This window comes from Pseudoalteromonas sp. MMG006 (genome assembly GCF_018101025.1).
Lineage (GTDB): Bacteria > Pseudomonadota > Gammaproteobacteria > Enterobacterales > Alteromonadaceae > Pseudoalteromonas.
In genome coordinates, this window is record NZ_JAGJEJ010000006.1 from 173015 (window position 1) to 230685 (window position 57671).

Genomic DNA, 57671 nt, shown 5'->3' on the forward strand with positions numbered 1-57671 from the left:
GGCGGCATCGAAAGCTCTTGCTTTGCAGTATCTACTTCTAACACAACCGGGCCTGCGTGATTCATCATCTCATCCATTGCCAAAGGGAGTTCATCTGGATCACTCACATGAATGCCTTTTAAACCACAAGCCTGTGCAATGTCAGCAAAACTTGGGTTTTCTAAATCGGTATCGCTTGATAAAAACCCACTGGCTTTCATTTCCATTGCAACAAAACTAAGTGAGCGATTATTATAAACAACAATCTTTATAGGTAAATTAAGCTGTTTGAGCGAAATTAAATCACCCATTAACATCGAAAAACCGCCATCGCCACACATTGCAATCACTTGGCGGTTTCTATTAATAGATTGAACGCCCATTGCCTGCGACATCGCATTTGCCATAGAGCCGTGGTTAAAAGAACCAATTAAACGCCGCTTACCATTCATCGATAAATAACGTGCAGCCCATACAGTAGGTGTACCTACATCACAAGTAAACACAGCATCGTCAGCTGCTTGCTCGTTTAACAAACGTGTTAGATATTGCGGATGAATTAATTTTTGCGAGGTTTTACCACTGGCAAGCTTATCGAGATCTTTTCGAGATTCTTTATAGTGCTTAACGCTCTTTTGTAAGTGCGAGTCTGTGCGCTCACCTTCAATGTACTCAAGTAATGTGGCCACTGAATTTTTTGTATCGCCTAATACGCCACAATCAATTTGAACGTGTCGCCCGAGTGATGCCGCCTTATTATCAATTTGTAATATGGTGGTATTTTCAGGATAAAAAGCCCGATACGGAAAACTCGTGCCAATCATCAATAATGTATCGGCCTCTTGCATTGCATGATAGCCCGACGCAAAACCTATAAACCCAGTCATACCAACATCATAAGGGTTATCGTATTCAATAAACTCTTTACCGCGCATAGCGTGTACTATTGGCGCTTGTAATTTTTCGGCAAGTTCTACGATTTCATCATGTGCATCTTTACAGCCTGCACCACACAATAAAGTTACTTTTTTACTTTTATTAAGATGAGTTGCCATTGCTTTAATGTCAGATAACGCTGGGGTATACACTGCAAGTTTTGGCACGTTCCATTTTGGTTTAATAGCTTTAGGCATATCTTTTAATGCAATGTCGCCGGGTAACACAAGTACACTTACGCCTTTGTTCAATATTGCTTGTCGCATTGCGGTTTCAAGCAAGTGTGGCATTTGCTCTGGATTTGACACCATTTCGCAATATACACTGCACTCTTTAAATAATTCTTGCGGGTGGGTTTCTTGAAAGTAACTACTACCAATCTCTGATGATGGAATATGCGAAGCTATTGCTAGCACCGGTACATTATTACGTTGACAATCAAATAAGCCGTTAATTAAATGCAGATTACCTGGGCCACACGAGCCTGCACACACCGCAAGTTCGCCTGATAAGTGCGCTTCGCCACCGGCTGCAAAGGCTGCCACTTCTTCATGACGTGTTCCTAGCCATTCAATTGTTCCTAATTTTCGAAGACTTTCACTAATGCCGTTAAGTGAATCGCCAGTTACCCCCCAAATTCGTTTTACACCAGCTTGCTCAAGGGTTTTGGTGATAAAACCTGCGATATTTTCACTCATAATATAGAACTCCTAACAGTTAAGTTATTCTGTAAATTGAATTATCTTTGGGCTCTACCAGTACAAATGTCGTTTAAAAAATGCGCTCAATTAATGAGAAACGACACACATGAAATACAAATGATAGAGTAACAACAATACGTTTAAATATTGCTATGCACCTATACTGATACATTAAACATGAATGTCGGCTTTAAACTATGTATGAATAAACTAAGATGAGATTTTTAGTGGGTTAACTATGAATATGGTATTATCTGACCCAATTATTTTACTGAATGTTTCTGTGTTATTTTTATGTCAAAATCAGCTTCTTGCTTTACCCCTTTTTTACAAAATATAAATGCGCTTTCGCTTCCAGAAACATTTACCTTTCCCTTTTATTATCAGCCGCATCCGCTAACTATTGCAGCCGCAACGCAGTTGCAACAGCAGCTAGAACCACTCTTACATTTAAAAGCCGAAAACGCAGGTAAAATGTTTGGCGTATTAGTTGTGCAAAACGACAAAAATGAACTGGGGTTTTTAAGCGCATACTCGGGGCAAATTGAAGGCGATAAAGGCAATATTAACTTTGTGCCACCGGTATCAAGTATGCAGCTAAACGATGAAGGTTATTTAGCACAAAGCAAAATTATTAATGACATAAACAGCCAAATTGATGCGTTTGAAAGCAGCGCAGAGCTCATCGCTATTAATAAAAAGCTTGATGAATCAAAAGCTATGTTTAACGAGCAATTACTTGCGCAGCAAGCCCTTATGCAGGCCGGAAGGTTAACTCGTAAAAAGCAGCGAACTGAAGGCGAAGCCGAACTAAGCGAAGCCGATTTTGAGCAGCTTAAAAATAAACTAGCCGGGCAAAGCATTGTTGAAAAAAAGCAGTTACAAGCGCTTAAACTTAATTGGCAAAATAAAATAGAGCAGCTAGAGAGCGCTCAAACCAAAATTACAGACAACGTTAAACATTTAAAAAAACGCCGTAAAACGCTTTCAAAAAACCTACAAAAAATGCTTTTTGCTCAGTATCAGTTTTTAAATGCCCATAAAGAAGTAACCGACCTAAATGCAATTTTTGCACAGCTTCCTGAGCATACTCCACCTTCTGGCGCTGGCGACTGCGCAGCACCAAAGTTATTACAATATGCGTATAAACAAAACTTAAAACCTATTGCTATGGGCGAATTTTGGTGGGGAGCAGCCCCTAAATCAGCCATTAGACAACACAAAAATTACTATCCTTCTTGTTATAGCAAATGCCAACCAATACTAGGGCATATGCTAAAAGGCCTAAATGTTGAAACCAATCCACTACTTGAAAACCAAGCCGATGGGAAAGAGTTAAGTATTATTTATAAAGACGACGACTTATTGGTGGTGAACAAGCCTGCTGAGTTTTTATCGGTCCCTGGTGTAAATATTGATGACTCTGTATATATGCGCATAAAAACGCAATTTCCTGAAGCTTCAGGCCCATTAATTGTGCACCGCTTAGATATGTCAACCTCAGGGTTATTGATGATCGCACTTAATAAACGTGTTCATAAAGCGCTGCAAAAACAGTTTATAGAACGCACTATTGATAAACGTTACGTTGCACTAGTCGATGGAAATGTAAGTGAAGATAGCGGCGAGATAAATTTACCTCTTATGCTTGATTTTGACGACAAGCCACGCCAAATGGTGTGCTACACAAACGGTAAGCCTTCACTAACCACATGGCACGTACTTGAGCGAAAAAACAATATTACGCGTTTACAGTTATACCCAAAAACTGGCCGAACACATCAGCTGCGAGTACACTGCGCTCATAGCTTAGGTTTAAACATGCCGATTATTGGTGATACGCATTACGGCCAAAAGGCTGATAGACTCCATTTACATGCCGAATATTTAGCGTTTACCCACCCCATTACACATAAGCGTTTAGAATTTGAAGTAGCACCTGATTTTTAGATTAATTAACTATGTTGGTTACTCATGTTTATTACCCACTTTAGTTATCCACTTTTTGGTAAATAAAATATAATCACTAAACAATCATTAACTTATACTTTAAAAGTAATGCTATAGTTAGGTATAAAAAATATAAAAATAAGCCATCATGATAAAGCAGAACAACAATTCACACGTAAAATTATTTAATCGTACATTGATTAAATTACTCGTTCTGCCTTTATTTTTGTTTGTGAGCACGTTTGCACTCGCCGATGATACGTCATTAAATTCAACCTTAAATAAGTTAGACTTTAAAACAACCCAAAGCTTAGTTAATAACATAAGAGCGAATAAATTAGACTACCTAATTAACCAGCAAAAGCTCACGCAAGCCTTTGAGATTAGTAAAGAGCGAATTGGTCAACACTTCACTTAGAAGCCGCTGCTTTATATGCAGAGTTACTTTTTAGGCAAGAAGAATACGATGCGTTAAATACCCATATATCTAATTATATAAATAACAAAAAAGTACTTAAACAAAACGATATTTATATGTTGTTTTTAGAGGCGCAATTAAAATATTTATCGCAAACAAAAAAACTCACTCAAGCTAAAGATCTTGCAATACACTTAGAAGAAAAAATAGCACAACACTCATCTAAAGAAAAAATAATCATTCTTCGTGCATTGGCTTATTACTACACAGATACGGACTCACTCAGAAAAACGTTAAGTGCCGCATTAGCAGGTCTAGAGCTTGCTATGAAAGATGATGATATGGCATCTCAAGCCTACTTTTTAAGAAAAGTTGCCGATGCCTATAACTTCCTAAATGACAGAGGTGTTAACGATGGCAAGGCTGTATATTATGCAAAAAAAGCGGTAGAAGCCTATGAAAAAACCAACGACGGGCTATTTACTGCAAAAGCATACTGGAGCTTAGGAAGTGTATTGCTTGAAACGAATAACCCCCAAGATGCACTCATTTACCTAAATAAAGCCCTACACTATTTTAAAAAAGTAAGTATGAAAAAAGGATTAGCATTTGCTCAATACTCAATTGCTAATATTCAATATAAACAAGGTAATTACGACACCGCCATTACGCTTGCAAACGAAAACATCGAGCTAGCCCGCGCTGCTGGTATTCACGATATGCACCTTGCCTCAATGATTTTACTAGCCGATATATACATAAAACAAAATTTGCTAGATAAAGCGAACCAAATAAACGATAAAGTATTTTTAAATATCGATAAGTTTAGCCGTAGTATTTATAAAGCAGAGTTTTTAGGTAAACGATATGAGCTAAAACGACAGCTTAATTACATCGATGATGCCTTTGAAGCAATTGGAAGCAAGCTCATTTATACAAAAAAACATTATGAAGCAACAAGCGAAAGTAATATAAAAACACTGCAAGTAAAGTTTGAAGTCAAAGAAAAAGAAGACAAGATTTTACAGCTAGAATACGAAAAAAATATAAACGAACTTCAAGTAAAAGAAGAGCATCAGCAAAAAATTATTTGGCGCCTTAGCGCATCTATCGCATTCATTTTAGTTATTGTGTCGTTATTTTTGTTTTATAGGCAAATTCGCCAGCGAAAAAAATACCACACTATTGCGTTAACCGACTACCTTACTAATAGTTTAAACCGCCGTGGAGTAATGCAAATAGCTGATAATTTGTTAGCCAATAAACCAGCATCAATTGCGATTGTTGATTTAGACTACTTTAAAAATATTAATGACCAATTTGGCCATGACACCGGGGACTTAGTACTGATTAAGTTTGCTCAAGCCGCTAAAAATACGCTAGGTGAAAATGATACATTTGGGCGTTACGGCGGCGAAGAATGGCTGTTTGTTTTAGATACATTAGATAAGCAAGAAATTAGCAACACGTTTGAGAACTTAGCACTCATTTTATCTGAATATTGCCGTGAAATAGAAGCCTTACCGAGTAAAATAAACATTACCTTTAGCGTAGGTGTAGCAATAAGTAATACTCACTCTAAATCACTTGATGCGCTTATTAAACATGCAGACCAACAGCTGTATAAAGCAAAAGAAAATGGCAGAAACCAAATAGCAATCGCGTGAATATACGTTACTAGTGTCCATCAATAATCATCTGTTTTATTTTGTGGGCTTTTTCAAAGTGATCTAATTTATGGGTGTGTATCCACCACGTAGCTGCTTGCATAAGTAGCTCAGGATCCGTATTTTTATTTGCAAAAAAAGCGTAAAAAGAAAGCCCTACATTTTCACCTTTAGCTGCTATTTTTTTATCGCACACAGCTATAATTTTTGCTTTTAGTTTTTCCTGCATACATACCTTATTTAATTGTATTTTAACTATCTAAATATACCGTTTAAAACACTAACGATTAGCTGTAAAAGGCTTCTATCAACAATACTATGATTCTCAAACTCTTTGTTAGACGTATTTACTTTTGTAGCTTTGCATTGATTATCTAGTGGCTCATTTTTATGTAAATCGGTTTCATAAGCTATATCGGCTTGCTCCATACATTTTGTAGAGCCAGCATAAGGCTGAGCAGCACAGCCAGTTAAAAATATACACAGCAATAATAAAGCTAAAAACGCTTTCATAATCAATCCTATTTAAAGTACCCTTCTGCCTTAGATTATAGCTACAAAGTTACTTATTTAATCGGCTATCAAAACAAGTAGGTCAATAAGAAACACACCTACTTCATCGAAAAAGGTTTCCTCTTTAGCATCCTTTTTTAATTGAGCACTTATACATTCATTATAAACTTCTGAGCTTGTTTGGGAGCCATTTAGCTCAGTCACTTCAGCTTCTTTTATGCATAAGCTTCGATCAGAATGCGAAGCTGTACTACATGCACTCAACAATGCACACAGTAACAGTGCTGTAATGGGGGTTTTTATATTCATCCTTAAACAATCCTGTTAATTAAAGCTTTATAAACCACATATATAAAACAACTATGTACAATCTGTACCTAAATAGCGCCACCACTTTATCACTCCACTAAAATATACAACCAGTAAATATTTGTAAGTATCTGTAGAGCTAAAACCTGAAAATATTGCATTAGTATGCTTGTAAAAGTTACATACCATGTGTTTGATAGCTGAATAAAAAAACATAAACACTTAAAAATCAATATTTTAACAATTGGCATCTAGCTTGCTTTGTTAACAACATAAGCAATTTGAGAACAAGTAAAAGGATTAATTATGAATATTTTTGAAGCGCTACGTTACGATCACGATAAACAACGTAAATTGGTAGACGCACTTATCGAAACTCATGGCGATACGGATGAGCGCCACGCGTTAATGAATGAACTTAAAACAGAACTTGAAGATCATGCCAAATTTGAAGAACGCTTTTTTTATAACCCACTAATGTGCGATGACTTAACTCAAGAAAAGGCGCGCCATAGTGTTGCTGAACACCACGAAATAGATGAGTTAGTTGAGCAATTAGAAGACACTAAAATGAGCTCATCAGCTTGGCTTAAAACAGCAAAGAAGCTTAATGAATTGGTACACCACCATTTGAGTGAAGAAGAGCGCGAAGTATTTCAACTTGCTGGAAAAGCATTAACTGAAGATCAAAAAGAAACATTAGCAAAACGCTACAATAAAGCGATGCATTAAATATTGTAAACCGACTTCCATACACTCCCTGTGTACTTATTGGTTATAAGCCTATGGCTTATAACCATTTTTTTTGCTTAATACTTATACTGTGTATTTAACGTCTTGATCACGTAATAAGTAAAGTGCAAAACATGCTGCCCACATTGGCCACGCAGTGAAAAACAATAAGTTATTAAAGCCATCAATATACTGATTATAAGATGAAAGTGTAGAAAGGCCGTGCATTACAAAAATGATTCCGTATGTAAGGCGCTTTTTAATACCCGCCATAAATGCTAAAACCAAAACAAGTTGTACAGCACCTATAACGTAAGCAATTATATCGGTAGAACCACTGATACCATAAAAATGTTCAAATATACGTGCGCTATGTCCAGGGTTAACAAACTTATCGAATGTCCACATTATCATTACAATAAACACCCCTAAACGCAAAGAGAAGAGTGACCATTGCAAACGGTTTTGCACATCAGAGTTAATTGTACCTGTCATAAAACTTCCTTAAAAAAATATTAATAAACGTTGAAGTAAGCTAGACCGTATAACTGAGCTTTTATTTCAAAAGAAGGTGATTTTTTTTACATGTTTGATGAATCTATAAGTTTGTAAAAATAAATTAATAACAAACAAGTTTCATAAAAATAGACTATGCTTGAAAAAACCATATAAAGCATAAGCTTACATTACAATGTAAAACTAGATACTTAAGTATGACTTTAACAATAGAGTATTGGCTTTCGTTCTAAAAAATAAAAAGAAGCCTAAATTAATTGAAAGTTATTTTTAAGGCTTTCGGTCTTTATCGCCAACAACATTTTAATCGTAGAGAGAAAACGTTTGAAACACGCACAATTAGCAATCACGCTAGCCATTGTATTAAACACACCATTGCTAGCATTTGCAGCTGAAGAACCAAAAGCAACAACTAAAAGCGCAATTGAGCACATAGAAGTAGCTGGCCAAGTTCTTAAATCTCAAGGTTTATCTGTAAAAGACGCCACTGTAGACGGCCCTTTCGGGGATAATTTGGCACTGCAAGATATTGCACGCTCAGTAACGCCTATTTCAAGCGAGTTAATAGAACAACTCAACATCACTACCCTACAAGACGTACTTGCAGTTAGCCCAAACACATACTCTGCAAGTGGCTTTGGTGCGCCCAGTTTACCTACTATTCGTGGCCAACTGGGTGAGCTTTTTCAAGATGGTACGCGTCGTCAAGCAGGTAATAATGGCTTTGGTGTGCCGTTATCGTTCAACTCTATAGAACAAATAGACGTAGTAAAAGGTGCTCCACCTGTTTTATTTGGTTCAAGCCAACGTAACGGTGGTTTTGTAAATTTACACTCAAAGACTGCTTCTACAGATGAAAGTAAAGGTAAAGTTAAGCTCTCAGCGGGACGATGGGATCAATACAGTGCACAAGTAGATTACACAGCGCCAATTATTCAAGACAAAGTAGGCCTAAGAGTAAGTTACGAGCACCTTGATGAAGGCAGCTACTACGATTATTCAGGTACTAAAAGCGACAGCTTATTTGCAGCAGTTAGAATATTGCCAGACGACAAAAGCAGTTGGGACATTAACTTTGAACTATACCAAGTTGAATTTACCGATAACGCAGGTATTAATCGCCCTACTCAAGCCTTAATTGATGATGGCCTTTACATAACGGGCCAAGGCGTGCAAGCCGATGGCAGTACAGTACCGGCAGCGGGTTCAATTGTATCGCCTACAGGGCAAGTAAAAATAGATCGCAGCACCGTACTTACCGATCCTGATAATAAAAACGAAGCAACAACCTACTTAATTCACAGCATTTATAAGCGTGAACTAAGTGCAAATGCTTCATTAAAAAATATTACGTATTTTCAGCATTTACAACGTGAAGAAATAGCACAAAACAGCTTTGTAGAAATTATAGACGGCGCTGATACCGCCCAAAACCGAACGGAGCTTACGTACCGCTGGAACAGTGACCAGCAAACAATTTTTGCTTTTGACGTGCGCTACAATAAAGTGCTCGGCTATAGCCAATTTACTACCGAAGCCGATTTACCAATTGATTTAACAGGCCCGCTTTCAAACCGCCGCATTCCATTAACCGATGCACAAAAGGCGCGTTTAGTAGAGCTAAGCCCAGGCGTATTTGTATCGCCTGGTGGTCAATACGACTTAGATAACGATGGCAGCGGCGACTTTAATCTATCAGACACCACCGACTCACGCTCATGGCAAACAGGGCTTGCTATTCAACAAGACTCAGATTGGAGTGATAAGCTTCATACTAGCGTGGGTTACCGCATTGATTTTTACGATGTAGAAGCAAACGATCCTATAGCACCGCAAGGCCAAGTTGCTGCAAGCGATAGCATTAACGAAATACTGCATTCTGGCCAAGTTAGCTTTAACTACAAAATAAATGCCGACTACACCACTTACGGTGCAGCAAGTTATAACGAAGCAACGTCAAACAGTATGGCTGGCGGTACATCGCTTGGCAGCGATAACACCATTAGCGCACAAAATTTTGCTACCGAAAACACATTAGTTGAGTTTGGCTTAAAGTACGCCCCAACCGACAGCGATTGGTACGCCGATGGCGCGGTATTTAGTCAGCGCCGCAGTTTACGTAATCGCGATGGCAGCAATACAGGTATTCGTACTACAGGTTTTGAAAGCCAAGTATTTTACGATGCTTACCCTTATTGGCTAAGTGCGGGTTACAGCTACATAGATGCGCGTTACGACAACTCTGCAAGCAGCCAAGATTCTGCTCAAGTAATCGATGCGTTTGATAATTCGCGCCCAGATATTATCGCAGGTACCGGTGTTGGCGCCCCTAACTTTACTGCTTTTGCACCTTCAAACCGCCAAGTTCAGGGCATTCCTGAGCAATCATTCAGTTTTAACGGAAATTATTCAATTAATTCGAAATGGCAAATGGGTTTTTCAGGTCTATATACAAAGAGTTACCCATTAGACTTTTTGGCAACAGTTAAAATTCGTGATCAATACACACTAAACGTTAATACTAGCTACGTATTTACGCCTAGCACTAAGTTGCGATTAGATGTAAACAACGTCACTAATCAAAAAAACTGGCGCCCTGTATTTGAAGGTGGTTACTTTGGTGCAACGCTGGCTTTTCCAGAGTTACCAATTAACGCAAAACTTACACTTACACATAATTTTTAAGAACGTTTTAAGAGAGAGAACATGATAAAAAAACTATTTTTGATATTGATTGCAGCGGTCGTAATAGGCATGTTCTTTCACTTTAATTTACATCAGCTACTTACACTTGAAGGCTTAAAAGGCTCTATGGAGCAATTTAACCAATACAAAGAGCAATCACCATTATTGGTTTTTGGTGGTTTCTTTTTACTGTACGTAGTAGTAACAGCTCTCTCATTACCGGGCGCGGCAATATTAACCCTGGCCGCAGGTGCATTATTTGGCTTGGTTGAAGGCTTATTGGTTGCATCGTTTGCCTCGACTGTCGGTGCTACGCTTGCCTTTTTAGTATCGCGTTATTTACTGCGCGATACAATTAAACAGCGCTTTCCTGAGCGTTTAGACGCTATTGACGCAGGCGTTGAAAAAGAAGGTGGCTTTTACTTATTTACGCTTAGGCTAGTGCCAGTATTTCCGTTCTTTTTAATTAACTTATTAATGGGTGTTACCGCAATTAAAGCATGGACCTTTTACTGGGTAAGCCAAGTAGGCATGCTCGCGGGTACATTTGTATTTGTAAACGCAGGTACACAACTTGCGCAAATTGAAAGCTTATCAGGCATCTTATCGCTCGATCTTATTTTATCGTTCGCTTTATTGGGTGTGTTCCCATTCATTGCTAAAGGAATCCTAAACGTGTTTAAAAAACGTCGCGTATACAAAAATTACACTAAACCTAAAAAGTTCGACCGCAACATGATTGTTATTGGCGCTGGAGCTGGCGGCTTAGTGACAAGCTACATTGCAGCTGCGGTTAAAGCCAAAGTAACGCTAATTGAAGCCGGCGAAATGGGCGGCGACTGTTTAAACTACGGTTGTGTGCCAAGTAAAGCTGTTATTAAAAGTGCTAAAATTGCTGAGCAAATTCGCCACGGGGAACACTACGGCCTAGAAAACATGGCACCGCAGTTTTCGTTTAAAAAAGTAATGGCACGTGTACACCAAGTGATTGCCGACGTAGCACCACATGATAGCGTTGAACGTTACACAAACCTTGGTGTAGATGTTGTAAAAGGCTACGGGAAATTATTAGACCCGTGGACTGTAGAAATTAAACTTAACGATGGCGGCACACAAACGTTAACCGCTCGCACGATTGTTATTGCCACTGGCGCACGCCCATTTGTACCGCCACTTCCTGGTATTGAAGAAACAGGCTATGTAACAAGCGATACGTTATGGACTAAATTTGCTGAGCTTGATGAAGCCCCTAAAAAACTGGTTGTACTTGGCGGCGGCCCAATTGGTAGCGAACTTGCTCAAAGTTTTGCCCGTTTAGGTTCAAGCGTTACGCAAATCGAGATGAGCGAACGCATCATGATCAAAGAAGACCTAGAAGTATCTAAATTTGCACATGAAGCGCTAACCGAAAGCGGCGTAAACATTTTAACCTCGCATCAGGCACTGCGCTGTGAAGCGCGCGACGGTAAAAAATTCATTGTGGTAAAACATAACGATACCGAAATCGATATTGAATACGATGAACTACTATGTGCTGTTGGCCGAAGCGCTCGCCTTAAAGGTTACGGCCTTGAAGAGCTTGGCATAGAAACCAACCGTACTGTAGTCACTAACGAATACCTAGAAACGCTCTACCCTAACATTTTTGCAGCAGGCGATATTGTAGGCCCGTATCAATTTACGCACGTAGCCGCTCATCAGGGCTGGTACGCAGCAGTAAATGGCTTATTTGGTAACCTTAAAAAGTTTAAAGTGGATTACCGTGTTATTCCATGGACTACATTTATAGACCCTGAAGTAGCACGTGTAGGCTTAAACGAACAAGATGCTATTGATAAAGGTATCGATTATGAAATCACTCGCTTTGAATTTGAAGAATTAGACCGCGCCATTACCGACAGCGCAACAAAAGGCTTTATAAAAGTAATTACCCCTAAAGGTAAAGACAAAATACTCGGTGTTACTGTGGTATCTGAGCATGCTGGCGATTTAATTGCTGAGTTTGTACTGGCAATGAAACACGGTTTAGGCCTTAACAAAATACTAGGCACTATTCACAGCTACCCTACTTGGGCTGAAGGTAACAAATACGCAGCAGGCGAGTGGAAACGCGCGCACGCACCAGAAAAAGTACTTAACATGCTTGAAAAATACCACTCATGGCGCAGAGGCTAATATGTTTAAAACACCTTTAAAAGCGCTCTTGTTAGGGTCTGCATTGCTTGCAACATCGTTTGCGAGCAATGCCCAAAACATGCACGACAGCTGGAATGCTTTATTAAACAACCATGTTGTGGCTATTAATCATGGCCACAGCACAGAGGTTGATTACTCAGCAATAAAAGCTAAGCACAGCGAGCTTAAAACCTATTTAGATTCGTTATCGGCTGTTACGCAAAACGAGTTTGATACGTGGGAAAAACCAAAGCAACTTGCGTTTTTAATCAATGCGTATAATGCCTTTACTGTTGAGCTTATATTAACTAAGTACCCAGATCTTAAATCAATTAAAGATTTAGGCAGCTTTTTTAGCTCACCATGGAGCAAGGAGTTTGTGCCATTACTTGGTAAAACGCGCAGTCTTGATGATATAGAGCATGGTTTAATACGTGGTAGTGGTAAATACAACGACCCACGTATTCACTTTGCAGTAAATTGTGCAAGTATTGGTTGCCCAGCACTACGTGAAGAAGCGTATACTGCTGATACATTAGAAGCACAATTACAAGAGCAAACAGTGCGTTTTTTATCAGATATGACCCGTAATATAGCGCAAGATAACACGTTGAGCGTGTCTTCAATATTTAAATGGTATGGCGAGGATTTTGAAAAAGGCTTTAAAGGCGCAAACACATTGCAGCAGTTTTTTATGCAATACCCTAAAGCACTTAACTTGATCCCTGCACAGCTAAAAGCCCTTAAAAACGATAACATGAAGGTTAAGTTTTTAGATTACGACTGGGACTTAAATGCACGCCACTAAATATTGGCAAATACTCACGCGATACAGTTTATGCTGTATCGCGTTTTGCATTTGCCTTGTTATAAGCTTTAAAAGCATGGCGAGCACAGAGCTACAAAGCCGTTGGCAACACGTTGAAAGCCTAGGCAAAGACCAAAGCGTATATTTTTATGCATGGGGCGGCGATGCGCAAATAAACGCGTATATTCAATGGGCTGCTCAGCAAGTAAAAGCTAGATACAACATTAACTTAGTACACGTAAAGCTAAGCGATACCAGCGAAGCTGTAAGCCGCGTTCTTGCCGAAAAATCAGCAAACAATAACGATAAAGGCAGCGTAGATTTAATTTGGATAAACGGTGCTAACTTTGCCACCATGAGCGAGCACTCATTATTACTAAAACAATGGGCGAATAAGCTGCCAAATTTTAACTACACCGACCCTAGCAATAACCCCGCTGTTAATTTTGATTTTGGAATACCCACCAACGGAATGGAAGCACCTTGGGGCCAAGCATCTCTCACTTTTTACTACGACAGCTTAGCAATAGATGGCACAGTAAATAACACGCTACCAACAACCTTAAACCAATTGCTTAGCTGGAGCACAAAAAATCCGGGGCGTTTTAGCTACCCCAAACCGCCTGACTTTTTAGGCATGAGCTTTTTAAAATACGCGCTTGTCATGCTACATCAACAAAGTGATGACACACTTAAAGCGCAGTTAAATCAGCCTGCTACAGCACAAAATACAGCCCAAGTATTAAACCCATTATGGGATTTTTTAAATAAACTGCACCCAACACTTTGGCGCGATGGCAGCCATTTTATGCAAAGTGGTGCGCAAATGCGCCGTTTAGTCGGCGACACAGAGCTAAGCATAGCGTTTACGTTTTCAGCACCCGAAGTACCCGCCGCAGTTAAGCGTTATGATTTACCAAAAAGCATTCGTAGCTACGCAATGCAAGATGGCAGCTTAAGTAACACCCACTTTGTAGCCATTCCTTATAACGCAAGCCACCAGCAAAGTGCTCAAATAGTAGCTAACTTTTTATTAAGCCCAGAGGCGCAAGCTCAAAAACAACAAGCGCACATATGGGGCGATAAAACAGTACTTATTCAATCAACTTTAAATACGCAGCAGCAAGCATTATTTAAAACAGCCAAACCTCATCCAAGTGCTTTGCCTTTTAACAGTATTAAACGCACTTTGAGTGAGCCGCACCCAAGTTGGGTAAATGCTATTATGCAAGGTTGGCAAGCACGCTATGGAGTAAGCCAATGAGCGTTATTTCAAAAAGTGTAGCTGTAAATACTAAAGCAACAACGCATTACAGCACTGATATGTTTACGCGCATTGTAAAGTTGAGCCCACGTTTTTTACTAGCATTGCTAATTTTGCCCGTAATAGGCGGCTTAATCAGCGTGCTATTGCCCGCTTTTGGCTATGCACCGGTACTTGAGCACACAACATTTGGCCTACATGGCTTTACTATGCTTATACAAACACCCGGCCTAACACATATGGTTATGCTAAGTGTTGGCACCGGATTAATAAGTACCTTACTTGCCTTTGTCATTACGTTAATGATTTTAGCGGCATTTTTTAATAGCCCGTGGCTTAACCGTATTCAGCGTTTACTAAGTCCCATACTCGTAATACCCCACGCAGCAGCCGCTATAGCCGTTGGTTTTTTAATTGCTCCTTCGGGTATGATTTCACGTTTAGTATCGCCGTGGTTAAGTGGTTGGGAACTTGCGCCTAACGGTATGTTTCCGCACGACTCATTTGGCATTAGTATAATTTTAGGGTTAACGCTTAAAGAACTGCCTTTTTTACTGCTAATGGCACTCGGTGTACTTGCTCAACCTGAGCTTGGTAAAAAGCTGCGCCAGCAACATAAAGTAGCGCTTAACTTGGGCTACTGCCCTATGACTGCTTTTTTTAAAGTAATATTGCCAAGCCTTTACCCATTATTGCGTCTACCTATTTTAGCCGTATTGGCTTATGCCAGTGCAAGTGTAGAAATGCCTCTTATTTTGGGACCAAATACCCCGCCAACGCTTGCTGTTGCGATTATGCACTGGTTTAACGACGTTGATTTAAACCTGCGCATTAAAGCGTCTGCTGGGGCGTTATTGCAGCTTGTGCTTACTGCTGGATTGTTAGCATTTTGGCTTGGCGGCGAAAAAGCGATAAAAGCATTATTTAATGATTTACTCACCAATGGCGAGCGAGAATACGGCGGCATTTATTGGCAAAAAATAACGACCGTCCTTACAGTATTTGTAATTGGCTTTATATTGCTCTCGTTAATTGGCTTGATTATGTGGTCTGTCGCTGGTTTTTGGCGCTTTCCGGCGGCTTTGCCTGAGCAGCTTACGCTACTTCACTTTAAAAGCGCGCTAATGCAAATGCAAAGCCCGCTTTTTAATACCCTTGCTATAGGGTTAGTAACAACGTTGTTTGCCATTATAATTACGCTTTTGTGCTTAGAGTCAGAGCAATTAAGTGCAAAACCCATGTCGCGCTTTACCAGTTTAATTATTTATTTACCGCTGCTTGTACCAAGTATTGCGTTTTTATTCGGCCTAGTGTGGCTGCAACAGTTAGTAAATAACCAGGCCGCATTTTTTAATGTGGTATTTACCCATTTATTGTTTGTATTACCGTATGTATTTTTATCGCTTGCGAGCAGTTATAGGCGCCTAGACCCTCGCTTTGCTCATGTAGCAGCAAGCCTTGGCGCAACACCCTACAAAGTATTTTTGCACGTTAAATTACCCCAGTTATTTGCCCCTATTTTAATCGCCATAGCACTTGGTTTAGCCATTAGCTTTGGCCAGTACTTACCGACTCTTTTAGCCGGCGGCGGGCGCATAGCAACAATTACAACCGAAGCGGTTACCCTTGCAAATGGCGCAAGTAGGCGCACCAGTGCAGTGTATGCCATTATGCAAATGGCATTGCCATTAATTGGCTTTATACTGGCATGGGTTTTACCTAAGTATTTTTTTAAAAGCGCACAACGCTAACCCATAAATTAAAAGGTTTTTAATGCAGTCATCTTTAGAGATTAAAAATTGTGAGCTTTATCGTCAAAACGAGCAATTACTTAGCTTAAACGAGCAAGTAAAAGGCGGCGAAATACTCACCATTATGGGGCCATCTGGCAGTGGTAAATCAAGTTTATTAAACTGGCTTACAGGCACATTACCCAGCGGCTTTAGCGCAAATGGTGAAGTGTGGCTCAACGGCGAAAACATTAATAACTTACCTACTCATTTACGTCACATAGGCGTACTTTACCAAGACGCGTTATTATTTTCGCATTTGTCGGTAAGCGGTAACATTGCATTTGCTATGCCTAAAGGCAATAAAAAACAGCGCCTCGAAAAAATAGACCACGCGCTTGAGCAAGTAGGTTTAAAAGGAATGGCAAACCGCCACCCCGACAATCTCTCAGGGGGACAACAAGCCCGCGTTGCTTTACTGCGTATGCTATTGAGCGAACCAAAAGCCATATTACTTGATGAGCCATTTAGTAAGCTCGACACCCAATTAAGAGTAGATACCCGCGAACTGGTATTTAGCCAAATACGCGAGCATAAACTGCCCGCTATTATGGTCACCCACGATCATAGCGATGCAGAAGCTGCAAACGGCAAACTGATCACCTTAAATTTAGCCAAATAAGTAAAAGCACAAGGCAACGAGCATGCTAGACAAATACATCACCCCAGTTATAAAGCCACTATTAACACCCGTTGTAGCGTTAATGCACAGGCGCGGTATAACCCCCGACCAACTCACTGTAATAGGTTTTTTAATAGGCCTTTTAGCCGTACCACTAATTGCATTTGAAATGTGGTACGCAGCGTTAACTGCTATTGCTTTAAATCGTATTTTAGATGGGCTTGATGGCGTGTTGGCACGTCATGCAAATTTAAGTTCAAGCGCTGGCGGTTTTTTAGATATTACCCTCGACTTTTTATTTTACGCGGCAATTCCGCTTGGCTTTATTTTGGCAAACCCCGAGCAAAACGCAATTGCAGGTAGCATATTATTGACCACCTTTATAGGCACTGGCTCAAGCTTTTTAGCCTTTGCCATTGCAGCCGAAAAATTTAAGCTCGATAAACCTCAATTTAAATACAAAAGCTTTTACTATTTAAATGGCTTAACCGAAGGCACAGAGACCATCGCGCTGTTTATTGCCTTTTGTATTTGGCCGCAGCACTTTACTATCATGGCGAGTATTTTTGCCACTGCGTGCGCTATTACTATTTTTACACGTATACATGGTGGTTATAACACACTTAAACTCCAAGAAGCCGATAAGGTTACACAAGCCAATGAGTAATGAAATTTGGTGGCGTTTAGGGTTCTTTTTTAGCATTTTGGTTATTATGATGCTACTAGAGTCACGAATGCCCGCACGTAAATCCCCTATAAAAAGTAACACCCGATGGTTTGCTAATTTTGGACTTGTGTTTACCTCATCATTAATTGCGCGCTTAAGTGTACCAATCGGTTTAACCGCCGTAGCGCTTTTTAACCAAGAGCACGGTATCGGTTTATTTAACCAAATAGCCATACCAAGTATCGTCGCCATTATTTTAAGCATGCTACTGCTTGATATACTTATTTATTGGCAGCACCGGCTGTTTCATCAAGTGCCTATTTTGTGGCGCTTGCACCGCGTGCATCACGCCGATGCGCACGTAGATACCAGCACAGGCTTGCGGTTTCACCCTATCGAAATTGTACTCAGCATACTCATAAAATTAATTGCCGTTACCGCCTTAGGTGTACCTGCTATTGCAGTATTAATATTTGAAATAGCACTTAACGGTTTAGCGCTGTTTAACCATGCAAATATTCGCTTGCCAAATGCAATAGAAAAGCCTCTTCGATTAATATTAATGACCCAAATATTACATCGAATTCACCACAGCCAACGCGTGAGCGAAACCAATTCTAACTATGGATTTAGTGTTATTTGGTGGGATAAACTGTTTGGTAGTTACAAAAATAAAGCGCAAAAAGCCGATAACGACATCGATATTGGCTTAAAAGAATACCCAAGCCAAAAACAAAACGCCTCCCTTTGGGGATTGCTCATTATGCCTTTTAAAAACAAATAGTAGATAACGTTTGTAACTGGCTTGCCTAAAAAGCAAGCTAGTTTTAAGAGGTTTTTTAATGCATGCCTAATCATTAAATTAATACATTCTTTCATACACAGTTAAAAAAACAATTAAAGACACCACTTTAAAGGCTTTTTAAATGAGCTTAATCTATTAATATATAGTGTTATTTTTATGAATAGCTCAATTGGTAAACTGGTCTTACCGTAAACTAAATGTAAATAAAATAAACAAATATGTTGACCATTAACGCACTGCACAATATCATTTGTAAGCGCTTACAAAACACATGAAAAATGTAAGCGCTTACAATGCAAAAACGGTTATTAAAATAAGTACAAACACATTCTGACAATAATCTGTGAAAACGGGGTTCAGCTATGAACATACAAAAAACACACATTGCTCGCTTACTAGCTGCTATTTCTTTGGCATCCTTAGCAGGCTGTGGTGGCGACTCTGCCACAACATCTAATTTTGAAAATATTGACGCTTCTGAGCCTGTTTCAGATTGGCAAATGGTATGGAGCGACGAGTTTGACGGCTCTGCTATTGATACTAATAAATGGAACTATGAACTAAATTGCGACGGCGGCGGTAATAACGAAAAACAATGTTACACCGACAGCGAAGAAAACGCTTTTATTCAAGACGGTGTGTTAAACATTGTAGCCCTACCAGCGACGGAAGGCGCTGAAAAGCCATACACCTCTGCACGCTTAAATACTCGTTATAATGCTGATTTTACTTATGGCCGCTTTGAAGTTCGTGCAAAGCTACCTTCGGGTCAAGGAAGCTGGCCAGCATTTTGGATGCTGCCAACAGATGAAGAATACGGTACATGGCCACGCTCAGGCGAAATTGATGTATTAGAATCTGTAAACCTTAAAACTGCTGATGAAGATGGCGGTATTGAATCTAGCATTCACGGCACATTGCATTACGGCCGTGCATGGCCAGATAACAGCTACTCTGGCAAAGAGTACAAATTCCCTGAAGATACTAACCCAGCCGATGACTTTCATACCTATGCTATTGAATGGCAAGAAGGTGAAATTCGTTGGTACGTAGATGGTTATCTATATGCAACGCAGCGCCAATCAGAAATACGCACGAATGCAAATGGCGATGCAGTAGGCCTTACTCATCGTGGTTGGTTTGCTGAGTATTTTGAACAAGGTTCTGGCGAGCTTGAAACCCATTGGGATAGCGCTCCTTATGATAAAGACTTTCACCTACTATTAAATTTAGCAGTAGGCGGCGATTGGCCTGAAAACGTAAACGAGTTAGGCGTTGATGCAAGCGCATTTGAAAATGGCCAAACGTTTGCAATTGATTACGTACGCGTTTATCAATGTGCATCAAACCCAGATACCGGCAAAGGCTGTGAAACTATTCGCCCAGGTTACGATAGCCTAGACGATGCCCTCCTTGAAGGTGACGCGCCTATTCCAAGTGCGCCATCTACAGGCATTGCAACCCCTTTAACTATTTTTGGCGATAGCTTTAACCCTAACTGGCCGGCATGGGATTGTTGTGGTGGCTCAACACCTGCTGTAGTAAACGATGAAGAGCAAGGTGGCGTAGTTGAATTTACAATAGGCAGTGAGCCTACAGTAGTTGGTTTTATTAGCCGCGATGCATTTATTACTGACGAAAACGGCGCTGCAACGCCATTTGATGCATCCCCAATGTTAGAAGAAGGCTACGTACGCTTTAAGATGAAAGTAACAAGCGCACCCAGCGTGCCTGATACTACATGGTTTGTAAAACTTGAAAGCACAGAGGCCTCATCAGATGCAGATATGCCGCTTTCAAATAGTATTGAAGGCCAAGCCCCTGTCGTAGGACAATGGCAAACATACACATTTTTACTTTCTGAACTAGATGCCGCAGGCCTTGATATTAGTGCTATTGATGTACTAATGGTATTTCCTGAGTGGGGCACGGGCGAAGGTGCAACTTTTTTAATTGATGATGTTGAAATTACACAAGACAATATAGCCGCATCACCAAAGCTAACTATTTTTGAAGATGAGCAAAACCTAGCATGGCCAATGTGGGATTGTTGCGGCGGCTCTACACCTATTGAAGCAATGGACGATGAAGAGCACGGTTTAACCGCCGAGTTTAGTATTGGTGCAGAGCCTACAGTTATGGGCTTTAACAGCCGCATTGAAGTAGGTGGTGCCGGTGAGTCATTTGATGCAAGCAGCATTTTAGATGAAGGCGTTATTCAATTCGACTTAAAAGTAACGTCTACCCCTAGCGACCCCGCGACACCTTGGTTATTTAAAGTTGAGGCAAATGGTGGCGACTCTGCAGTAGAGCTTGAGCTAACAGCAAGTGTAGAAGGCGCAGCACCAGCTACAGGCGAGTGGCAAACCTATACATTTAAGTTATCAGATCTCGCAGGTGCAGGCCTTGATGTAAGTACTATTGATGTGCTTATGATTTTTCCGGCATGGGCGGCAGGTGAAGGCGCAGTTTACCGCGTTGATAATGTTACTATTGCTAATCCTTAATCCATTTTAACTGACAAATATAGGTGCTCACACAGCACCTACTCTCTTGACAACATTTTATAAAGCAGAGCTATTATGAACACATTCAATTTTAAAAAGAGCCAACTTGCGGCTTCTGTGTCTCTTATCATTGCTGCGAGCACGTTAAATACAGCTATTGCCGCCGAAGCAGACACAGGCGTTTCATCTGATGTAGAAGTTATTGAAGTAAAAGGTATTCGTGGCTCACTTATTCGTTCTATGGATATGAAACGCGATTCATCAGGCGTGGTAGATGCCATTTCGGCTGAAGAAATGGGTAAATTTCCAGACACTAACTTAGCAGAGTCTCTTCAACGTATTACCGGTGTATCGGTAAGTCGCGCTAACGGTGAAGGAAGCCAAATTACAGTACGTGGTTTTGGCCCAGAGTTTAACTTAATTACGCTAAACGGCCGTCAAATGCCAGGTACTGGTTATACGCGCTCGTACAACCTTGAAAACATTGCATCTGAGGGTGTAAGTGCACTAGAAGTATTTAAAACAGCACGCGCTGATGTGCCAAGCGGCGGTTTAGGTGCTACTGTTAATATCTCTACCGCGCGCCCTTTTCAAAAGCCTGGTCAAAATTTTTCAGCAACTATTAAAGCAAATCATGACTCGTCTAACGAAGCGGGTGATGATGTAACCCCAGAGCTTTCTGCTGTTTACAGCAACACATTTGCAGATGACACCTTTGGTTTTGGTTTTTCTTTTTCACACCAAGAGCGCGACTTTCAAAAACAAAGTGCCAATATTCAAGGCTGGCAGGCCAATGTAGACCTACCTGAATTAGATAGCAGCAACGTGGTTGATAACCGCACAGACCCATCAGGCAACTACTATTTCCCTAAAGACATGAACTACGCTATTGAAGATGTAGAGCGTGAACGTACAAACGGCCAAGTTACTTTTCAGTTTGCACCGGTAGATGGCTTTGTAGCCACACTTGATTACACAGCGAGTAAAGCAGTAACAGGTTCTGAAAGTATTGGTTGGGGTATTTGGAACGACTTTGGTAGCAATATTAACGGCTATGAGCTAGATGAAAATGGCACAGCTGTTTATGCCGACATTAGCGGTAACGATGCCTCGTTTACAGCCAATAAAGGCACTACAGAAGTAAAAGCACGCTCAATTGGGTTAAACCTAGATTGGGAAATTAACGACACGTGGCACATAGAGCTTGATTACCACGACTCTAAAAACGAAACTGATAACGGCGCCGACAACGGGCTAGGCAGTGCCGGCCAAGTGATTTTGGGCTCAGATCAGCTTGCTAATAAAATTTATGATTACCGCACAGGCGACATTCCAAGTGCTCAAGTTAACTGGTTAAACGGCACAAGCGAACTAACACCAGGCGAAATTGACTCAAACTTTAGTCAGTTTACTCACTCACCGGGTGAGTCAAACATTGAACAGTTACAACTACATACTACGTGGTATAACGAAAGCTACGACATTGGTTTAGTTAAAGTTAAATTTGGCGCATCACGTACTGAGCAAAACACCGGCGGCTATACCGCATGGAGTGGTTTAGTTGGTGGCCCTGGTTTTAACCCATCATACACAGAAATATTCCCAGATAGCATGTTTACTCGCCACGATACCTCGGGCCTTTTAGACCAATTTGCTGGCGGTGGTAGCGACTTACAACCTAATTACTACTACACGTATGACTTCGATGAAGCAGTAGCACGCCAAATTGCTTATTTAACAGCAGATGTAACAGGCAGCGAAGCATACGCAGCTAATGCTTACATGGATGGTATTGATAGCGAAAGCTACGTAGAAGAAATCACAAACAGCTTTTATGTTCAATCAAGCTGGGAGTTTGACGTAAGTAACTACTACGTAAAAGTAAATGCAGGCCTACGCTACGAGCAAACAGACGTAACCAGTACTGTACGTCAACGCGTTGAAGATCAAGTTAATTGGATCAGCGCTTCTGAGTGGATCATGCAATACGCTGCTGGCGGCGATGATAACTTCTTAGAGCAACAAGGTGATTACGATGTTTTACTGCCTTCAATCGACGTAAGTGTTGATTTAACCGAAGACGTAGTGGCCCGTGTTTCTTGGGGTAAAACTATGTCGCGCGCACCACTAGGTGATTTAGCCGGTGGCCGCAGCTTAACTGGTAGCCCAAAACCAGGTTCTCGCACAGGTAGCCAAGGTAATACAAACTTATTGCCGTTTGAATCAACAAACCTTGATTTATCGCTTGAGTATTACTACGCGGAAGGCAGCTACGCATCTGTTGGTTACTTTAAAAAAGACGTTGATAACTTTATTCAAACCACCATTACGCAAACTACTATTGATGGCTTGCACGATATTTTAAACGGCCCTCGTTACTTACAAGCCGTAAGCGATATTGAATCACGTGGTGAGCAAGCAACCACCGACGCTATTTTTGCACAAATGATTGCCAGCGGTTACGGCAATGCAAATGGCGTTATTGAACCAAACAGCGACGATCCGCTAATTACATGGAATATTAGCCAACCGCAAAACACCGACAGTAAATCGGTAGATGGTTTTGAAGTAGCTGTTCAGCACTTAATTGGCGAAACTGGTTTTGGTGTAGGTGTTAACGCAACATTTGTAGATGGCGACGTTGAATTTGATAGCGAAAGCCTTGATCAACAAGCGCCGCTTACAGGTTTAAGTGACTCTGCTAACTTCCAAGGCTTTTACGAAAAAGACGGCCTATCGGTTAAGATTACTTACGCATGGCGCGACGCGTACTTAATTGGTGTTGGCCAAGCACAAGGCTCAGCTGATGCACCACCGCAATATGCTAAAGCCTACGGTCAATGGGATATGAGCGTTAACTACGATGCAAACGAAAACGTAACTGTATTTTTTGATGGTATAAACTTAAATAATGCAACCGAAGAAGGCTACGGCCGTTACGAAGAGCAATTTTTATTTGCTAATCAGTACGGCCCACGCTACTCAATTGGTGCCCGTTACACGTTTTAAGCTATTCCCTAGTTAGAATAGTTAAGCCGCTTGTTTCAACAAGCGGCTTTTTTATAACGTTTTTATTTGCTCAAGCAATACATCAGTTGTCCAATCAATGCCGTTATACGCAACATCCGGCTTGTAGTAAGCCCCTGCCCCTCGCGCTCTGTTTACATACACTTTATTTGGCACAATCACTTTCCCTAAGCCTGAAGGTAAATCAGCTAAGCGTACCTCCATATACAGTGAGTCAGCGCTACTTGGTGCACCGAATAACGTTGTATTTTCAAATAGCTTAAACTTATCTAGCGCATCTAAACAAGCACTGGCGCACTGGGGCGGCACTATAACAAACACCTTAGTTTTAAAGTCAGTCACTAAGGGCTCTTGCGGTAGGTTATTTAGCGTATTAGCCCCTCGTTCTACATAAAATGGTTTACCACTTTTAAGTGATAAAGCCATGCCATCAGCTGTGATTTTAAATATTTTCAATAATTCAGGCTGATTTTTTACAACGTCTAATAAAGACACTACATGGTCGGTATTATCCTTTGATGCTCTCCACCACACTTGCGTGTTTTGAGAAGTATTATTTGCTTTTTGTTCTACTATTTTTCTGCCCCATAGTTCTTTGGCTATTTGTGAGCTCCAATAAGATGAACCACCTTGGTTATGTCGCAAATCTAACACCACGGCTTTTGCAGTAAGTAGCTTACTACGCTGCTGTTGTATTTTTTTAAACACTTTATTGTAGACAGCGGTTTGTTTTTCGGTTGATGAAAAGCTAGGCATAGCAATCCACGCAATATTTTTTTCAGGCCAAGTTAAATCAATAGGGAGTTCATCACCGTTGTAGGCATTTTCTAAATGCTTACTGACTGACTTAGGCCTTACAGACCAATTTAATACGTGTGTATAGGTATCGCCATTGGCTTTAACAAATTCGCATTCTTTTAAAGGAGTTAAAAATGGATTGCCCTCATCAATTAGTAATCGCCAACCTTGCTGCCACCAATGGCCAGATTGTGCAACTTGCCCATGAAACTTAAATATTCTCTTGCGCATTAAGGTCTCGGTGCTTTGCCCATCACATTGGCTTACAACGTCGCCTTTGCTAATATTTTTGTTTTCACTGTAATACACTTTTAGTGCATCACCTCGCCATAAAGCAGTAAAGCCGGGCCAGCGGCGCGCGGGTCTATCTACGCTTGAAAACGCACCCGCGTGGCCATCTTGTAAAACAGTACTAAAGCGTGCAATTGCCGCTACATGCGCCTGCGGCCCACTCGCTTGAGCCGAGAGTTTAAGTGCCTGCGCTTTTGCTTGTTTTAATAAATCAGGAAACGCGGGGTTGTTGGCATCAAACATACCGGGGTGATTTTGTGCGGTAATGCTATAAGCCGCGTTAATATCGCGCTCTGTTATGCTGCGCCACTGCTCAGGTGTAGTAGGTAGAATGGGCTCTTGTGCAGCATTTATAAATGGTGATGGTAATAAAGCGCAGAGCAATACATAATTGGTTATTTTTGTTTTTATAGTCATGAAAATCCGTTTAAGCTAAAAATAAATTACTGGTTACGTTATTGTTCATTAACAATACTAAAAAAGCGATTTAAGGTACATATGTAAATACATACCTGGCACCTAAGTTAAAAACTTAAGAATCGTCCAACCTTATTTAGTAGGTGAGCAATGTGTCTGATACAGTAAAAAAGCCATACCAATTAATTTTGGCGCTTGAAGCTACTCATCGGCCGCGAAAAATTGTCCAATTAATCTTGGGGATTGCGTAACTTCATAATCAGTTGAGCATAGTTTTCACTTTTGGGCACAATACTTAACTCACCGTCGGCCTCAAAAACCACCGCCATAACGGTGCTTAAATCACCAAAACCGGCTTTTCTAACACTCGCTTCCACTTCGGTGCTAGTGAGTCGAGCATCTTTCATGGCGGCCTCTATATATTCACCGTCGAAAAAAACTAATTGTGGAGAGGTTTTTACTACTTTGTCGAAGGTCGAAAAATGAGTGCTTATCCAAGTGAGTAGATACTGTAAAAAGAGGAGCAAGCTAACCGCAACTAAAACCTCAACTATAACCACGTCTTTTAATAAGATAGCAGAACCTAAGATGGAGCCTGCCGCCACGGTAATTATCCAGTCAAAGTTGTTCATTTTAGCAAATGAGCGTTTACCCACTAGATGCGTCGCTAGGATTAAAAAGGGATAAATAATCAAGGTTGTGGTGACAATGCGCGCTATTTCACTCCACGATTCAAAAAACATATTTCCCCCTACTTAAAGTGCTGAATAAATAAAGAATCATATAACCTTAATTGCCACCGTAATAAAACAAACAACACTGTGCAACTAAATTTGCCATACAGGTTTAGAATTTGTCTTTTATTGGTAAAGATTGCTTTGAAGTTGGATTTAACAGCGCGAGCCACTTTAGCCGTCTATATTAAACAAACCTTTGGTATTGCACCTAAAGAGTGCCGACATTAAGGCTAAAACCTTATTTTTTACTTTGCTAACGCTCTGAATATGTTAGTTTATTAACATGAGTATTGAGTAAAGAATTGGTATGAGCAAGCAAACCCGCTGGACCTTAAAAAGTATTGCTAAAGAGTTAGGTGTATCTAACGCTACGGTATCAAATGCGTTTAATCGCCCTGATCAGCTATCAGCTAAACGCCGAGACGATATTCTTGCAGCGTGTAAAACTTTGGGCTATTACGGGCCTAATAAGGCTGCGCAATCGCTTCGCAGTGGTACGTTTAATATCGTGGCGTTAGTGTTGCCCGATAGTGTGGAATACATGGTATCGGACCCTGTGGCTAGCAGCTTTATGCGCGGTGTTACCTCGGTGCTTGAAAAAAACGGCATTAATGTTTTATTGTTTTCAGGAAATAGCGATAACCTTAACAGCGTGGTCGACTTTGTTGATGGCTTTATTTGTTATGGCCGCCCTCGTAATAACGCATTAGTTGAACAGTTAAAAACGGTGTCTAAACATGTGGTGACTATTGATTTTGATATAGCCCGTAACGCTTCAGTAAATATAAATAACGAGCAAGCAAGCTACGAAATAGCCAAACATGTTTTAGAAAATAAAAACGATAAAGTCGCTATTTTAGGCTTAAGGTTACTTGATGAAAACGTGTTATGCCGCGTATATGAGCATCACGAATTTGAAACGGGGCAATCTATTTCGCACCAACGTTTACGGGGTTACCAGCGTGCTTTAAGTGAGGAAAATATTACGGTGGCTGATGACCGTATTTGGAATATACCTGAAAGCAGCGAGCGTTTTGCTAACATTGCCGCTAAAGAGGTGTTAAGTGCCTCCCCTCGCCCTAACGTTATAATTTGTATGAGTGATTTAATTGCCCTTGCCACCATGCGAGAAGCGATAAAACAAGGCATAAAAATAGGTGAAGAACTGCGTATTGTCGGTTTTGATGGAATAGATGAAGCCGCCCGTTTTGTACCGCGCCTAACCACTATTCATCAAAACAGCCAAGAAAAAGGCGTAATGGCCGCCGAGCTATTTATATCAAAAGAAGAAAGAATATGTGATGTAAGTTACGAGCTAAATGTAGGTGCCAGCGGTTAAGCCATTATGTTAAAAAGCATTTAGAACTAAAAAGCCAAGCTATATACTTGGCTTTTTTGTCTTAACATTAAATTAAGCCAACAATGCATTTAAACTTATCGTTGTTTCTTCATCGCCATTAACTTGAGTAATCAACGCATCGCGTGTTTTAAAGTTAACGCTTAATGCAATAGACTTATCTTCTAGTTGCCATGTTAAACAACACTCTCCCTCTGCACCATGAGCACTAAACTCGCCTGCAAAAGCAGGATGTTCATTGCGTAGCTTAATGAGCTCTATTAAACCTTTTACTACAGGTTTATCTAGCGCATATTCAATTTTTTCATTATTTAGATACGGGCGGTTAATATCGCGACCCACATTGGTTCGCGCAAGTAGCTCCATATCGTTTTCGCAGGCAAATAAACCACCGTAGTACACTTGCGGTACACCGGGTGCAAAAAACTGTATTGCACGCGAAATCAAATAATCTAAATCGTTAGCACCTAATGCATTGTAATACGTACAGTTTACTTGATATAAATCAACGTTACTGGCAGCAGCACCGGTAGCTTGACGGCTTTGGTTGTTACTGTTGGCATGCATGGTTTCAACTAGCGTATCTATTTGCTGTGCATTTAAAAGGCCAGGCTTGTCGCCCATTGGACCTGCATCAATAATGCCTATACCGTCGTGCGTATCCAGTACAGTTAAACAGTTGCGTGGTGAAATTTGCAACCATTTAAGCAGAGCATCTACATCATTATTAAATAAGCTGTGTAAAATAAGTGGCGGTAATGCAAAGTCATAAACCATGTTTACACGTTTCGCTACTTCTACTTGTGTTTGGTAGTGGCTGTGTATTTCGGCAATAGTCTCCATGCCAAGCTCGTTTGCTTGCTTTGATAGGTTATCTAAATAACCAAAAGTTTCGTCTAGCATAAAACAATTTGTACCGGCTTGTTTAATTGCGTAGCCCGCTGCATCTAGACGAATAATATTTACGTTATTTTCAGAAAACTTAGTTAATACGTTATTTAAATACGCAATACCCGCCTCAACTTTTACGTTTATGTCAATTTGGTTATCGGTAAAAGTGGTCCAAAAATCATACGTTTGACCGTCGCCACACTGCATTGGTGTAAAACAGCTACCTGGGCGCGGGCGATAAATTGCTTGTTGCTCAGCGTCGCTCATCCCATCTGGGAATACATCATCTTTGGTTAAAAACAAATCCCAAAATACTGATTGCTTACCTTTTGCTAGCACATCTTGAAACTGATAAGACTGCGCCGATACATGGTTAACGATTAAATCGGCCATTAGGTCATGGTTTTCACCCAGAGCTTGAATATCGCCCCATGTACCAATGCGAGAATCTACTTCGCTGTGATCAATCGGGTCGAAACCCGCATCGCTGCCATCAATAGGATTATAAAAAGGCAATAAGTGCACGCCACCAAACACGCCCTCTAAAGAGCCCTTTAATAGTGTTGTTAGTGCGTTTATATCTTGACCTGTAATTCGATCAGCGTATGTGATCAATTGAACTTTATTCTTCATCATGTGTGATTACCAAGTTGAAACTTAATCGATTAAGATATATCTTTAACTAGCACGTACAATTTTACAAGTAATTTTTAAATATTTTACATACAAAAGTTGTGGCAAAGGTAATACTAACCAGAGTAAGTGATTGAGTTATTACTATAACTTGAGCCATAACGAGGAAAAATCACATGACGAATTTACACACACACACGCAAAGCGACCCAATACAGCGCATACGAATACTCACTTACATGATGTTTTTTATGTTTGCGATGACCTCTGATGCAGTAGGTATGATCATCCCTGAACTAATAACAGATTTTGGCTTAAGCATGACCCAAGCCAGTGCTTTTCATTATGCACCTATGGCACTGATTGCCTTTAGTGGCTTATTTTTAGGATTTTTAGCCGACAGCCTTGGCCGTAAACAAACCATAATGCTGGGCTTACTTATTTTTTCGGGCAGTTGTTTTTTGTTTGCCTTTAGTAACAACTTTTCAGTATTTTTAATTTTGCTTTGCTGTATCGGTTTGGCCATTGGTTTATTTAAAACAGGCGCTCTAGCGCTTCTTGGCGATATTTCAGCAAGTAACGCAGAACACACTAAAACAATGAATAAAGTAGAAGGCTTTTTTGGTATTGGCGCCATTGTTGGCCCTGCACTTGTAGGCGTATTGCTAACTCAAAACGTAAGCTGGACTTACTTATATATTATTGCAGGTGTTATGTGCTTAATTTTAGCGTTAATGGCCTGGCGCGCTGATTACCCTGCAGTTGTCAAAAACACTGATAAGCCAGCCTCACTTGCCACCACCATGAAAATGATTAAAAACCCGTATGCACTGGGTTTTTCAATGGCTATCGCATTGTATGTGGCGACCGAAGTTGCTATTTACGTGTGGATGCCAACCCTTTTAAAAGATTACACTGGCTCGTGGCCTTTACTTGCAACCTACGCACTCACAATATTTTTTGTACTGCGTGCTGCAGGACGTTTTATTGCCGTATGGCTTTTAAATCACTTTAGCTGGCAGGGCGTTATGGCTTATTTAAGCTTAGGCATAGCACTGTGTTATGTAGGCACTTTAGTAGGCGGTGTTGATTGGGCTGTAGGCTTATTGCCGCTTTCGGGTTTGTTTATGTCGATGGTTTACCCTACTTTAAACTCTAAAGGTATATCGTGCTTTCCTGTTGCACAACATGGTGCAGTAGCGGGTGTTATTTTATTTTTTACCGCGCTTTCGGCCGCACTTGCGCCTTTATTCATGGGCATGATAAGTGATTACTTTGGCCACGTACGTTACGGCTTTTACTTAGCTACCGGCTTTGCTGTGATCTTATTTTTAGCCATGCTTTATAACTTTTACCGCGACCCCGCGGCAAAAGCATTAACTAAAAATGTATAAATGGCTGCTCAAGCCAGTATAAAAAACACCTTTAAAATCAATACAAAAATAAAATAAGAGCAAATTACACACAAAAATAATTTGCTTATTGTAAAAACTTTGTTATTTTTACTTAATCGATTAAGTAAAAATAACAAACTCACACAACACAATGAGGCGTTAACATGACAACACACCACACACCTTTATATTTAATCAGTGCCTTAGCACTTGCAGTAAGCCAAGGCGTTCATGCACAAGATGAGCAAGAAACCAAAGTGCAAGCTAACCAAGGGCTTGAAACAATTGTTGTTACCGGCGTTCCTCGCCGCACAACTATCATGGCGTCGAGTTCATCAGTAAGTAGTTTATCGCTTGAGCAAGTTGAGGTATCTACACCGCGTTCAACGGCTGAGGCATTTAGAATTATCCCGGGCGTTCGCGCTGAATCAACGGGCGGTGAAGGTAACGCAAATATTGCAGTGCGTGGTTTACCTGTAGCTTCGGGTGGCGCTAAGTTTTTACAACTGCAAGAAGATGGCCTGCCAGTGATGCAGTTTGGTGATGTTGCCTTTGGTAACGCCGATATTTTTATGCGCCTTGATAACACAGTGCAAACAATCGAATCAATCCGTGGTGGCTCTGCCTCTACCTCGGCTAGTAATGCACCCGGCGGCATTATTAACTTTATTTCTAAAAACGGCGATAACGAATCGGGTAGCGTGTCTTCTACTGTTGGCCTTGATTACGACAGTGTTCGCACCGACTTTGAATATGGCACCTACTTAACCGATAGTGTACGTTTTCATGTAGGCGGATTTGTACGCCAAGGCGAAGGCCCGCGCGAAACAGGCTACACATCAAATAAAGGTGGCCAAATTAAAGCCAACCTTACTAAAGATTTTGAAAACGGCTACGTACGCCTTTACTACAAACACCTAGACGACAAAAGCGTAGGCTACTTACCTATGCCTATGTATTCAAACGGTGACTCTATTGCAGGATTTGATGCACAATCAGATACACCACACACTGCTTTATTTACTAAAACAGTGCGCTTAAATGGCGAAAACCAAATTAGCAGTGGCGACTTACGCGATGGTATGAACCCTAAAGTGGATGCGGTAGGTTTTGAAGCTGTATTTGATTTAGATAACGATTGGCGTATCGAAAACCGTTTTCGTAAATCGTCAATTAGCGGCAACTTCAACTCGCTTATTCCTGCGGAAGTTGGGAGTGCCTCGTCTATTGCACAAAGTATTGGTGGTGTAGGCGCAACACTTAGTAACGCAAATACGGGTGAGGCGTTTAATGATGAACTTGCCATGCGTATTCACACTTTTGATGTAACGCTTAATGACTTTGGCTCTATTGTTAACGATTTTAAACTGACTAAATCGTTTAGCGATGACACCAGCCTAACCTTTGGTTACTTTGCCTCAACGCAAAACATTGCGATGTCGTGGTTATGGAACTCGTACTTAATGGAGCTTAAAGGCGACAATGCAGCACTTTTAAATGTAACCGCAGCCGATGGCACTGAGTATTCACAAAATGGTTTATACGCTTATGGCACGCCTTATTGGGGTAACTGTTGTCAGCGCGATTACGACACAGAGTACGATACACGCGCCCCGTACGTTGCCTTTTCAACAAAACTTGGTGATGTAAGCATTGATGCAAGCGCCCGCTACGACAGCGGTGAAGCACGCGGTAACTACGCTGGGGCCGTAACCTCAACAGTAGATATGAACCGCGATGGCACTATTTCTATTCCTGAGCAAAACGTAGCTGGTATTGATATAGCTAACGCCAGCCCAGTAAATTACGATTGGAGCTACTCATCTTACTCTGTGGGTGCTAACTACCAAATTGACCCAAGCCTTGCTACGTTTGCACGTATTAGTAAGGGCGGCCGTGCCAATGCAGACCGTTTGTTATTTGGTAAAGTACGCAGTGACGGAAGTGTAGCAGACGAAGATGCAGTAGATGAAGTAAACCAATTTGAAATTGGTGTGAAAAAACGTTTTGATTCGTTCTCGGTATTTGCAACAGCCTTTTATGCAGAAACAGAAGAGCAAAACTTTGAAGCAACATCGCAAACCTTTTTTGACCGTGAATACGAAGCGAAAGGTATTGAAGTTGAATCGACTTACTTTATGGATGCGTGGGACTTTAGAGGTAACTTTACTTGGACCGATGCAGAAATTGCAAAAGATGCGCTAACTCCTGAAGTTGTAGGTAACACACCGCGTCGCCAAGCTGATTTAATTTACTCACTGATGGCTCGCTATAGCTACGATAAGGGCGCGGCAGGTGTAAGCTTTATTGGTACAACTGATGCTTACGCTCAAGATAACAACGACCTTAAGTTTGACGGCTACACGCAAGTAAATGCATTTGTAAGCTACGACTTATCTGAAAACTTAAACCTTGCGCTTAATGTAAACAACCTATTCGATACAGTAGGTATTACAGAAGCTGAAGAAGGTTCAGTACCTGAAAACGATATTATTCGTGCCCGTACTATTAACGGTCGCACAACGTCGGTTACTTTAAAATACGCTTTTAACTAATTGTGTGTATTGCGCTACGGTGAGTAATCACTGTAGCGCCTTTTAAAGTATGAATAAATAACACCCTTCACGTTTTTAGCCTAGCCTTGCTAGGCTTTTTAGGATATTCCAAATGACAAAACTCCTGTGCTTAGGCGAGCTATTAATTGATATGCTGCCACAAGATGCTCATAACTCGGCCTATTTACCTATACCTGGCGGTGCTCCTGCCAATGTCGCTGTTGGCTATGCAAAACTTGGCGGTGAAGCCGCGTTTTGTGGTGGTAAAGGGGATGATCATTTTGCCAATCAATTAAACAATGCATTAGCGCAATATAATGTAAATACAGACTATTTATTTGCCATTGCTGGCTCCCAAACCGCAATGGTAATCGTAAGCCTTGATAAAACAGGCGAGCGTAGTTTTGGTTTTTATCGCCATAACACAGCCGATGTATTATTAACGCAAGCGCATTTAGCGCATATAAATTGGCAAGACATAAGCACTCTACATTTTTGTTCAAATACATTAACCGACTCCGCAATTGCCAGCACAACACTTAAAGCACTAGAACTTGCAAAAACACATAATAAGCTCGTTAGTTTTGACGTAAATTTACGCTATAGCTTGTGGGAAAACACAAATGATATAGCAAGCAATGTGCAAGCCTGTTATACCTATTGCGACATAGTAAAACTTTCGCGTGATGAGCTTAATTTTTTAGCGCAGCATAGCGATACAACGAGCGAAGATTACATTCAAACGCTATTAAATACGGGGATAAAACTGGTGTTTTTAACCGACGGGCCAGAGCCTGCTAAGGTTTATCACAGCGCATTTACACTTAGCGAAGCAGCACCAAAAATACACGCCGTAGATACAACAAGTGCGGGTGATGCATTTATAGCGGGAGTTTTATATTACTTAAATAACCTAGGAAGTGATTTACCGCTAGCAGATAAACTAAATGATGAAACAAGCGTAAAAAGCGCCCTGCACTTTGCGCTTAAGTGTGGCTCTAAAGCGTGTTTAGCTAAAGGTGCTTTTCCGGCGTTACCAGTGCTAGCTGATGTTATGTAACTCTTAAGTAGAGTGCTAGTTGCTTTACATAATAAAAAACGCTCTTGTGAACGTTTTTTATTATGTAATTATTCATCTAGCCAATCTATGGCGGCGGTGGCGTTTTCGTAGTATTGCACCTCGCCTGATATAAACCAATTGCCTATTTTGGCCATACGGGCTTGCCACTCTTGATTGCCATAAATAGCAATTTTATTAAATTCTTTTGAGTGCCTTACGCCAAGTTTTAAATCATCCCACGCGGCGCGAAGTTCCCAACCTTCTAACTCGCTGGCATCAATAAGCACGTTTGCAATAGGGTGTTTAACCTCGCCAAGGGCAGAATCAATCATGGGGATAATTACTTTATAGTCTTTATGGGTTAGCGTTCCCACAGCTTTTAGTTTTAAAAAGAATTCTCTGCCTGCGCGTTCAATACCAATAGATAAACCATGTGTTGTTTGTACCATGCAGCTCTCCTTAATCGGGTGCGCTTATTTTATTTACAGCCTGTTGTTTGGATTTATTAAAGCCTAAGGCTTCAATTGTTCTAGTTAAGTTAGTAGTAACTACATTCAAATGCCAAACATTGGCTGAGTTAAGCTATAAAAGTACACCCTATTAAGTTAATTAATCCTGAACTAAATCAAGCAATACTGCTGAATAATGGTAATTGTTAAGCACTTTGCACACGCGCTATTTGCTTATCTACATCGGTTAAGTGCCCTAACTTAAGCCACACTTTTGCACCCTGCTTACCAGCGGTTATATTAAGATCAGTATTAATGGGTAGCCTTAACCAGCTGTGTTTTACTAATACGTCTGATTGCTCACTTACCTCGCCTTCAAGTACAAGTAACTCTGCACCACCCATTGCGCTAATTTGCATGTTAGCACCGGCTTCAAAGTGCAATAGACTCACGTCTTCATAGTCATCTTTATAAAGCGGCGTAATGGCAAGCCCTTTAAATGTAGCGTGCTGCACACTGCCCATGTATTGCGTTTGCAAGCGTACGTGGGTTCTATCTTGTGGTTGAAATTGCCAAAGTTTCACAAATATTATGCAGCCATTTTGTGAGCCTGGTTTATGCTTTGATTGTGGCGGATTGCGAATATAGGAGCCTTGTGGAAAATCGCCATGCTCGTCTTGAAATACCCCCTCAAGCACTACAAACTCTTCACCTCCGGTATGTACATGAGGAGAGAACTCACTGCCCGGGGCATAACGTACAATACTAGTTGCACGCGCAACTTCTTCGCCTACTCTATCAAGTGCTCGCCTATCTACACCTGGCATAGGTGAAGCAACCCAGTCTAATGTTTGGCTATGCACCACAACACGCTGACTAAAATCGGCTAGTATTTTCATTTAAAGCTCCTATGAATGCGTGTTTTAAGCAGCAACACTTTCTCGTTGTGCCACTTTTTCTTGCCATGCTATTAAATGAGTAAGCTCACTAGGAATAGCGATTTGTGCAAACCCAGCAAATACAAGGCCTGCGTATAAAGTAATATCTGCAATACTAAACTGCTCACCGCCAACAAATGTTGATTGTGCTAGTACATCATTAAAATAACTTAAACCTTGTTGCGCCTTTTCACCCTGCTTTTTACCCCAGTCTGCATTTTGGTACGTTTCAAGTTCAGGACCCAAGCCATCTGTCGCATGATGAAAATAAGTAGCCACAGCGTCAAGCACCATAGACTCAGCTCGCTTTTGCATCATATTAATCACTGCACGCTCTTTTGCAGTTTCACCCATTAATGATGGTCCCTCAAAAGCAGTATCAATGTATTCTGTAATAGCTGTGCTTTCAGATATAAATGTACCATCATCAAGCTCAAGCACAGGTACACCTGCCAAAGGATTTTTTGCTAAAAAAGCATCTGTTCTATGCTCGCCATTAAGTAAATCTACTGGAACAAACTCAACATACTCAGTCGCATTTTTTTCAGCTAACGCTATACGAACACGTAATGGATTTGGGAAGTTTTCTACGTCATAAATTTTCATAAATCACCTGTTATTAAATTAGTTAGATATCGAAAGCATAACAACCTACCTACCGATAGGTAATTTATATAATTAAAGTAATTTTATGTCAAATTTTAAACTTACTATTTATTAGAATGTTTATTGATGAGCAGCTGATCAGATGCCATTTATTTAAAAATAAATGACTTGAAAACGACTACCTACTGGTCGATAATTTCTGCATTACAAGCAAGGTATAATTAAAATGAGTAAAAAAGAAGCGTTACTTAAAGCAGCAGAAAACAAAGTTCGCCTTGGTGGCTACAGTAACTTTAGCTTTAGGGAACTGGCAAGCGAAATAGGCATTAAAAGTGCCAGTGTTCATTACCATTTTCCTACTAAAGCTGATTTAGGCGCTGAGCTTGCTCATCAATACACTAATGCGTTTTTAAATGCATTAGGCTCGCCAAGTGAACACAAAGCTAACGGTAAAAACCCTATTGAGGTTTATACGCAACTGTTTAGGAGCGCCTTACTTTTTGATAAAAAAATGTGCCTATGCGGCTTACTTGGCGCTGAAAGTGACAGCTTGCCAGAAAAGGTGCGCTTTGAAGTTAAACGTTTTTTTAACCAAAATTTAGAATGGCTCACTGAGGCGCACCTAGCCAATGGTGAGCAGCAACCTAAACACGCTGCAATTCAAACCGTAAGTCTGCTTGAAGGCGCGATGATGATTAGCAAAACACTTGATGATAATAGCTACTTTGAACTTGCCACACAGCCAACTTAGTAACTAGGCTGCATATAGGTAGCTACGCTCTTAATTAACGTACTGATCAATTATTTTACGCATAAAAAAACGAGCTATTAAATAGCTCGTTTTTTTGTGATTTATAAAATGCTGCGCTTACGCTGCCGCATTTGCTTTATGCTTAGAGTGAACAAAAACTAAAGCAATTAAACCAATAACAACGACTGCTGCGCCAATAGGTTTGCCTAAATCGGCAGACAAGTTAAAGCCAATCGCCGCTGTCATTATGTATGACAATGTTACACCTGTAGCAATAACCGCAGGTACACTTGCTATCCAGTGAAAGGCACGTCTATCAAATAAGTACTTAGTAGCAAGCCATAATACGCTGGTTGAAAGCAACATGTTTGAAAATGCAAAGTAGCGCCAAATCAACGAGAAATCTAACTTAGTCATAAAGTAAGCAATAGTTAAAATAGGCAGAGCGAGTAATAAACGATTACGTAAGCTTTGCGGAATATTAAATGCATCAACAACCGTTAAGCGCAGTGAGCGGAACGCTGTATCGCCCGATGTAATTGGGAAAACAGCTACGGCAATAATCGCCATAATGCCACCAAGTACACCTAAGTAACTATTTGCTACATGGTTAACAACTAAGCCTGGACCACCTTGGTCAAGCAATGCTTTTAAGCCTGCATAACCTTCTGGGAATGCTGCAATACCAGCAAGTGCCCATACACAGCCTACAATACCTTCACACATCATTGCACCGTAATATACTGGACGAACGTATTTTTCGTTTGTTAAGCAGCGGGCAATAATAGGCGCTTGAGTAGAATGGAATCCACTAATAGCACCACATGTGATAGTAATAAACAGTAATGGCCACGTTGGCAAACCATCTGGGTTAGGCTCTAAAAAGTCGTGCGCGTGGTCGGCCTCAAAGTACGCTAAAAAGTCACCCGCCACTGGCAAATGTGGTGCATTGATTAATAATGAAACGGCGATTGCAACGGTCATTACAATCATTAGTGCGCCAAAGATTGGGTAAAATTTAGTAATGATTTTGTCAATTGGTAATAACGTTGCTAAAAAGTAGTACGCTAAAATGGCAAGTACCCAAAAGGTATTGTTAGCAAAAAACGTATCTTGAAAAACATCTAAGTTACTTAACAAGCCCGCTGGGCTCATAATAAATACAACGCCTACAAAAAACAGTAGCATAGCCGTAAATATCAGCATAAAGCCTTTAAATACAACGTTGTAATAATGGCCTGCAATTTCAGGTAAGCTTTTGCCATCTTCTTTAATGCTCATCACACCTGAGAAGAAGTCATGTACAGCGCCGCCTAATACGTTACCAAGTACAATCCATACTAAAGCAACCGGGCCGTAAAGCGCACCTAAGATAGGGCCAAAAATAGGGCCTACGCCAGCAATATTTAAAAATTGAATTAAAAATGCACGCACAGGGTGAATAGCAACATAATCAACACCTTCGCTAAAGCGCTTTTGAGGTGTATCAACGGTTGAGTCCATACCTGCTTGTTTTTCTACAAATGGGCTATAAAATTTATAGCCAAGTATTAATATAGTGATACAGATAAAAAAGATGATCATAAAGCACGTTTCTCTTTTTGTATTTTGTGTATAGAGCGCATAAATCCCGCCCCGCCTTTTCAATCCGTGAATAATCGACGAACATTAACAAAGGATTAAGCACCGAGCAATAAGACGAATAGCTAATACACAAGGGTCTGTAGACCTTTCAAGGTTAAATTTGCAGCAGCCTGCTTGGTATTTAGGCAAGGGGCGTGAGCAGGACGCGGAAGCTTTGCTCGGTTTTGCCTTATTCTTACATGGATGTAAGCCAGTAGGGTAACGCAGGAGCAGTTAACGAGCCCACTAGGTTACGAACCTCGCGCCGCGATTAAATAGCCCCTAGTTTGAACAAATTTCAAACTGCAAAGGTCAACAGACCCTAGGCCTTTTAAGTCACTTTTCATGCACATTGCTTACATCTCAACCAAAACGAATAAGTTATTAAAATAAAGTTAAAAAAAAGCGGCTTTACCTAAAAGGTAAAACCGCTTACACACACAATGATTGGGTGCAACTGTGAATTTTTAAACTATGTCGGGCTCATAAATTCGTTAATTTGTTCATGAGTGAGTGTAGGTGTGGCACCGGCACTTTCGGCGACCATAGCGCCTACAGCACATGCAAAATCAACGGCATGCTGTGCACAATCACTACTACATAACTGATAAATTAACGAACCTAAGAATGAGTCTCCAGCGCCTACGGTATCTACAACGCTAATTAAATAGCCTGAGTTGTAGTAATTCTTACCTTTTACGGTAAGTAATGCGCCGTGGCTGCCTTTTGTTACACATAGGTATTCAGTATTCGTTTGCTCTGCAATAAACGCTAAGTTTTGCTCAAGTGAATGAAACTTACAGCCCATTGCTTTAGCAATTTCGTAAAGCTCTTCATCGTTCAACTTGATAAAGTCGGCTTTATTCATTAAATCAACTAACGTATCTAACGTGTAATGTGGCGCACGTAAATTTACATCAAATACTTTAAAGTTTGCTACATCAACTAACTGGTTTAATGTAGCAAGTGATGCTTCGCTTCGACCAATTAAGCTGCCAAATACAAATACGTCGCTAGCTTTAACTTTTTCAATTAACGCATCGGTAAGTGTAATGTTATCCCAGGCCGTATCCGCTACGATTTCGTAACTGGCTGAGCCGCTTTTATCTAAAGTAACTTGTACAGTGCTGGTTTCTTTGTCGTTATTAACGGCAATATAGTCGCAGCTAACACCTTTAGCTTTTATCTCGCCAAGAAGCTCAGTACCTAACTCATCGTTACCTACTGCACTTATCATGTCGGCTTTAATGCCAAGCGAGTTAATGCGTACACACATATTCAGTGGCGCGCCACCTAAGCGTTTACCTGTTGCAAAACAATCCCATAGTACTTCGCCAAAGCAACTTACGCTTACGTCTTTACCTTGTTTAGAGTTAATTAAAATACTCATTATTACTTACCTTTAGGCTCAAGTACGTTTTTCATAATTGCTTTAATTTTGCTCGCAGGTGCGTATAGCGCTTCAACATTATCTTTATAATGAGAAGTAAATTCGCTTTGTTCATTTAAGCTGCCAAACAAGCTTGTTAATGATAAAAATGCAAGGTCATCAGTCGCTGTTTTAGCCGCAGCTTCATGAAGCTCACTTTGCATTGCATCTATTACCTCAAGCTTATTACCTTGCTCATCTTCACCTTTATCACTGTAAAAACACCATGCTGCAATAACAAGCGTGGCAAGTGAAACATCACGGCCTTGTGCTAGATTTTCGTTAATAGTCGCAATTAAAAACTTAGGAAGTTTAGCGGCACTTTCTGAACAAATACGTGACAAGCTGTCTTTAATGTTTGGATTAGCAAAGCGCTCTATTAGTGTATCTTTATACACTTCAAGGTTGATACCTTCTAACTGCTCAAGGTTAGGCGTTACTTCTTTGTCCATAAATGCACGTAAATACTCAGCAAACAAAGGATCTGATACTGTTTCGTCAATTGTGCCATAACCATGTACAGAGCCTAATAAACCAAGTACTGAGTGACCTGCATTTAATAAACGTATTTTCATTGTTTCATACGGTGTTACGTCAGATACAAATTGTGCACCTACGTTATCCCAATCCGGGCGTCCGCAGCAAAATGAGTCTTCAATCACCCATTGTGTAAACGACTCACACGTAATAGGCCACTCGTCACTAACACCATAAGTATCAACAACGTAATCAATATCGCTCTTCTTAGATACTGGCGTAATACGGTCAACCATTGCATTTGGGAACGTAACGTTAGTGGCAATCCACTCGCTTAATTCTTTATCTTGCTCTGCTGCAAAAGCTAAAAGCATTTTGCGTGTAACGTTACCATTGTGCTGAATGTTATCGCACGACTGCACTGTAAACGCATCAAGGCCTTGATCTTTACGAAGCTTAAGCGCTGCAGTAATGTAACCAAACGCTGTGATTGGGTCATTCGGGTTATTAATATCGTTAACGATGTCAGGATTGCTGTAATCAAACTCACCCGTTACTGGGTTAAAGTTATAACCACCTTCGGTAATAGTTAACGACACAATATGCGTATCGCTATGAGCAAGTTTATTAATTACAGCTTGCTTGTCCTCAGGGGCAAATAAAAAGTCAATCATAGAGCCTATAACTTTGTTATCAATTTGCCCATTTGGGTGTCTTACCGTTAGCGTATATAAGTAATCTTGTTTTACTAGCGTATCGCGCAACCCACGGTTGCCCTCTAATAGGCCTACACCACAAATGCCCCACTGCTCAGAACCTGGCGTTTTTAAAAGCTCGTTGATATAAACAGCTTGGTGAGCACGGTGAAAACCGCCTACACCAATATGAACAATACCCGCCTTTAACTTGCTACGGTCATAGTTTGGTGTGTCTACATGGCTTGGTAGTTGTGCCAAGCTTTGCTGGTTTAGCCCTGTTACTAGAGCTTCAGTGTGCTGTTGTTGCGTCATGGTGCGGCCTTACTAAAACAAAAATTAATTATAAAAAAGGGGTTATATACTATGCGACTGCATTAAGTGTTTTGTGGCGTTTTAAAGACCAGTAAGCACTAGCAAAATAAATCACAGTACAAATAAAACAAGCTATTTCAAATTGAGATTTGTTATCGCCGTATACGCTCATCGTGTCGCTAAAAAACATCACTTGGCTGGCAAATCCAAAAATAATCAATAATGAAATTGTTGATACAGCGTTTAGTACTTTTGTAAATACAGATCTGTCGATAATAGGCGCTTTTAAGTCTTTTGCCTGGCTTTCTTGGTATTCTTTAATTGCTTGTAACTCTTGCTCTTCAGCAGCAATTTCTTGCGTGTAGTCTTCACCTGCGCCATATTTTTTAGCAAGCAGTGTGTAAACAATGATTGTGAAAAACCAAGTAGGAATAAATAGGTAGTAGAACGACATTACATCAATAGCATTTAATCCAAAACCAAATACTAATGCCAGCGCCCAAGATGCAATAGCCGGTACGCTACGTGTAATGTTTTTGTATTTAGCCCAGTAGCGAGTTAGACCAATTTTTGGAAACAGTACGTGTTCAGCAAATACAATACCGCCTACAGGTACTACTAATAAACCTGCGTAAGTAAGCAGTGGTAGCATTTGTGAAAATACAAATGGGAAACACGCAATTATAACCGTTACAACACCTACTACTGCTGTTGTACGCTCACGAGACTGATTAACAAAAATAGATTGGGCAGCAAGGCCAGCACGATAAAGGTTTGCGTTTGCTGTAGTCCAGCCTGCAATAATTACAATAACAAAGCCTGTCCAACCTAAAGCATGGTAAGCAACGTCACCTGGATCAAGCGACGAAATAGTTGTTTTAAGTAATACAGCAACACCCGCGCCCATAATACCAGCAGAGATCCACGCTAGGTAGTGACCAAAAAACATACCTACGCCTGAAAACAAACCATAGCTTTTACGCTTAGCAAATCTAAAGATTGCCATATCAATTAAGCCAAAGTGAGTGATAGAGTTAGCTGCCCACGCAAAACCAATTACTTCTAATAAGCCAATACCTTTTTCACCATCAGCATTCGTGCCCGTCCAAATGGAGGAGTCACCTATGGTCATAAAGTCACTAAAGCTACTTAATGAAGTAGAGCCAATTACATGGTTAGAAAGTTCTGGGAAAAGTGCAAATGAACCCGCTATAAAAATAACAAATAACCACGGTGCACATAACTTAGAAAAGTCAGCAACCGTAGAAAAACCATACATAGCTACAAATACAACAATAGAGCCTACTGCCAGTACAATAGCAACAAATGATAAACTATTAGGATACCAATCAAGTTGAGCAGGTATATCAAATAAAAACCGAACGGCCGTGGATGATACAGTGATCATGGCGGCCGATATAACACTAAATATGATGACGTTAGCCCAGTTGTAGAGCTTGGTCATTGAATTACCCGCAATTTTATTTAGGTAATTGTATAAGCTTAATCGGGTTTCAACAGCAATTGGGGCTGTAATTAACCACCAAGAACACATAGCTAAAAGGTTACCAATTAATAAACCTAATAAAATGTCGATGGTCGAAGCGCCTAATGCAACAAACGTTGCACCAATAACAAACTCAGTTGCCGCTACGTGTTCTCCAGCGTATAAACCAGCAAAATGCTTCCAACCATGAAGCTTGCTATTAGCAACGGGAAGCTGCTCTTCGTTAACATCTTTAAATGTTTGTGTGTGTGGACTTGATGCCATGGTATTTTCCTATTGTTTTAAACACAGCACTAATTATTAATTTAAATATATGTTTAATGTTTAAATTAATAATTAACTCAATACTGTGTCTTCTTATAATGCTACTACTATATCTATTTAATACTTTATGCATTGAGCGTTTTGCTTTGTCAGTGTAAAAGCGTAACGCACTGTTCTATTACTGTGTTTGTAATGCCGTAAACTGTTTATAAAACTCATCCCAGTGCGTTAAATGCGCAACATCTGGATAAGCTTGGTGAACAAAGTTCACTGCGCCTTGCATGTGAGTGCCACCACTGTAATGCAGGACCTGCATGTTTGCGGCAAGTGCTGCGCACACGCCCGCTTTAGAGTCTTCAATCACTAAACAATGTTGAGGCTTAACGCCCATTTGCTCAGCGGCATGTAAAAACAAATCTGGTGCTGGTTTACCGTTTTTCACCTCACTTGAGGTAAATACCTTATTAAAGTACTGCTCAAGATTTACAACGTTTAATGCCTTGACTGTGCGTTTAGGGCTACTGCTTGTAGCTATACAACACGGTACCGATAATCGCTGTAAAACACCTTTAATGTTGTTTGTTGGCATCAGTGCCGTTTCAAACTCTTTTAAAAGTGCTTCTCGGTAGTCGGCTTCAAAGCTTTCAGCTAAGGTTACATTAAAGGTATCAAATAAATTTTGTGTGACTGTTTTAAAGTTACAGCCTAAAAAGTGTTGTTGTACATACGCACGGTCAATGTTTACACCAATATCAGCGAGCATGTTTATTAATACTTGCGCACTTAATATTTCGCTATCGATAACAACGCCATCACAATCAAAAATAACTAATTCTATTTTAGTATTCATATTGCCCCTTTTTATGCACCTACTTTGGTGCAACCTCACCGTGAGCATAAGCCCAGCAAGTGAGCATATTCTCTTTATTGTAATAATAAGTCAACATCTTGATAAATTAAAACGCACCATGCTGGTGAATATTTATGCATTAAATATGAAATAGTCTGTAATTTCATTAATTTCAATTTTACGATTACGACTAAGGTCGAATAAGCGCGCCAGCAACTTATTAAACCGTAAACCAAACGCCTTCCAATCTAATTTTATGATTGCAACAATCTAAACAATCAATTTTACCGAAACTCATTTTGTTAATACACTCGTTAACAGTTAAACAGCCTGCAACAACGCTGGCACATTTATTAAGACGAGGTTGACAATGAAGACTATTAATAACAAAACAACATTAACGCTGAGTGCTTTAGCACTAGCAATGGCAATACCAGTAAGTGCAGCAACTACATTAACAAAAGATAATGGCGCAGCAGTTGGCGATAACCAAAACTCAATAACTGCAGGCGAGCGCGGCAGTGTATTACTTGAAGATGTACAACTAATTCAAAAGCTACAACGTTTTGCACGTGAGCGCATTCCTGAGCGTGTTGTACATGCTCGTGGTACTGGCGCACACGGCGTATTTGTAGCATCAAAAGAACTAAACGATTTAACAATTGCAGCACCCTTTGCAGAGGCTGGTAAAGAAACCGACGTATTTGTTCGTTTTTCATCAGTAATTCACTCTAAAGGTAGCCCTGAAACACTGCGTGATCCACGCGGCTTTGCAACAAAGTTTTACACAGACGAAGGTAACTGGGATTTAGTAGGTAATAACTTACCTGTGTTCTTTATTCGTGATGCGATTAAATTTCCAGATATGGTGCACTCGTTAAAGCCATCTCCGGTAGATAACATTCAAGATCCTAACCGTCTTTTTGACTTTTTCTCTTACGAGCCAGGCTCAACTCACATGCTAACGTGGGTTTACAGTGACTACGGTACACCAGCAAGCCTACGAAAAATGGATGGCTGGGGCGTACACGCATACAAAATGATTAATAAATCAGGCGATGTTAAATACGTTAAGTTTCACTGGGTAAGTCAGCAAGGTATCGATAACCTTGATGCTAAAGAAGTAGCTGAAGTACAAAGTAAAAACTTTCAACATTTAACGCAAGATTTATACACGCAAGTAAATGCAGGCAACTTCCCTAAATGGGACTTATACATTAAAACACTTGATCCTTCTCAGTTAGGTGACTTTGACTACAACCCACTTGATGCAACTAAAATGTGGTTAGATGTAAAAGAAACAAAAGTAGGCACGATGACATTAAACCGTATGCCAACTAACTTCTTTCAATCTACTGAACAAGTTGCAATGGCACCGGCAAATGTAATTCCAGGAATTGAGCCTTCTGAAGACAGACTATTACAAGGGCGTGTATTTTCTTACTCAGATACGCAAATGTACCGTTTAGGCGCAAACCACCAGCAATTGCCAATTAACCGTGCAAAAGTTGACGTAGTTAACTACAACCAAGACGGCGCAATGAACTACGGTAACACTACAAGTAACGTGAACTACCAACCGAGCCACGAAAACGTAATAGAAAACCCAATTGCTCGCAGAAGCCAAACAGAGCTTAAAGGCTACGTGCAACAAGCAGCAATTAAAAAGCAGCAAAACTTTGCACAAGCAGGTGTTCTATACCGTGGTTTTAGCAAGCAAGAGCGTACTAACCTAATAAACAACCTAGCAGGCGATTTAGGTAAAGTGAAAGACGCTAAAGTAATGCACAAAATGCTTAGCCACTTTTACAAAGCAGACACTGAATACGGTACGCGCTTAACCAACGCTGTAAACGGCGACATGAAACAAGTGAAGCAACTAGCCGCTAAACTTTAATAATTTACCCAACCTTGAGGAAGGGCTGACTCCCCTTCCTCTTTTTTTAAAAAAGGTAAACTGTATGCGTAATTTACTTATAATAATTACTTTAATGATGAGCTTTTCAAGCTTTGCCAATGAGCCGCAAAGTACTGTAAATGAGCCAACATCCACCCAAACACAGTACGAAAGCTTACTTGCTTATTACTTTGCTGCCGCGCGCACCAATGACACAGCCGTTATAACGCAATTTGTTGATGCAGGCATTCCTATTAATAGTTTCAATAACAAAGGCTATACTGCACTCATGATTGCCACTTACCACGGCAATAAAAGCACGGTAAATACCTTACTGCAATTAGGCGCCAATGCTTGCCTTGAAGATAACCGAGGAAATACAGCCTTGATGGCCGCAATATTTAGAGGCGAATTTAGTATAGCTAAAACACTTGTTAGCCTAGATTGCGACAACGACCATCAAAATAAAGCAGGGCAAACAGCCGAGCAATTTGCACAAACCTTTGGTCAACAAAAAGTGCTCGACTTACTAGCACAGGTAAATAATCAAAATTAACTATTTATTATTTACTTGCTTAACCACGCAATTAAGGAGAAAGTACATTAATAATCACGCGGTAATATACAAAATGAGACTCGTTTTTTAATAACAGTCTCATTCTCTTTTAAACATTAAAAGCGATAAGTTACAGACGCACCTAACGTTTGAGGGTTAACAACAGCAACATAGCCGGTTGGGTAAGAGCCACTTGCAGGTTCTACCGACGTATAAGCCTCTTCATCAAACGCATTATTTACATAGCCACTTACTCTAAAAATTTAATTTAACGCTTCAGTTTGCTTTTTAATAGGCTTTTCTCGAGTTACAAAGTAGCAAATGAGCGAGCCAACCGTTACCAGCACAACCCCTTGCCAAAACGAAGCACTCAACGTAATAGATAGATATAGCGCAGAAATAATAGTAGAAAACACTGGAGTAAAATACGATAGCGTCCCCAACAACATTAAATTACCGCCAATAATCGCTTGGTTCCACAGTGCATAACCGCTCCCCACGACTACACCCGCTAATAATAGTGTTAAGCTTGAGCCCAGTGAAAATTTTAATGGTGCTTCATTACTAAAACCATATTGGGCCCACAAGCTCATTGCCGTAACGCTAAAAAATAACGTAATGGCATTTTTACCGTTACTTAGCTTTTGCGTTACTACGCAATAAATAGCCCATATAAACGCAGCAGCTAATGCCATTAAATAAGTAGCGGGGTTATCTGCAAAGTTAGTAACAAGCGTATCCATCGACATTTCTTGATCGCCCGTAATGCACCAAACAACGCCTAAAAAAGCAATGATCATACTCGGGTAAACCCAATAACTTACTTTTTTACGGCCAATAATGATAGAGAGCAATATAGTCAGTGTGGGCCATAAATAATTAATAACCGCCATTTCCATTGCCTGATGACGGCTATTTGCCATACCAATAGAAAGCGCTAAACAAATTTCGTATGCAACAAATAATAAAGTACCTACTACCAAGTAGCGCTTTGAAAAACCACTAAATTTAGGCACACCCATAACCAAAATTAAAAATATAGAACTTACAGAGTACATAGCCGCAGCACCGCCAATAGGGCTAAACAACTCAGAAATATCCCGTAGTAACGCCACTAAACAGCTCCACAGTAATATTGCGACAACTCCATATAGCGTATATTTATTTTTGCTTATAAAATCCATTTGCCAATCCAAAAGTACTACTTGTAAATTTGAAACTAAACTAACAGTAATTGTTTAATTAAACAATCAATGTGAATAGCTTAAACCACTTGCCTGTATTTAGCATTCATCTATTTTAGTAATTGACCTTTCGGTCAATAAAGATAAAATCAATCAACGCCTTAAATACAAATAAATGCTAATGAGCACTCAAACTAAACCAAATAAAAAAGAACTTACTCGAGAGAAAAACCAAACGTTAATACTCGATGCAGCAGAGCAATTATTTTCTCAGCTTGGTTACGACGGAACAAGCATGAGCATGATAGCCAAAGAGGCAAGTGTGCCTAAAGCTAATATTTTGTATTATTTCAAAAGTAAAGACGGCCTTTACGAAAACGTGATAGACCGTATTATTGCTCACTGGAACTTAGGCTTAGATAATGTAAGCCCAGACGATGACCCCGCACATGTGCTTTATAATTACGTTAAAAGCAAAGTAATACTTGCTGTAAACCAGCCGTTGCAATCGCGCTTATTTGCCAGCGAAATACTACGTGGTGCACCTTACCTACAAAACTATTTTAGAGCCAATACTCGCCCATGGGTAAAACAAAAAGTAGATGTTTTTCAGGCGTGGATCGATGCCGATAAAATGGATAATGTAGACCCATACCATTTGCTCTTTACTATTTGGTCAACCACACAATATTACGCAGACTTTCAAGCCGAGGTATTGTTAGTAATGAATAAGTTAGAATATGACGAAACCGATGTGGCACAAATAACGCAATCAATTGCCCATATTATTTTAAAAGGTATAGGTTTAAAAATACCTGAGCAACGCGAGGCTTAATCCATGGATAACTTTACCACCCCCGATTTATTTGACGATCACCGCGATAACGTCCAAGTAGCCGACAGCGGCCTATGTCACTTTGGCAAAAAAACCACGTTTAGTGGCCAAGCAGTAACTGTTACCTGCCCAGAAGACAACTCCTTTGCCGCCGATATATTGCATGAAGATGGTAAAGGAAAGGTGCTGGTAATAAATGGTTTTGCGAGCAAACGCTTTGCTTTTATTGGCGATATAATGGCAGAGCGCGCCTTAAAAAATGGCTGGGAAGGCGTAGTTATTAATGGCTGCTGCCGTGATATTGAAATACTCGCCACTATGGATTTACCCGTTATGGCTTTAGGCTCTACTCCGCGTAGCACCTTAAAGCGAGGATTTGGCGATAAAAACCAAGCAGTGACTATGCTTAGCACCACTATTAATCCTAACGATTGGCTATACGCCGATGTTAACGGCTTAATTATTAGCAGCGCCCCGCTTTTATAACCCTCTTTATAATACTATTTTTTACTACCAAGTTGGTGCAGTCTCGCACCAACTTGGTGTGTTTTAGCGCCAAAACCTCAGCTAATCAAATCTTACTTTTTCAAAAACATAGCTAAACACCAATAAATCCTGACCGAGCGGACAGCTTTATTTTTTTGGCATTGCTTTTGCTTAGCATTTAGGCAATATAATAGGTTAACCGATTAAAAAGCGGATCAGGATCTGTAAAATAAAAATAATAAGTTCGTCTTTTAATCACCCTAACCCATTGGTCAAATTTGTTATAACGAGTGGTGATAATGAGTACCCAAAAAAACAATAACACGGCCGGTATTTTTTGTGACCATGGTCCAAAAGCATGGCAAACACATAATCAAGGTATGCTTAATAATAAGCGCCTTGCAGTAAAAGATGTATTTGCAGTTAAAGGCGAGCGCAACAGCGCAGGTAACCCTACTTGGTTCAAAGCAGCAAAGCCTGCACAGCAAACAGCGAGTGCCGTAAATAAGTTAATGAACGAGGGGTGTAGCTTTACAGGCTTTACCCATACCGACGAGCTTGCATACAGCTTAGAGGGGAATAATATTCACTACGGTGCGGCACAAAACCCAAAACTTAGCGGCCATGCAACTGGCGGCTCGAGCATGGGATCTGCAGCTGCCGTTGCCGCTAACTTAGCTGATATAGGCCTAGGCACTGATACCGGAGGCTCAATTAGAATTCCCGCAAGTTATTGTGGCTTATTTGGTATAAGACCCAGCCACAACGTTATTGAAAAAGAGGGTCTAATTCCGCTTGCTCCCCCTTTTGACACCATAGGCTGGCTTACCCAAAGTGCAAAACTACTAAGCGATGTAGGCAATGCACTGTTACCAAATCAAGCTATTAATACTGTGGATACCTTAGTTATTTATGAACCATTATTTGAGCTAGTAAGCCCTGCCTTACAAACACCTATTAAGCAGCTACTAGAACAAACCAAGCCTTATTTTAAACACCACAAAGAATTTAAATTGCCTAACAGCAACTTATTAAGCGAACTCGCTGATAGTTTTAGAATACTGCAAGGGCGAGCAATCGCAAAAACACATAAAGATTGGCTACAATTGCCGGGGCATCTTCCCCAATTCGCTCCAGCAATTGAGGCCCGTTTTAACATGGCGCTGGCCTTAACAAGTCAAGAAGAACAAGAAGCATTAAAAGTACACACTCAGTGGCAAACAATAATTGCTAAAAACCTAAACACAAATAGTTGTTTATTTTTGCCAACCACACCCACAACCGCACCTAAGTTGGGCGCCGACACAAGCGCCTTACGTATGCAAATCATCACTTTATCTGCCATTGCCGGCTTAAGCCGCTCGGCGCAAGTTCACTTACCATTGGCTAATTTAGAAAATGGTCATCCATATGGGTTTTCATTGATGATGAGCCACGGCAACGATAAAAGCCTGCTTGCCTGCGTACAACAATTAGCTGCACACTTTAAACAGGACACACTTGCATGAGCACACACAATATTGCATTTACTGCCCCGCACTTTTCAGCGACCGAAGCAGGCACCTTAATATTAAAACAAGGTGGTACAGCCACCGAGGCAATGGTAGCGGCCGCCGCTGCTATTAGCGTGGTTTACCCACATATGAACTCGATTGGTGGCGACAGCTTTTGGCTTATTGATAACCCAAATCAAAGCACACCCACAGCCATAGATGCATGCGGGCGCGCGCCTAGTGACATAAGCGCCTACAGTAATGAGCAACACATACCAGAGCGCGGCGGTTTAAGCGCGCTTACTCAAGCGGCCACCCTTCGTGGCTGGCAAAAAGCCCTTGAGGTAGATGAGCACGCAGCCCTGCCACTAAGTACTATTTTAGCGCCTGCTATTAAACTCGCTCGTGAGGGCTTTACCGTGACAAAAAGCCTGCAAGCGGGCTGCGAAAAATTGGCAAGAGTTGCTAATACCAACGATGCGTTTAAAGCACTATACGTACCCAATGGTCAGCCTTTACAAGCAGGGCAACACTTTAAAAATCCACAACTTGCCAATACCTTTGAACATTTAGCAAAACATGGTTTAAACGCTTTTTACGAAGGCACACTTGCCGACTCGTTTGCCCGCGATTTAGCAAACGCAGGCAGTGTTATTTCACCTGCCGACATTGCAAACACGCAAGCCGATGTAGTGGCCCCACTGAATGCTAATTTATCGGGCATAAATTGTTATAACTTACCCGCGCCCACTCAAGGCGTGCATTCACTACAAATAATTGGTGCCGTTGATAAGTTAAAGCATTTAGCCAAAACCGATGCCGATTGGATGCACCTAATTGTAGAGGCCACAAAACAAAGCTTTACTCACCGCCCAAAATTATGGGCCGATCCTAGTGTGCTTGGGAGTGATTATAAAAATGCACTAACTGATGAGCGCTTAAACGAACTTGCCAACAATATTGATATGAACCAAGCCAAGCAATGGCCATTTAGTGCAGAGCCAGGCGACACTGTTTGGATGGCTGCACGGGATAAAAATGGTCAACTAGTTAGCTTTATTCAAAGTGTTTATTGGGAATTTGGCAGCGGTGTATTAATGAGTGAGGGTGGCTTTGTTTGGAATAACCGCGGCTTAAGTTTTAGTTTAAACGCAGAAGATACAAACGCTCTTAAAGCACATAAAAAACCAGCGCATACGCTAAACCCAGCCATGGCTAAATTTGCCGATGGCAGGCGCCTTGCCTACGGCACCATGGGTGGCGAGGGCCAACCACAAACTCAAGCCGTAGTATTTAGCGGTTACGCGTGGCGAAAAAAAACGATTGAGCAAGCCATTAGCGACCCGCGTTGGCTATTAGGGCGCACTTGGGGTGATACCAGCACAAATATAAAGGTAGAGCAAAGCTTAGTAATTCAACTTGAACATGAATTAAATCAACGTGACCACGATTGGGTAAGCGTTGATAATAACAATGAAATGATGGGTCACGCAGGGGCTATATTAGATGCACCTACTGGTCTTGAAGCCGCTACAGATCCTCGCTCAGATGGGCGTGCAATAGTAACTACAGCAGGAACACAATGACAGAAATAATAAACCAATGGCCCATTATTGCGGCCTTAATAGCAACCGGTATTTTTGCTGGTATTTTAGCAGGCCTATTTGGTGTAGGCGGCGGCATAGTAATTGTGCCTGTGCTGTACTTTTTACTGCAAGGCTTTGGCGTAAGCCCTGAGTCGGCCATGATGATAGCCACCGCAACATCGCTTGCCACCATAGTGCCTACGTCTATTTCGTCTATTCGCTCACACCATGCAAAGGGCAATATTGATCTTGCTTTAATTAAATACTGGGCGCCGTTTATTTTAGTAATGGCTGTTGTAGGCAGCTACTTAGCGCACTCAATACGCGGTAACGCACTGGTACTTATGTTTGCGTGTATTGCTATTTTAGTTAGCCTTAACATGCTATTTAGAGCCGGCGCCCCTGCCCTTGTAAGTAAGTTACCGGGTAAATTTGGCCAAGGCATAATGGCAAGTATTGTCGGTGGCTTATCGGTAATGATAGGCATAGGTGGCGGTACAATTGGTGTACCTATGCTCAACGCATTTAACGTACGCGCCCATGTTGCCGTTGGCACAGCAGCGGTATTTGGTTTACTCATTGCGCTACCGGGCGTAATTACCTTATTAAGTATTGGCACAACGCCAACCGATGCTCCCCTAGGTACGTGGGGGTTAGTTAACCTCCCTGCCTTTTTTCTTATTATTCCGCTGACTATTTTATTTGCGCCTATTGGCGTAAAAATTGGTAGCAAGCTGGATCAAAAACAATTAAAACGCGCTTTTGCTGTTGTCTTAATGATCACGGGCATACGCATGTTAATTCAAACACTTGGAGCATAAAATGTTCAACGAAACACAAATACAAACATTAAATCCACCACAGCGCTTACTTATGGGCCCCGGCCCTATTAATGCTGATCCTCGAGTGTTACGTGCAATGTCGGCGCAGCTAATTGGCCAATACGACCCAGTAATGACCGGCTTTATGAATGAGACCATGGCACGCTATCGCGAAATTTTTAAAACTAAAAACGAATGGACCATGTTAGTTGATGGTACATCACGCGCTGGCATAGAAGCAGTTTTATGTTCTATTTTACGCCCAGGCGATAAAGTGCTTGTGCCAATTATGGGGCGCTTTGGCCACTTACTCGCTGAAATAGCCGAGCGTGTAGGCGCAAAAGTGCACACCATAGAAGTGCCGTGGGGCGAAGTATTTACTCCCGAACAAATAGAAAAAGCCATTGTTGATGTAAAACCCCATGTACTTGCCATGGTACAAGGCGATACTTCAACAACCATGAACCAACCGCTTGAACACATTGGTGATATTTGCCAAAAGCACGATGTATTATTTTACTGCGATGCCACCGCCTCAATTGTAGGCAACGATTTACCCGCCGATGAGTGGAAACTCGATGCGCTTTCGGTGGGTTTGCAAAAGTGTTTAGGCGGTCCGTCTGGCTCTGCGCCATTAACACTGAGCGACAAATGCGCCGATTGGATCCAAAAACGTAAAAAAGTAGAAGCGGGTATTCGTACCGCTGAGCATACAGATGGTAGTGAGCCATTTGTACGCTCTAACTACTTTGATTTAGGCATGATCATGAATTACTGGGGGGAAGAGCGCCTTAACCACCACACCGAAGCCACCAGCATGCTTTACTGCGCCTCAGAATGTGCCCGCATTGTTATTGAAGAAGGCGTAGATAACTGCGTAGCCCGTCATAAATTACATGGCGATGCCATGCTAACGGGTATTCAAGCGCTGGGCTTAAACGTATTTGGCGATTTAAACAATAAAATGAACAACGTGCTGGGTGTGTATATTCCCGAGGGTATTAATGCCGATCACGTACGCGCTCAAATGCTAACCGACTTTGGTATTGAAATTGGCACTTCGTTTGGGCCACTGCATGGCAAAATTTGGCGTATTGGCACCATGGGTTACAACGCCCGTAAAGATGCCGTACTGCAAACTTTGGCAAGTTTAGATGCCTGCTTGCATGCCAACGGTTACAAAGGCCCTAAAGGCGAAGCCGCTATGGCCGCCCTTGCCCATTATAAATAAAAAAGGATTTAGCATGACGATTGTAAGCCACCATCCGGCGCCATTATTAAATAATGAGCTAGCTAACACATTTGCCGCGCGCGCCTTAGTACGCTGTAAAACACTCAGTAGCCTATCGCAAATGCAAGGCGGTATTCACCGCGTGTATTTATCAAAAGAGCACAAAGAGTGTAATAGTGTTACCGCCGCGTGGATGGCTGAGGCCGGCATGCAATCGTGGCAAGACGAAGTTGGTAACGTATGGGGCAGGCTAAAATCATCAAACCCAAACGCTAAACGCTTAATTATAGGCTCACACCTAGACACCGTACCCAATGCCGGCGCATTTGATGGCATTTTAGGTGTATTACTCGGTATTGAAATAGCCGCTCTTGCGCACACGCAAAAGCTTGATTTACCGTTTCACTTAGATGTAGTGGGTTTTTGTGATGAAGAAGGCACTCGCTTTGCCACCACATTAATTGGCTCAAAAGCACTGGCAAACGAATTTGACCCACAGTGGTTAAATATAGAAGATACAAATGGCATAACCATGCGCCAAGCCATGCTGGACTTTGGTTTAAACCCTGCAAACTACGCAAAGGCCGCACTTAACAAAAACGAGTTACTTGGTTACTGGGAAACCCACATAGAGCAAGGCCCTGTGCTTGAGTCGGTAAATCAAGCATTAGGAGTAGTAACAGCTATAGCAGGTGCTAAACGCGCGATGATCACCCTAACAGGTCAAAGCGGCCACGCAGGCACAACCCCTATGAATTTACGTCAGGATTCGTTAGCAGGCTGCGCCGAACTGACTCTTGCGATAGAGCAACTAGCAAAAAGTGCGAGTAATGGCGAAGTAGCCACCGTTGGGCAAATTCAAGCACGCCCAGGTGCAACAAACGTTATTGCAGGTAAAACCACCATTAGCCTTGATGCACGCGCTCAAAACGATGACGACCTAGCCATATTACTTAATGCAATACATACCCGTGCAGATCAAATTGCAACATCGCGTAATTTAACGCTTGATTGGCAATGGACACACGCCGCCGATGCCGTAGCGTGCGATACTCAAATTCAGCATTTATTTACCAGCGCATGCAAACTTAACAACCAAGCCTCACCTTCGCTTGCCTCAGGCGCCGGGCACGATGCTATGGCCATAGCTCCTATTTGCCCCGTTGGTATGTTGTTTATACGCAGCCCTGGCGGTATAAGTCACCATCCAGCAGAAGCGGTGATTGATGAGGATGTCACTAAAGCGCTCAGCGTAATGTACAGCGCACTTGTGCTGTATGTAAAAGAGTTAGAAAAGTAATTAACGTTGTGCTGTAAATGGCAAGGCTATGAGTTGTTAGCCTTGCTCTGCGTGTTAAAGTGGGCTGTGATTATTGCTTAAAGACGGTAGTTAAAGCCTAATTAAGGCTTATGCCAAACTCATTTAAACTCGCTTCAAAGCGCTGCCATTTTCTATTTATTTTGCGCTTAGCTGATGAGCTCACATAATTGCTAATAGGAAAAAACTCAGTATTACCAATATCATCCACCACTACACAATGCTCTATGGTGCCGTTATTATTAACACACGCTATATTGCGTGGTTTTATTTCTTTGGTGATCACTAAGTTATGTATTAAATAATCTTTTAACTTTAATAGCGGCTCAGCTAAAGCTTCGCTATTTGGCTGATTTAAATAATACTCAAGAGTTTTAGCTGGCTGATTATTTGCATCTATCACTAAATCAAATACGTACCCTGTACCAATATTGGTTTGTACCGTACCATGGTATCGTGCTAACAACTGCCACTGAATGTTTCGGTTACTAAGTCGCTTATAATAAGCCAGCTCCTGATCTTGCTCTTGCGAAAACCCTTCATGGCTTACTTTAATACATAAATTATACGCCTCAGGATGCCTGTAACACGTTCTATGTGCGCCTTTACCTACAATCAAGCCATCGTTTAATGAAATCAAACCAATTTTATCCTAGCGTAAATTTACTAATACGAAGTAAATAATACGCTTAAAATTGCACGCTTTATATCTACATCTATTAATCCTACTCCTATGACTGTATCAATAATAAAGTAGGCCATTCGTTATACAAGCCGACCATTTTAACTATAAATTAGGGTTTATCAAGGTAAACTAGCTACAAAACGGTCATAATAAAGGCTAAAGCAGATCTACTTTTATTAAAACGAATATCAGGCTATTAAGGCAGGGAAGAATAACAAAAATTTAGGCTTGCTCGCGGTAGTTAACCAAGCCTTACATTTTAATACTCCGGTTTACAGTTGAGCTGACTTTGTATATTCGTGTTTGCATGACACCACAGCAGCACACAAACCACTCAAAGCTAAAACTCATACAGAAGAAACTACACACCAAATTGACATTATCATTACAGGTAACCCTGCATTTGATGCAGACAAAACTAGTCCATTGCCTAAATATTTAGAAACGCCAAAGTAAGAAAAAATACCAAATGAACCAATGCAAACAGCTATAAAAAATAGTAAGTAACTTAGATTTCGTATTCATCCTTAATTTAATTACTTTTATTATTTTATCTGATCGAAAGATTATTATTTACACACCTAAACTTAAAAACAAGTACTAGTAACTTAAAATAGCAAAATTCACCAAGTAAGTAGCCAAGCATGTTAAATTTGTAACTAATCATCAAATTAAAACAAGAAAATTATTTTAGCTAACCTTCATTAAAACATTTATTTTGCCGTTACTCGGGTGGCTACATAAAACTAATTATAAGGCCACCCGCTTTGTTTTTTATATTTATTCAATCGTTACCTTTGCATCACTTACCCAGGTTTCTGTAATCGCATCTTCGTTTTTATCGACTAAATACGCGCGAATGTGCACCGGGTTATTATTAGATTGCTTGTAGTCAAACGCTAATCGCCATTTATTAGTCCCGACTATTGGATAAGCGCCAATTGGCTCTAGTATTTCACCGTTGCTGGCTTCAACAATAGGCTTAATACCACTTTTATGATCCAATCCCTCTAATGCAGGTCCTTCAAAATCAATCACCATTTTATTTACGCCTTCAGGAATTGGCTGCCCAGGGATACCGCCTAAACCTTGGCGAGTATCTGCAACACTTGCTAACTTTTCTGATTTTGGGTCAAGTGGGCGCCATTCAATATCATAAGAAAAGGTAAATTCATCGCCTTTACGTGCTGGTTTTTCGGGCACCCAATAGGCAACAATATTGTCAAACGTTTCATCTTTTGTTGGAATTTCGATTAACTGAATAGCCCCTTTGCCCCAATTTCCTTCAGGTTTTATCCATGCAGATGAGCGTTTATTATAAAAAACGCCATCGTCTTGGTAGTTATCAAAATCACGATCTCTTTGAATTAAGCCAAACCCTTGTGGGTTTTCATCAAAAAAGCTATTGGTAGATACAGATTGAGGGTTATTGAGTGGTCGCCAAATGTATTGTCCCGACCCGGTGTGAATT

47 protein-coding genes (2 of these 47 running past the window's edge) are annotated in these 57671 nt (G+C 40.8%); 28 read left to right on the forward strand and 19 right to left on the reverse strand.

Annotated features, from left to right (window positions below; translation table 11 throughout):
• Nucleotides 1-1613, reverse strand: the 5' portion of a protein-coding gene (gene poxB, locus J8L73_RS08615) for a ubiquinone-dependent pyruvate dehydrogenase (protein ID WP_211016239.1). The gene continues 112 nt to the left of window position 1, outside the view; the window shows 1613 of its 1725 coding nt (coding positions 1-1613); it begins with the start codon at nt 1611-1613; the stop codon falls past the left edge of the window.
• 297 nt (nt 1614-1910) lie between these two features.
• On the opposite strand from poxB, the gene J8L73_RS08620 reads away from it, so the two are divergent.
• The 3 genes from J8L73_RS08620 to J8L73_RS08625 all read left to right on the forward strand — a co-directional run bounded on the left by J8L73_RS08620 (nt 1911) and on the right by J8L73_RS08625 (nt 5651).
• Nucleotides 1911-3566, forward strand: a complete 1656-nt coding sequence (locus J8L73_RS08620; RefSeq protein ID WP_211016241.1) for an RluA family pseudouridine synthase — start codon at nt 1911-1913, stop codon at nt 3564-3566.
• Between the two features lie 148 nt (nt 3567-3714).
• Nucleotides 3715-3984, forward strand: coding sequence for a hypothetical protein (locus J8L73_RS19295; RefSeq protein ID WP_247659604.1), 270 nt, complete (start codon nt 3715-3717; stop codon nt 3982-3984).
• Nucleotides 3985-4100: 116 nt separating this feature from the next.
• Nucleotides 4101-5651 carry a tetratricopeptide repeat-containing diguanylate cyclase gene (locus tag J8L73_RS08625; protein ID WP_247659605.1) on the forward strand — a complete coding sequence of 517 codons (1551 nt, stop codon included), beginning with the start codon at nt 4101-4103 and terminating at the stop codon, nt 5649-5651.
• A gap of 10 nt (nt 5652-5661) precedes the next feature.
• On the opposite strand, the gene J8L73_RS08630 is transcribed toward J8L73_RS08625, so the two are convergent.
• Genes J8L73_RS08630 through J8L73_RS08640 form a run of 3 tightly spaced genes read right to left on the reverse strand, consistent with a single transcriptional unit; the run spans nt 5662 to nt 6473 of the window.
• Nucleotides 5662-5880, reverse strand: a complete 219-nt coding sequence (locus J8L73_RS08630) for a DUF6500 family protein (RefSeq protein WP_210999798.1) — start codon at nt 5878-5880, stop codon at nt 5662-5664.
• A 26-nt stretch (nt 5881-5906) separates the two neighbouring features.
• The gene (locus tag J8L73_RS08635; RefSeq protein ID WP_210999799.1) at nt 5907-6164 is read right to left on the reverse strand and encodes a hypothetical protein; all 258 of its coding nucleotides are present in this window, start codon (nt 6162-6164) and stop codon (nt 5907-5909) included.
• Between the two features lie 57 nt (nt 6165-6221).
• Nucleotides 6222-6473, reverse strand: a complete 252-nt coding sequence (locus J8L73_RS08640; RefSeq protein ID WP_211016243.1) for a hypothetical protein — start codon at nt 6471-6473, stop codon at nt 6222-6224.
• A gap of 306 nt (nt 6474-6779) precedes the next feature.
• Here J8L73_RS08640 and J8L73_RS08645 point away from each other — a divergent pair, with 306 nt between their 5' ends.
• The gene (locus J8L73_RS08645) at nt 6780-7205 is read left to right on the forward strand and encodes a hemerythrin domain-containing protein (protein WP_211016245.1); all 426 of its coding nucleotides are present in this window, start codon (nt 6780-6782) and stop codon (nt 7203-7205) included.
• Nucleotides 7206-7289: 84 nt separating this feature from the next.
• Here the strand turns inward: J8L73_RS08645 and J8L73_RS08650 are convergent, their stop codons facing one another.
• Entirely contained in the window at nt 7290-7700 is a 411-nt protein-coding gene (locus J8L73_RS08650; protein WP_210999802.1) for a hypothetical protein, read from the reverse strand.
• A gap of 345 nt (nt 7701-8045) precedes the next feature.
• Here J8L73_RS08650 and J8L73_RS08655 point away from each other — a divergent pair, with 345 nt between their 5' ends.
• The 10 genes from J8L73_RS08655 to J8L73_RS08700 all read left to right on the forward strand — a co-directional run bounded on the left by J8L73_RS08655 (nt 8046) and on the right by J8L73_RS08700 (nt 24053).
• Nucleotides 8046-10406 carry a TonB-dependent receptor gene (locus tag J8L73_RS08655; protein WP_211016247.1) on the forward strand — a complete coding sequence of 787 codons (2361 nt, stop codon included), beginning with the start codon at nt 8046-8048 and terminating at the stop codon, nt 10404-10406.
• Between the two features lie 21 nt (nt 10407-10427).
• A complete protein-coding gene (locus J8L73_RS08660) occupies nt 10428-12581 on the forward strand; it encodes a bifunctional TVP38/TMEM64 family protein/FAD-dependent oxidoreductase (RefSeq protein WP_211016261.1) in 2154 nt (717 codons plus the stop codon).
• A 1-nt stretch (nt 12582) separates the two neighbouring features.
• Nucleotides 12583-13389, forward strand: a complete 807-nt coding sequence (locus J8L73_RS08665; RefSeq protein WP_211016263.1) for a DUF547 domain-containing protein — start codon at nt 12583-12585, stop codon at nt 13387-13389.
• Nucleotides 13376-14653: an ABC transporter substrate-binding protein gene (locus J8L73_RS08670; RefSeq protein WP_211016265.1), complete on the forward strand. Its 1278-nt coding sequence runs from the start codon at nt 13376-13378 to the stop codon at nt 14651-14653. The genes J8L73_RS08665 and J8L73_RS08670 overlap by 14 nt, the downstream gene beginning before the upstream one ends.
• Nucleotides 14650-16404 (forward strand): ABC transporter permease subunit, encoded by a 1755-nt coding sequence (locus J8L73_RS08675; RefSeq protein ID WP_211016266.1) that lies wholly within the window; start codon nt 14650-14652, stop codon nt 16402-16404. Before J8L73_RS08670 ends, J8L73_RS08675 begins: the two co-directional genes overlap by 4 nt.
• A 22-nt stretch (nt 16405-16426) precedes the next feature.
• On the forward strand, nt 16427-17065 hold the full coding sequence (locus J8L73_RS08680) for an ATP-binding cassette domain-containing protein (RefSeq protein ID WP_211016269.1): 639 nt from the start codon (nt 16427-16429) through the stop codon (nt 17063-17065).
• 22 nt (nt 17066-17087) lie between these two features.
• Complete coding sequence (locus J8L73_RS08685) at nt 17088-17732, forward strand: CDP-alcohol phosphatidyltransferase family protein (protein ID WP_211016271.1); 645 nt, start codon at nt 17088-17090, stop codon at nt 17730-17732.
• Complete coding sequence (locus tag J8L73_RS08690; protein WP_211016273.1) at nt 17725-18516, forward strand: sterol desaturase family protein; 792 nt, start codon at nt 17725-17727, stop codon at nt 18514-18516. Before J8L73_RS08685 ends, J8L73_RS08690 begins: the two co-directional genes overlap by 8 nt.
• 383 nt (nt 18517-18899) lie before the next feature.
• Nucleotides 18900-21044 carry a glycoside hydrolase family 16 protein gene (locus J8L73_RS08695; RefSeq protein WP_211016275.1) on the forward strand — a complete coding sequence of 715 codons (2145 nt, stop codon included), beginning with the start codon at nt 18900-18902 and terminating at the stop codon, nt 21042-21044.
• A 75-nt stretch (nt 21045-21119) separates the two neighbouring features.
• Complete coding sequence (locus J8L73_RS08700) at nt 21120-24053, forward strand: TonB-dependent receptor (RefSeq protein ID WP_211016277.1); 2934 nt, start codon at nt 21120-21122, stop codon at nt 24051-24053.
• Nucleotides 24054-24104: 51 nt separating this feature from the next.
• On the opposite strand, the gene J8L73_RS08705 is transcribed toward J8L73_RS08700, so the two are convergent.
• Nucleotides 24105-25577, reverse strand: coding sequence for a S41 family peptidase (locus J8L73_RS08705; RefSeq protein ID WP_211016279.1), 1473 nt, complete (start codon nt 25575-25577; stop codon nt 24105-24107).
• 230 nt (nt 25578-25807) lie between these two features.
• Complete coding sequence (locus J8L73_RS08710; protein WP_211016281.1) at nt 25808-26320, reverse strand: YetF domain-containing protein; 513 nt, start codon at nt 26318-26320, stop codon at nt 25808-25810.
• A gap of 301 nt (nt 26321-26621) precedes the next feature.
• Here J8L73_RS08710 and J8L73_RS08715 point away from each other — a divergent pair, with 301 nt between their 5' ends.
• Nucleotides 26622-27653 (forward strand): LacI family DNA-binding transcriptional regulator, encoded by a 1032-nt coding sequence (locus J8L73_RS08715; RefSeq protein WP_211016283.1) that lies wholly within the window; start codon nt 26622-26624, stop codon nt 27651-27653.
• Between the two features lie 72 nt (nt 27654-27725).
• Here J8L73_RS08715 and gtfA read toward each other — a convergent pair whose 3' ends face one another.
• Nucleotides 27726-29198, reverse strand: coding sequence for a sucrose phosphorylase (gene gtfA, locus J8L73_RS08720; protein WP_211016285.1), 1473 nt, complete (start codon nt 29196-29198; stop codon nt 27726-27728).
• A 173-nt stretch (nt 29199-29371) separates the two neighbouring features.
• On the opposite strand from gtfA, the gene J8L73_RS08725 reads away from it, so the two are divergent.
• From J8L73_RS08725 to J8L73_RS08735, 3 genes are all read left to right on the forward strand, one after another.
• Nucleotides 29372-30589 (forward strand): MFS transporter, encoded by a 1218-nt coding sequence (locus tag J8L73_RS08725; protein ID WP_211016287.1) that lies wholly within the window; start codon nt 29372-29374, stop codon nt 30587-30589.
• Between the two features lie 164 nt (nt 30590-30753).
• Complete coding sequence (locus tag J8L73_RS08730; RefSeq protein WP_211016289.1) at nt 30754-33144, forward strand: TonB-dependent receptor; 2391 nt, start codon at nt 30754-30756, stop codon at nt 33142-33144.
• Nucleotides 33145-33256: 112 nt separating this feature from the next.
• Nucleotides 33257-34204, forward strand: a complete 948-nt coding sequence (locus J8L73_RS08735) for a carbohydrate kinase (protein ID WP_211016291.1) — start codon at nt 33257-33259, stop codon at nt 34202-34204.
• Between the two features lie 68 nt (nt 34205-34272).
• On the opposite strand, the gene J8L73_RS08740 is transcribed toward J8L73_RS08735, so the two are convergent.
• From J8L73_RS08740 to J8L73_RS08750, 3 genes are all read right to left on the reverse strand, one after another.
• The gene (locus tag J8L73_RS08740; protein WP_211016293.1) at nt 34273-34653 is read right to left on the reverse strand and encodes an STAS/SEC14 domain-containing protein; all 381 of its coding nucleotides are present in this window, start codon (nt 34651-34653) and stop codon (nt 34273-34275) included.
• 206 nt (nt 34654-34859) lie between these two features.
• Complete coding sequence (locus tag J8L73_RS08745) at nt 34860-35552, reverse strand: cupin domain-containing protein (RefSeq protein ID WP_211016300.1); 693 nt, start codon at nt 35550-35552, stop codon at nt 34860-34862.
• Between the two features lie 24 nt (nt 35553-35576).
• A complete protein-coding gene (locus tag J8L73_RS08750; RefSeq protein ID WP_211016302.1) occupies nt 35577-36197 on the reverse strand; it encodes a glutathione S-transferase in 621 nt (206 codons plus the stop codon).
• A gap of 226 nt (nt 36198-36423) precedes the next feature.
• On the opposite strand from J8L73_RS08750, the gene J8L73_RS08755 reads away from it, so the two are divergent.
• Nucleotides 36424-36948 carry a TetR/AcrR family transcriptional regulator gene (locus tag J8L73_RS08755; protein WP_211016304.1) on the forward strand — a complete coding sequence of 175 codons (525 nt, stop codon included), beginning with the start codon at nt 36424-36426 and terminating at the stop codon, nt 36946-36948.
• A gap of 117 nt (nt 36949-37065) precedes the next feature.
• Here the strand turns inward: J8L73_RS08755 and J8L73_RS08760 are convergent, their stop codons facing one another.
• The 5 genes from J8L73_RS08760 to J8L73_RS08780 form a co-directional block, all read right to left on the reverse strand.
• Nucleotides 37066-38532: a carbon starvation protein A gene (locus tag J8L73_RS08760; protein ID WP_211016305.1), complete on the reverse strand. Its 1467-nt coding sequence runs from the start codon at nt 38530-38532 to the stop codon at nt 37066-37068.
• A 511-nt stretch (nt 38533-39043) separates the two neighbouring features.
• A complete protein-coding gene (locus J8L73_RS08765) occupies nt 39044-39961 on the reverse strand; it encodes a carbohydrate kinase (RefSeq protein WP_211016307.1) in 918 nt (305 codons plus the stop codon).
• Between the two features lie 2 nt (nt 39962-39963).
• Nucleotides 39964-41487: a mannitol dehydrogenase family protein gene (locus J8L73_RS08770; RefSeq protein WP_211016309.1), complete on the reverse strand. Its 1524-nt coding sequence runs from the start codon at nt 41485-41487 to the stop codon at nt 39964-39966.
• Nucleotides 41488-41536: 49 nt separating this feature from the next.
• Complete coding sequence (locus J8L73_RS08775) at nt 41537-43258, reverse strand: hypothetical protein (RefSeq protein ID WP_211016310.1); 1722 nt, start codon at nt 43256-43258, stop codon at nt 41537-41539.
• 178 nt (nt 43259-43436) lie between these two features.
• Entirely contained in the window at nt 43437-44108 is a 672-nt protein-coding gene (locus J8L73_RS08780; RefSeq protein WP_211016312.1) for an HAD family hydrolase, read from the reverse strand.
• Nucleotides 44109-44478: 370 nt separating this feature from the next.
• Between J8L73_RS08780 and J8L73_RS08785 the strand changes: the two genes are divergently transcribed.
• Both J8L73_RS08785 and J8L73_RS08790 read left to right on the forward strand, forming a co-directional pair.
• Entirely contained in the window at nt 44479-46005 is a 1527-nt protein-coding gene (locus J8L73_RS08785) for a catalase (RefSeq protein WP_210999829.1), read from the forward strand.
• Nucleotides 46006-46069: 64 nt separating this feature from the next.
• A complete protein-coding gene (locus J8L73_RS08790; RefSeq protein WP_211016314.1) occupies nt 46070-46561 on the forward strand; it encodes an ankyrin repeat domain-containing protein in 492 nt (163 codons plus the stop codon).
• 263 nt (nt 46562-46824) lie between these two features.
• Here J8L73_RS08790 and yddG read toward each other — a convergent pair whose 3' ends face one another.
• Nucleotides 46825-47745 carry an aromatic amino acid DMT transporter YddG gene (gene yddG, locus J8L73_RS08795; RefSeq protein ID WP_211016316.1) on the reverse strand — a complete coding sequence of 307 codons (921 nt, stop codon included), beginning with the start codon at nt 47743-47745 and terminating at the stop codon, nt 46825-46827.
• A 181-nt stretch (nt 47746-47926) separates the two neighbouring features.
• Between yddG and J8L73_RS08800 the strand changes: the two genes are divergently transcribed.
• From J8L73_RS08800 to J8L73_RS08830, 7 genes are all read left to right on the forward strand, one after another.
• The gene (locus tag J8L73_RS08800; RefSeq protein ID WP_211016318.1) at nt 47927-48580 is read left to right on the forward strand and encodes a TetR/AcrR family transcriptional regulator; all 654 of its coding nucleotides are present in this window, start codon (nt 47927-47929) and stop codon (nt 48578-48580) included.
• Between the two features lie 3 nt (nt 48581-48583).
• Nucleotides 48584-49066, forward strand: coding sequence for a putative 4-hydroxy-4-methyl-2-oxoglutarate aldolase (locus J8L73_RS08805; RefSeq protein WP_211016320.1), 483 nt, complete (start codon nt 48584-48586; stop codon nt 49064-49066).
• Nucleotides 49067-49365: 299 nt separating this feature from the next.
• Nucleotides 49366-50574 (forward strand): amidase family protein, encoded by a 1209-nt coding sequence (locus J8L73_RS08810; protein WP_211016322.1) that lies wholly within the window; start codon nt 49366-49368, stop codon nt 50572-50574.
• Entirely contained in the window at nt 50571-52145 is a 1575-nt protein-coding gene (locus tag J8L73_RS08815) for a gamma-glutamyltransferase (protein ID WP_211016324.1), read from the forward strand. The genes J8L73_RS08810 and J8L73_RS08815 overlap by 4 nt, the downstream gene beginning before the upstream one ends.
• Nucleotides 52142-52966 carry a sulfite exporter TauE/SafE family protein gene (locus J8L73_RS08820; protein WP_210999840.1) on the forward strand — a complete coding sequence of 275 codons (825 nt, stop codon included), beginning with the start codon at nt 52142-52144 and terminating at the stop codon, nt 52964-52966. Before J8L73_RS08815 ends, J8L73_RS08820 begins: the two co-directional genes overlap by 4 nt.
• A 1-nt stretch (nt 52967) precedes the next feature.
• Nucleotides 52968-54197 (forward strand): alanine--glyoxylate aminotransferase family protein, encoded by a 1230-nt coding sequence (locus tag J8L73_RS08825; RefSeq protein ID WP_211016325.1) that lies wholly within the window; start codon nt 52968-52970, stop codon nt 54195-54197.
• Between the two features lie 13 nt (nt 54198-54210).
• Nucleotides 54211-55497, forward strand: a complete 1287-nt coding sequence (locus tag J8L73_RS08830) for an allantoate amidohydrolase (RefSeq protein WP_211016327.1) — start codon at nt 54211-54213, stop codon at nt 55495-55497.
• A gap of 97 nt (nt 55498-55594) precedes the next feature.
• Here the strand turns inward: J8L73_RS08830 and J8L73_RS08835 are convergent, their stop codons facing one another.
• Together J8L73_RS08835 and J8L73_RS08840 are read right to left on the reverse strand one after the other, a co-directional pair.
• On the reverse strand, nt 55595-56155 hold the full coding sequence (locus tag J8L73_RS08835) for a YrbL family protein (RefSeq protein ID WP_211016329.1): 561 nt from the start codon (nt 56153-56155) through the stop codon (nt 55595-55597).
• Between the two features lie 825 nt (nt 56156-56980).
• On the reverse strand, nt 56981-57671 hold the end of the coding sequence (locus J8L73_RS08840) for a glucan biosynthesis protein (RefSeq protein WP_211016331.1). It continues 848 nt past the right edge of the window; only the last 691 of its 1539 coding nucleotides appear in the window; the start codon falls outside the window, past its right edge; its stop codon occupies nt 56981-56983.

Bases quoted from the DNA above. Each gene is read 5' to 3' on its own strand.
- J8L73_RS08695 (WP_211016275.1), top strand. From the start codon at position 18,900: ATGAACATACAAAAAACACACATTGCTCGCTTACTAGCTGCTATTTCT.
- J8L73_RS08660 (WP_211016261.1), top strand. From the start codon at position 10,428: ATGATAAAAAAACTATTTTTGATATTGATTGCAGCGGTCGTAATAGGC.
- J8L73_RS08645 (WP_211016245.1), top strand. From the start codon at position 6,780: ATGAATATTTTTGAAGCGCTACGTTACGATCACGATAAACAACGTAAA.
- J8L73_RS08830 (WP_211016327.1), top strand. From the start codon at position 54,211: ATGACGATTGTAAGCCACCATCCGGCGCCATTATTAAATAATGAGCTA.
- J8L73_RS08675 (WP_211016266.1), top strand. From the start codon at position 14,650: ATGAGCGTTATTTCAAAAAGTGTAGCTGTAAATACTAAAGCAACAACG.
- J8L73_RS08820 (WP_210999840.1), top strand. From the start codon at position 52,142: ATGACAGAAATAATAAACCAATGGCCCATTATTGCGGCCTTAATAGCA.
- J8L73_RS08640 (WP_211016243.1), bottom strand. From the start codon at position 6,473: ATGAATATAAAAACCCCCATTACAGCACTGTTACTGTGTGCATTGTTG.
- J8L73_RS08750 (WP_211016302.1), bottom strand. From the start codon at position 36,197: ATGAAAATTTATGACGTAGAAAACTTCCCAAATCCATTACGTGTTCGT.
- J8L73_RS08665 (WP_211016263.1), top strand. From the start codon at position 12,583: ATGTTTAAAACACCTTTAAAAGCGCTCTTGTTAGGGTCTGCATTGCTT.
- J8L73_RS08730 (WP_211016289.1), top strand. From the start codon at position 30,754: ATGACAACACACCACACACCTTTATATTTAATCAGTGCCTTAGCACTT.
- J8L73_RS08775 (WP_211016310.1), bottom strand. From the start codon at position 43,258: ATGGCATCAAGTCCACACACACAAACATTTAAAGATGTTAACGAAGAG.
- J8L73_RS08625 (WP_247659605.1), top strand. From the start codon at position 4,101: ATGTTGTTTTTAGAGGCGCAATTAAAATATTTATCGCAAACAAAAAAA.
- J8L73_RS08785 (WP_210999829.1), top strand. From the start codon at position 44,479: ATGAAGACTATTAATAACAAAACAACATTAACGCTGAGTGCTTTAGCA.
- J8L73_RS08630 (WP_210999798.1), bottom strand. From the start codon at position 5,880: ATGCAGGAAAAACTAAAAGCAAAAATTATAGCTGTGTGCGATAAAAAA.
- J8L73_RS08765 (WP_211016307.1), bottom strand. From the start codon at position 39,961: ATGAGTATTTTAATTAACTCTAAACAAGGTAAAGACGTAAGCGTAAGT.
- J8L73_RS08705 (WP_211016279.1), bottom strand. From the start codon at position 25,577: ATGACTATAAAAACAAAAATAACCAATTATGTATTGCTCTGCGCTTTA.
- J8L73_RS19295 (WP_247659604.1), top strand. From the start codon at position 3,715: ATGATAAAGCAGAACAACAATTCACACGTAAAATTATTTAATCGTACA.
- J8L73_RS08745 (WP_211016300.1), bottom strand. From the start codon at position 35,552: ATGAAAATACTAGCCGATTTTAGTCAGCGTGTTGTGGTGCATAGCCAA.
- yddG (WP_211016316.1), bottom strand. From the start codon at position 47,745: ATGGATTTTATAAGCAAAAATAAATATACGCTATATGGAGTTGTCGCA.
- J8L73_RS08700 (WP_211016277.1), top strand. From the start codon at position 21,120: ATGAACACATTCAATTTTAAAAAGAGCCAACTTGCGGCTTCTGTGTCT.
- J8L73_RS08780 (WP_211016312.1), bottom strand. From the start codon at position 44,108: ATGAATACTAAAATAGAATTAGTTATTTTTGATTGTGATGGCGTTGTT.
- J8L73_RS08680 (WP_211016269.1), top strand. From the start codon at position 16,427: ATGCAGTCATCTTTAGAGATTAAAAATTGTGAGCTTTATCGTCAAAAC.
- J8L73_RS08760 (WP_211016305.1), bottom strand. From the start codon at position 38,532: ATGATCATCTTTTTTATCTGTATCACTATATTAATACTTGGCTATAAA.
- J8L73_RS08635 (WP_210999799.1), bottom strand. From the start codon at position 6,164: ATGAAAGCGTTTTTAGCTTTATTATTGCTGTGTATATTTTTAACTGGC.
- J8L73_RS08650 (WP_210999802.1), bottom strand. From the start codon at position 7,700: ATGACAGGTACAATTAACTCTGATGTGCAAAACCGTTTGCAATGGTCA.
- J8L73_RS08710 (WP_211016281.1), bottom strand. From the start codon at position 26,320: ATGTTTTTTGAATCGTGGAGTGAAATAGCGCGCATTGTCACCACAACC.
- J8L73_RS08715 (WP_211016283.1), top strand. From the start codon at position 26,622: ATGAGCAAGCAAACCCGCTGGACCTTAAAAAGTATTGCTAAAGAGTTA.
- J8L73_RS08815 (WP_211016324.1), top strand. From the start codon at position 50,571: ATGAGCACACACAATATTGCATTTACTGCCCCGCACTTTTCAGCGACC.
- gtfA (WP_211016285.1), bottom strand. From the start codon at position 29,198: ATGATGAAGAATAAAGTTCAATTGATCACATACGCTGATCGAATTACA.
- J8L73_RS08770 (WP_211016309.1), bottom strand. From the start codon at position 41,487: ATGACGCAACAACAGCACACTGAAGCTCTAGTAACAGGGCTAAACCAG.
- J8L73_RS08670 (WP_211016265.1), top strand. From the start codon at position 13,376: ATGCACGCCACTAAATATTGGCAAATACTCACGCGATACAGTTTATGC.
- J8L73_RS08825 (WP_211016325.1), top strand. From the start codon at position 52,968: ATGTTCAACGAAACACAAATACAAACATTAAATCCACCACAGCGCTTA.
- J8L73_RS08725 (WP_211016287.1), top strand. From the start codon at position 29,372: ATGACGAATTTACACACACACACGCAAAGCGACCCAATACAGCGCATA.
- J8L73_RS08755 (WP_211016304.1), top strand. From the start codon at position 36,424: ATGAGTAAAAAAGAAGCGTTACTTAAAGCAGCAGAAAACAAAGTTCGC.
- J8L73_RS08790 (WP_211016314.1), top strand. From the start codon at position 46,070: ATGCGTAATTTACTTATAATAATTACTTTAATGATGAGCTTTTCAAGC.
- J8L73_RS08740 (WP_211016293.1), bottom strand. From the start codon at position 34,653: ATGGTACAAACAACACATGGTTTATCTATTGGTATTGAACGCGCAGGC.
- J8L73_RS08800 (WP_211016318.1), top strand. From the start codon at position 47,927: ATGAGCACTCAAACTAAACCAAATAAAAAAGAACTTACTCGAGAGAAA.
- J8L73_RS08685 (WP_211016271.1), top strand. From the start codon at position 17,088: ATGCTAGACAAATACATCACCCCAGTTATAAAGCCACTATTAACACCC.
- J8L73_RS08735 (WP_211016291.1), top strand. From the start codon at position 33,257: ATGACAAAACTCCTGTGCTTAGGCGAGCTATTAATTGATATGCTGCCA.
- J8L73_RS08620 (WP_211016241.1), top strand. From the start codon at position 1,911: ATGTCAAAATCAGCTTCTTGCTTTACCCCTTTTTTACAAAATATAAAT.
- J8L73_RS08690 (WP_211016273.1), top strand. From the start codon at position 17,725: ATGAGTAATGAAATTTGGTGGCGTTTAGGGTTCTTTTTTAGCATTTTG.
- J8L73_RS08810 (WP_211016322.1), top strand. From the start codon at position 49,366: ATGAGTACCCAAAAAAACAATAACACGGCCGGTATTTTTTGTGACCAT.
- J8L73_RS08805 (WP_211016320.1), top strand. From the start codon at position 48,584: ATGGATAACTTTACCACCCCCGATTTATTTGACGATCACCGCGATAAC.